At 73.7% G+C, this 55186-nt stretch carries 56 protein-coding genes (1 of these 56 cut by a window edge); 32 read left to right on the forward strand and 24 right to left on the reverse strand.

The window, feature by feature from the left end; all coding sequences use genetic code 11:
• On the reverse strand, window positions 1-200 hold a 200-nt coding region (locus VE546_RS00975; RefSeq protein WP_324916685.1), incomplete at its 3' end, for a helix-turn-helix transcriptional regulator.
• Between the two features lie 168 nt (window positions 201-368).
• On the opposite strand from VE546_RS00975, the gene VE546_RS00980 reads away from it, so the two are divergent.
• Window positions 369-593, forward strand: a complete 225-nt coding sequence (locus VE546_RS00980; protein ID WP_324916687.1) for a hypothetical protein — start codon at window positions 369-371, stop codon at window positions 591-593.
• On the forward strand, window positions 590-964 hold the full coding sequence (locus VE546_RS00985; RefSeq protein WP_324916690.1) for a hypothetical protein: 375 nt from the start codon (window positions 590-592) through the stop codon (window positions 962-964). Before VE546_RS00980 ends, VE546_RS00985 begins: the two co-directional genes overlap by 4 nt.
• 138 nt (window positions 965-1102) lie before the next feature.
• On the opposite strand, the gene VE546_RS00990 is transcribed toward VE546_RS00985, so the two are convergent.
• Genes VE546_RS00990 through VE546_RS01000 form a run of 3 tightly spaced genes read right to left on the reverse strand, consistent with a single transcriptional unit; the run spans window position 1103 to window position 4764 of the window.
• Window positions 1103-3430 (reverse strand): ABC transporter permease, encoded by a 2328-nt coding sequence (locus VE546_RS00990; protein ID WP_324916692.1) that lies wholly within the window; start codon window positions 3428-3430, stop codon window positions 1103-1105.
• Between the two features lie 6 nt (window positions 3431-3436).
• Window positions 3437-4261 (reverse strand): ABC transporter ATP-binding protein, encoded by an 825-nt coding sequence (locus VE546_RS00995; protein ID WP_324916695.1) that lies wholly within the window; start codon window positions 4259-4261, stop codon window positions 3437-3439.
• Window positions 4258-4764 (reverse strand): PadR family transcriptional regulator, encoded by a 507-nt coding sequence (locus VE546_RS01000; RefSeq protein ID WP_324916698.1) that lies wholly within the window; start codon window positions 4762-4764, stop codon window positions 4258-4260. The genes VE546_RS00995 and VE546_RS01000 overlap by 4 nt, the downstream gene beginning before the upstream one ends.
• A 158-nt stretch (window positions 4765-4922) precedes the next feature.
• On the opposite strand from VE546_RS01000, the gene VE546_RS01005 reads away from it, so the two are divergent.
• The 5 genes from VE546_RS01005 to VE546_RS01025 all read left to right on the forward strand — a co-directional run bounded on the left by VE546_RS01005 (window position 4923) and on the right by VE546_RS01025 (window position 11948).
• A complete protein-coding gene (locus VE546_RS01005) occupies window positions 4923-6200 on the forward strand; it encodes an ABC transporter substrate-binding protein (protein ID WP_324916701.1) in 1278 nt (425 codons plus the stop codon).
• Window positions 6201-6407: 207 nt separating this feature from the next.
• Complete coding sequence (locus VE546_RS01010; protein ID WP_324916704.1) at window positions 6408-8123, forward strand: glycoside hydrolase family 13 protein; 1716 nt, start codon at window positions 6408-6410, stop codon at window positions 8121-8123.
• A gap of 106 nt (window positions 8124-8229) precedes the next feature.
• Window positions 8230-9558 carry an ABC transporter substrate-binding protein gene (locus tag VE546_RS01015; RefSeq protein WP_324916706.1) on the forward strand — a complete coding sequence of 443 codons (1329 nt, stop codon included), beginning with the start codon at window positions 8230-8232 and terminating at the stop codon, window positions 9556-9558.
• 12 nt (window positions 9559-9570) lie between these two features.
• Complete coding sequence (locus tag VE546_RS01020; protein ID WP_324916708.1) at window positions 9571-10956, forward strand: ABC transporter permease subunit; 1386 nt, start codon at window positions 9571-9573, stop codon at window positions 10954-10956.
• Complete coding sequence (locus VE546_RS01025; RefSeq protein WP_324916711.1) at window positions 10953-11948, forward strand: carbohydrate ABC transporter permease; 996 nt, start codon at window positions 10953-10955, stop codon at window positions 11946-11948. The genes VE546_RS01020 and VE546_RS01025 overlap by 4 nt, the downstream gene beginning before the upstream one ends.
• A gap of 18 nt (window positions 11949-11966) precedes the next feature.
• On the opposite strand, the gene dtd is transcribed toward VE546_RS01025, so the two are convergent.
• A complete protein-coding gene (dtd, locus tag VE546_RS01030) occupies window positions 11967-12392 on the reverse strand; it encodes a D-aminoacyl-tRNA deacylase (RefSeq protein ID WP_324916714.1) in 426 nt (141 codons plus the stop codon).
• A gap of 193 nt (window positions 12393-12585) precedes the next feature.
• Here dtd and VE546_RS01035 point away from each other — a divergent pair, with 193 nt between their 5' ends.
• The 3 genes from VE546_RS01035 to VE546_RS01045 are packed head-to-tail and all read left to right on the forward strand — an operon-like array spanning window position 12586 to window position 15577.
• Window positions 12586-13251, forward strand: coding sequence for an ABC transporter substrate-binding protein (locus VE546_RS01035; protein ID WP_324916717.1), 666 nt, complete (start codon window positions 12586-12588; stop codon window positions 13249-13251).
• Window positions 13252-13294: 43 nt separating this feature from the next.
• Entirely contained in the window at window positions 13295-14281 is a 987-nt protein-coding gene (locus VE546_RS01040) for an asparaginase (protein WP_324916719.1), read from the forward strand.
• A gap of 24 nt (window positions 14282-14305) precedes the next feature.
• A complete protein-coding gene (locus VE546_RS01045; protein WP_324916722.1) occupies window positions 14306-15577 on the forward strand; it encodes a GNAT family N-acetyltransferase in 1272 nt (423 codons plus the stop codon).
• Window positions 15578-15650: 73 nt separating this feature from the next.
• On the opposite strand, the gene VE546_RS01050 is transcribed toward VE546_RS01045, so the two are convergent.
• Window positions 15651-15824: a hypothetical protein gene (locus VE546_RS01050; protein ID WP_324916725.1), complete on the reverse strand. Its 174-nt coding sequence runs from the start codon at window positions 15822-15824 to the stop codon at window positions 15651-15653.
• 239 nt (window positions 15825-16063) lie between these two features.
• On the opposite strand from VE546_RS01050, the gene VE546_RS01055 reads away from it, so the two are divergent.
• The 3 genes from VE546_RS01055 to VE546_RS01065 all read left to right on the forward strand — a co-directional run bounded on the left by VE546_RS01055 (window position 16064) and on the right by VE546_RS01065 (window position 18791).
• Window positions 16064-16945: a winged helix-turn-helix domain-containing protein gene (locus VE546_RS01055; protein ID WP_324916728.1), complete on the forward strand. Its 882-nt coding sequence runs from the start codon at window positions 16064-16066 to the stop codon at window positions 16943-16945.
• Complete coding sequence (locus tag VE546_RS01060) at window positions 16946-17638, forward strand: HAD family hydrolase (RefSeq protein WP_324916731.1); 693 nt, start codon at window positions 16946-16948, stop codon at window positions 17636-17638.
• A 124-nt stretch (window positions 17639-17762) separates the two neighbouring features.
• On the forward strand, window positions 17763-18791 hold the full coding sequence (locus VE546_RS01065; RefSeq protein WP_324916734.1) for a phosphotransferase: 1029 nt from the start codon (window positions 17763-17765) through the stop codon (window positions 18789-18791).
• Window positions 18792-18865: 74 nt separating this feature from the next.
• Here VE546_RS01065 and VE546_RS01070 read toward each other — a convergent pair whose 3' ends face one another.
• The 5 genes from VE546_RS01070 to VE546_RS01090 form a co-directional block, all read right to left on the reverse strand.
• Entirely contained in the window at window positions 18866-21067 is a 2202-nt protein-coding gene (locus VE546_RS01070; protein ID WP_324916736.1) for an MMPL family transporter, read from the reverse strand.
• The gene (locus VE546_RS01075; RefSeq protein ID WP_324916739.1) at window positions 21064-21306 is read right to left on the reverse strand and encodes a DUF5957 family protein; all 243 of its coding nucleotides are present in this window, start codon (window positions 21304-21306) and stop codon (window positions 21064-21066) included. Before VE546_RS01075 ends, VE546_RS01070 begins: the two co-directional genes overlap by 4 nt.
• 65 nt (window positions 21307-21371) lie before the next feature.
• Window positions 21372-22148, reverse strand: a complete 777-nt coding sequence (locus VE546_RS01080; protein ID WP_324916742.1) for a cytochrome d ubiquinol oxidase subunit II — start codon at window positions 22146-22148, stop codon at window positions 21372-21374.
• A 24-nt stretch (window positions 22149-22172) separates the two neighbouring features.
• On the reverse strand, window positions 22173-23492 hold the full coding sequence (locus VE546_RS01085) for a cytochrome ubiquinol oxidase subunit I (RefSeq protein ID WP_324916745.1): 1320 nt from the start codon (window positions 23490-23492) through the stop codon (window positions 22173-22175).
• Window positions 23493-23726: 234 nt separating this feature from the next.
• On the reverse strand, window positions 23727-24437 hold the full coding sequence (locus VE546_RS01090; RefSeq protein ID WP_324916748.1) for a response regulator transcription factor: 711 nt from the start codon (window positions 24435-24437) through the stop codon (window positions 23727-23729).
• 408 nt (window positions 24438-24845) lie between these two features.
• Here VE546_RS01090 and VE546_RS01095 point away from each other — a divergent pair, with 408 nt between their 5' ends.
• On the forward strand, window positions 24846-26111 hold the full coding sequence (locus VE546_RS01095) for a PP2C family protein-serine/threonine phosphatase (RefSeq protein WP_324916751.1): 1266 nt from the start codon (window positions 24846-24848) through the stop codon (window positions 26109-26111).
• Window positions 26112-26159: 48 nt separating this feature from the next.
• On the opposite strand, the gene VE546_RS01100 is transcribed toward VE546_RS01095, so the two are convergent.
• Window positions 26160-27398, reverse strand: coding sequence for a sensor histidine kinase (locus VE546_RS01100; protein ID WP_324916754.1), 1239 nt, complete (start codon window positions 27396-27398; stop codon window positions 26160-26162).
• An 80-nt stretch (window positions 27399-27478) separates the two neighbouring features.
• On the opposite strand from VE546_RS01100, the gene VE546_RS01105 reads away from it, so the two are divergent.
• Window positions 27479-27898 (forward strand): ankyrin repeat domain-containing protein, encoded by a 420-nt coding sequence (locus VE546_RS01105; protein WP_324916757.1) that lies wholly within the window; start codon window positions 27479-27481, stop codon window positions 27896-27898.
• A 58-nt stretch (window positions 27899-27956) separates the two neighbouring features.
• Here VE546_RS01105 and VE546_RS01110 read toward each other — a convergent pair whose 3' ends face one another.
• Complete coding sequence (locus tag VE546_RS01110; protein WP_324916758.1) at window positions 27957-28529, reverse strand: NAD(P)H-dependent oxidoreductase; 573 nt, start codon at window positions 28527-28529, stop codon at window positions 27957-27959.
• Window positions 28530-28625: 96 nt separating this feature from the next.
• Complete coding sequence (gene hemC / locus VE546_RS01115; protein WP_324916761.1) at window positions 28626-29561, reverse strand: hydroxymethylbilane synthase; 936 nt, start codon at window positions 29559-29561, stop codon at window positions 28626-28628.
• 201 nt (window positions 29562-29762) lie between these two features.
• Between hemC and VE546_RS01120 the strand changes: the two genes are divergently transcribed.
• The 6 genes from VE546_RS01120 (at window position 29763) to VE546_RS01145 (ending at window position 34986) form a co-directional block, all read left to right on the forward strand.
• A complete protein-coding gene (locus tag VE546_RS01120) occupies window positions 29763-29999 on the forward strand; it encodes a hypothetical protein (protein WP_324916764.1) in 237 nt (78 codons plus the stop codon).
• Window positions 29996-30259, forward strand: coding sequence for a hypothetical protein (locus VE546_RS01125; protein ID WP_324916767.1), 264 nt, complete (start codon window positions 29996-29998; stop codon window positions 30257-30259). Before VE546_RS01120 ends, VE546_RS01125 begins: the two co-directional genes overlap by 4 nt.
• Before the next feature lie 248 nt (window positions 30260-30507).
• Window positions 30508-31590: a sulfotransferase gene (locus VE546_RS01130; protein ID WP_324916769.1), complete on the forward strand. Its 1083-nt coding sequence runs from the start codon at window positions 30508-30510 to the stop codon at window positions 31588-31590.
• Between the two features lie 459 nt (window positions 31591-32049).
• Window positions 32050-32931 carry a TIGR03620 family F420-dependent LLM class oxidoreductase gene (locus tag VE546_RS01135; RefSeq protein ID WP_324916772.1) on the forward strand — a complete coding sequence of 294 codons (882 nt, stop codon included), beginning with the start codon at window positions 32050-32052 and terminating at the stop codon, window positions 32929-32931.
• 362 nt (window positions 32932-33293) lie between these two features.
• A complete protein-coding gene (locus tag VE546_RS01140; protein WP_324916775.1) occupies window positions 33294-34481 on the forward strand; it encodes an adenylate/guanylate cyclase domain-containing protein in 1188 nt (395 codons plus the stop codon).
• Entirely contained in the window at window positions 34465-34986 is a 522-nt protein-coding gene (locus VE546_RS01145; protein ID WP_324916778.1) for a Pycsar system effector family protein, read from the forward strand. Before VE546_RS01140 ends, VE546_RS01145 begins: the two co-directional genes overlap by 17 nt.
• 115 nt (window positions 34987-35101) lie before the next feature.
• Here VE546_RS01145 and VE546_RS01150 read toward each other — a convergent pair whose 3' ends face one another.
• Together VE546_RS01150 and VE546_RS01155 are read right to left on the reverse strand one after the other, a co-directional pair.
• Window positions 35102-36046, reverse strand: coding sequence for a LysR family transcriptional regulator (locus VE546_RS01150; protein WP_324916780.1), 945 nt, complete (start codon window positions 36044-36046; stop codon window positions 35102-35104).
• A gap of 135 nt (window positions 36047-36181) precedes the next feature.
• Window positions 36182-36781: a GNAT family protein gene (locus VE546_RS01155; protein ID WP_324916782.1), complete on the reverse strand. Its 600-nt coding sequence runs from the start codon at window positions 36779-36781 to the stop codon at window positions 36182-36184.
• A gap of 137 nt (window positions 36782-36918) precedes the next feature.
• Here VE546_RS01155 and VE546_RS01160 point away from each other — a divergent pair, with 137 nt between their 5' ends.
• Complete coding sequence (locus tag VE546_RS01160; RefSeq protein ID WP_324916784.1) at window positions 36919-38943, forward strand: flavin monoamine oxidase family protein; 2025 nt, start codon at window positions 36919-36921, stop codon at window positions 38941-38943.
• A gap of 122 nt (window positions 38944-39065) precedes the next feature.
• Here the strand turns inward: VE546_RS01160 and VE546_RS01165 are convergent, their stop codons facing one another.
• From VE546_RS01165 to VE546_RS01175, 3 genes are read right to left on the reverse strand one after another with little or no spacing between them, the layout of a single operon-like run.
• A complete protein-coding gene (locus tag VE546_RS01165; protein WP_324916787.1) occupies window positions 39066-39653 on the reverse strand; it encodes an HAD-IA family hydrolase in 588 nt (195 codons plus the stop codon).
• A 34-nt stretch (window positions 39654-39687) separates the two neighbouring features.
• Window positions 39688-39819, reverse strand: coding sequence for a hypothetical protein (locus VE546_RS01170; protein WP_324916790.1), 132 nt, complete (start codon window positions 39817-39819; stop codon window positions 39688-39690).
• Window positions 39816-40904: a MerR family transcriptional regulator gene (locus VE546_RS01175; protein ID WP_324916793.1), complete on the reverse strand. Its 1089-nt coding sequence runs from the start codon at window positions 40902-40904 to the stop codon at window positions 39816-39818. The genes VE546_RS01170 and VE546_RS01175 overlap by 4 nt, the downstream gene beginning before the upstream one ends.
• A gap of 302 nt (window positions 40905-41206) precedes the next feature.
• On the opposite strand from VE546_RS01175, the gene VE546_RS01180 reads away from it, so the two are divergent.
• Together VE546_RS01180 and VE546_RS01185 are read left to right on the forward strand one after the other, a co-directional pair.
• Window positions 41207-41776 (forward strand): TetR/AcrR family transcriptional regulator, encoded by a 570-nt coding sequence (locus tag VE546_RS01180; RefSeq protein WP_324916796.1) that lies wholly within the window; start codon window positions 41207-41209, stop codon window positions 41774-41776.
• 86 nt (window positions 41777-41862) lie between these two features.
• Window positions 41863-43098, forward strand: coding sequence for a GDSL-type esterase/lipase family protein (locus VE546_RS01185; RefSeq protein WP_324916799.1), 1236 nt, complete (start codon window positions 41863-41865; stop codon window positions 43096-43098).
• An 83-nt stretch (window positions 43099-43181) separates the two neighbouring features.
• On the opposite strand, the gene VE546_RS01190 is transcribed toward VE546_RS01185, so the two are convergent.
• Window positions 43182-44063 (reverse strand): GNAT family N-acetyltransferase, encoded by an 882-nt coding sequence (locus VE546_RS01190; protein ID WP_324916802.1) that lies wholly within the window; start codon window positions 44061-44063, stop codon window positions 43182-43184.
• A 447-nt stretch (window positions 44064-44510) separates the two neighbouring features.
• Here VE546_RS01190 and VE546_RS01195 point away from each other — a divergent pair, with 447 nt between their 5' ends.
• The 4 genes from VE546_RS01195 (at window position 44511) to VE546_RS01210 (ending at window position 46928) form a co-directional block, all read left to right on the forward strand.
• On the forward strand, window positions 44511-45068 hold the full coding sequence (locus VE546_RS01195; RefSeq protein ID WP_324916805.1) for a DUF3291 domain-containing protein: 558 nt from the start codon (window positions 44511-44513) through the stop codon (window positions 45066-45068).
• A gap of 235 nt (window positions 45069-45303) precedes the next feature.
• Window positions 45304-45717: a helix-turn-helix transcriptional regulator gene (locus VE546_RS01200; protein WP_324916808.1), complete on the forward strand. Its 414-nt coding sequence runs from the start codon at window positions 45304-45306 to the stop codon at window positions 45715-45717.
• A 16-nt stretch (window positions 45718-45733) separates the two neighbouring features.
• The gene (locus VE546_RS01205) at window positions 45734-46486 is read left to right on the forward strand and encodes a hypothetical protein (RefSeq protein ID WP_324916810.1); all 753 of its coding nucleotides are present in this window, start codon (window positions 45734-45736) and stop codon (window positions 46484-46486) included.
• An 82-nt stretch (window positions 46487-46568) separates the two neighbouring features.
• Window positions 46569-46928 (forward strand): DUF2516 family protein, encoded by a 360-nt coding sequence (locus tag VE546_RS01210; protein ID WP_324916869.1) that lies wholly within the window; start codon window positions 46569-46571, stop codon window positions 46926-46928.
• A 44-nt stretch (window positions 46929-46972) separates the two neighbouring features.
• On the opposite strand, the gene VE546_RS01215 is transcribed toward VE546_RS01210, so the two are convergent.
• Window positions 46973-48235 (reverse strand): PP2C family protein-serine/threonine phosphatase, encoded by a 1263-nt coding sequence (locus tag VE546_RS01215; protein WP_414720369.1) that lies wholly within the window; start codon window positions 48233-48235, stop codon window positions 46973-46975.
• 150 nt (window positions 48236-48385) lie between these two features.
• Window positions 48386-49480 carry a C40 family peptidase gene (locus tag VE546_RS01220; protein ID WP_324916815.1) on the reverse strand — a complete coding sequence of 365 codons (1095 nt, stop codon included), beginning with the start codon at window positions 49478-49480 and terminating at the stop codon, window positions 48386-48388.
• A 399-nt stretch (window positions 49481-49879) separates the two neighbouring features.
• Here VE546_RS01220 and pstS point away from each other — a divergent pair, with 399 nt between their 5' ends.
• The 4 genes from pstS (at window position 49880) to pstB (ending at window position 54012) form a co-directional block, all read left to right on the forward strand.
• Window positions 49880-51007: a phosphate ABC transporter substrate-binding protein PstS gene (pstS, locus tag VE546_RS01225; protein WP_324916817.1), complete on the forward strand. Its 1128-nt coding sequence runs from the start codon at window positions 49880-49882 to the stop codon at window positions 51005-51007.
• A 138-nt stretch (window positions 51008-51145) separates the two neighbouring features.
• Complete coding sequence (gene pstC, locus VE546_RS01230; RefSeq protein ID WP_324916820.1) at window positions 51146-52126, forward strand: phosphate ABC transporter permease subunit PstC; 981 nt, start codon at window positions 51146-51148, stop codon at window positions 52124-52126.
• Window positions 52126-53202, forward strand: a complete 1077-nt coding sequence (gene pstA / locus VE546_RS01235) for a phosphate ABC transporter permease PstA (protein ID WP_324916823.1) — start codon at window positions 52126-52128, stop codon at window positions 53200-53202. The genes pstC and pstA overlap by 1 nt, the downstream gene beginning before the upstream one ends.
• Window positions 53203-53235: 33 nt before the next feature.
• Entirely contained in the window at window positions 53236-54012 is a 777-nt protein-coding gene (pstB, locus tag VE546_RS01240; RefSeq protein WP_324916826.1) for a phosphate ABC transporter ATP-binding protein PstB, read from the forward strand.
• Between the two features lie 142 nt (window positions 54013-54154).
• Here the strand turns inward: pstB and VE546_RS01245 are convergent, their stop codons facing one another.
• The gene (locus tag VE546_RS01245) at window positions 54155-55150 is read right to left on the reverse strand and encodes an inorganic phosphate transporter (protein WP_324916828.1); all 996 of its coding nucleotides are present in this window, start codon (window positions 55148-55150) and stop codon (window positions 54155-54157) included.
• A gap of 5 nt (window positions 55151-55155) precedes the next feature.
• Window positions 55156-55186, reverse strand: partial view of a DUF47 domain-containing protein gene (locus tag VE546_RS01250; RefSeq protein ID WP_324916832.1) — the 3' portion only. It continues 590 nt past the right edge of the window; 31 of the gene's 621 nt are visible here — the last part of the coding sequence; its start codon lies off the right edge, out of view; it ends in the stop codon at window positions 55156-55158.

Genomic DNA, 55186 nt, shown 5'->3' on the forward strand with positions numbered 1-55186 from the left:
TGGTCGAGGGCCTGGACGACCTCCGGGCTGCCGATGGTCTGGCCGCTCTCCATCTTGCCGAACAGCGACCAGTCCCATCCCAGCACCTCGCCCAACTTCCGCAGGCTGTCGCCCCGTTCGGTGCGCAGCGTCCGCAGTTCCTCCGCGAACCGTCGGCGCGGCTCCTGGCTCCGGCCGGTGACCACTCGTCTCGGCGGCATGGCGATCTCCTCGTGGAAGGTGTGGAAACGCCCCCCGTACGGCGGGGAAGCGGGGGCCCGCCGGGGTGCGCGTGCTCCGCTGCGAGTCCATGCTCGTAGCACGTGCGACACGCAGCGTAGTACTCACATCACACCCCGCGCAGGGGCATTGCGGATGAAGGCGGCCACATGGCAACAGAACGACGAGCGGCCCACGGAGGGGTCAGGGAGGCCGAGGCGGCGCGCGACGCGCTCGCCGCGGCCCTGCGGCGGGCGGGCGTCCAGTTCCCGGCGATGGACGTCCGCACCCCCGTGCGCACGGACGGGCCCGGTTACGCCCGGGTGGTCCTCGGCGAGTGCTCCCCGCCCGTGGCCCGCCGGTTGGCGGCCGTCGTCGCCAGGGGTGCGGCATGACCTTCGCCCCGGCCGTCGAGCGTCCGTGGCGTGACGCGTGGCCGCTCCCCGCGCAGACGGACGACGCCAACGGCTGGGTGACGGGCGGCTGTTGGCTGTACTGCCGGCGCGAGGGGGTGCGCGTGCTGTGGATCGGCTCCGTCCACACCCCCGGTGCGACGGGCGATATGTACGCGTGCGGCTCGTGCATCGCGGAACTGGTGCACATGGTCCGCGTCCAGTGCCACGTCCGGGACGTCCCCGCCGACCGCGTCCGGACCGCCGCGCACGCCGCGCACGCCCTGCCCGCGCACGGCCCCGGCCGTCACCGGGCGCCCCGCCGCACGCTGTACCGGTCCCTCACGGCCCTACCGGTCAGGAGGACGCGTTGACCACGGCCAAGGCGTGCGAGCACCGGCGCACCGAGAAGCGCGGCGGCAAGGTCCACTGCCGCGACTGCGGACGGCAGCTCTACCTGTGAGGGTCCACCCGTGAGGGCGGCCCCGGGCCGGAACCGGCCGCCCGGGCCCTCAGAGCGTCTCGCTGAGGGTGTCGGCGATGCGGCGGCGGGCCGCGCGGGCGGCCGGGACGACCGAGGCCGCGACCGCGCCCACCAGGGCCACCGCGATCACCAGCAGCAGGGCGCCCGGGGACGGCGGCTGGGCGATGCCCGCGCCGATGCCGCTGGAGCGGCCCTGGGCGTCGATCAGCCAGTTGCCGGCGACGACGCCGACGGCCGTGCCGACCACGGCGGCGGCCAGCGCGGTGAAGCCGGTGGACACCACGATCACCCCGGCGATCTGCCGCGGTGACAGGCCGATGGCCTTGAGCGCCAGCAGGTCGCGTCCGCGGTCGCGCACCCGCGCGCCGATGGTGGTGGACAGTTCGGTGAGGCCGATCAGGGCGAGGACGGTGATCAGTCCGGCGACGACGCCGCGGACGGCGGAGAGCCCGTCGGCGGGGTTGGCGACCTCGCGGACCTCCAGCCGTCCGCCGGAGGAGGCCACCAGGTCGGCGCCGACCTCCGCGGCGTCGGCGTCCTCGCGCAGCACGAGCTGGTGGAAGTCGGGCTCGGTCGTGCCGGGTCCGCCGAGATCCAGGTTGTCCAGGGAGGTGGAGATCGTCCGGCCGCCGTCCTCGGGCTCGATGCTGCGGCCCACGATGTGCAGGATCTGGGGCCGTCCCTGGACGGTCATCCGCACCCAGTCGCCGATGCCCACCTCCAGCAGGTCCAGCAGTCCCTGGCCGGCCACCGCCTCGTCCGGGCCGTTGGGGAGCCGTCCCTCGGCGAGGGCGAACGGGTACGGCTCCTCGTCCGTGCCCAGGCCGCGCAGGGTGATGGTGCCGGTCTGGCCCGGGACCAGCGCGGCGACCTCCGCGCCCGGGTGGACGGCGGTGACGTCCGGGTGCGCGGCCAGCAGCCGCCGGGTCTCCGCGCGGTCGCCGGGGCCGCCGGGGGAGCCGTCGCGCACGGTGAGCGCGGCGGGGAGGCCGATCTCCTCGGGGTGGCTCTGGAAGCGGTCCAGGGTGGCCCACGCGCCCAGCGCGACCGTGATCATCATCAGCGGTACGGCCAGCCGTCCCACGGCGGCCAGCGAGCGGGTCCGGCCGGGGAAGGCGCCGCGCCAGCCGAGCGCCAGGGCGGGCGGCAGTCCCGCGCCCAGCGCCCGCCGTTCCACCGCCGTCAGCCGTCCCGGGCCGCGCGGCACCGCCGTGCGCGCCACCGGCACCGGCGGCACCCGGCCCGCCCGCCAGGCGGCCAGGGAGGTGGCCACGGCGATGAACAGCACCGTGCCGGCCGTGGTGCCCAGCACCGCCCAGGTGTGGCCGGGCAGTCTCCGCCACAGGTCCACCGCCTCCCCGATCCGGCCGGGGATGCCGGCGCCCACCAGCTCGGTGACGGCGGCGCCGCCGGCGACCCCGAGGAGGGCGAAGCCCAGGTGCTGGACGAGGAAGACGCGGACGACCTGGGCGGGGGTGAAGCCGATGGCCTTGAGCACGGAGATGTCCCGCAGGTGGCCGTGGATGCGGGTGCTGATCGCCCCGGCCACCGCCAGCGCGGCGGCCAGCAGCGCGCCCAGGCCGAAGAGGCCGAGCAGCAGCCCGAGCAGCCGGCCCTCGCCCTCGGCGTCGGCGCGGGCCTGCTGCCAGCGGGTCACCTCGGTCACCTGGTCGGCGCCGAGGGCGGTGACCGCCCGCTGGATCATGAAGTCGGTGTCGCCGGGGTCGTCCAGCCGCAGCCCGACGGTCTGCCCGGTGCGTTCGGGCGGGGGCGAGACCCGGCGCAGGCCCTCGGGGAGCAGCCAGCCGACGCCGGGCGTCTCGCCGGGCACGTACCGCGGTTCGGCGGTGTCGGCGACGCCCACGACGCGCAGCTCGCGCTCGGTTCCGCGGGCGTCCCGGACGGTGAGCGCGTCGCCGGGCTCGGCCCACAGGGCGCGGGCCAGCGAGGCGTCCAGGACGATCTCGTCGGCGGCGCCCGGCCGCAGCCAGCGGCCGTCGCCGACCAGCGGGCGGCCCACGTCGGGCGGCTTGGGTCCGGTGGCCCGCAGTTCCACCGTCGCCCGGGCGCCGCCCAGCTCCACGGCGGTGCGGGCGGTGTCGAAGGGGCCGGCGACGCCCGCGACGCCCTCCAGGTCGGCCAGTTCCCCCGGCTCGGCGCCGGCGCGGGTGTGGATCCACACGTGCGCGCCCTCGGACTGGGTGAAGATCCGCTGCCAGGGGTTGGCCGCGTAGGAGAACAGCGCCGCGGCCAGCAGCAGCGAGGCGGTGATCCCGGCCGTCGCCAGGACGATGAACAGCGCCTCGCCGCGGTGTGCCCGCAGGTCGGCGTGGGCCCAGCGCAGGGTGGCGCGCACGGTCGGTCAGTCCTTCAGCTCGAGTACGTCGGCCACGCCCGTGGCGCGGCGCGGCCGGCGGCCGTCGTCCGCGTCCAGGGTCGCGTCGTCGACGATGCGGCCGTCGAAGAAGCTGATCACGCGGTCCGCGGCGCTGGCCATCCGGGCGTCGTGGGTGACCAGCACGATGGTCTGGCCGCGCCGGTGGAAGCGGGAGAGCAGCCGCAGCACCTCGCGGGTGCCCTTGCTGTCCAGGCTGCCGGCGGGTTCGTCGGCCAGCAGCAGGGCGGGGTTGTTGACCAGCGCGCGGGCCAGGGCGACGCGCTGCTGCTCGCCGCCGGACAGCTCGCCGGGCATGCTGCGCTCCTTGCCGGTCAGGCCCAGCTCCGCCAGCAGCTCCTCGCGGGCGGCGCGGGCCTGCCGCGGGCCGTGCCCGGCCAGCAGGGCGGGGAGTTCGACGTTGTCGGCGACGGTCAGGTTGGAGACGAGGTTGAAGAACTGGAAGACGATGCCGATGCGGCGGCGGCGCAGCACCGCCCAGTCGGACTCGCCGTAGGAGTCCAGGCAGGTGCCGTCGAACCAGATGCTGCCGGCGTCCGGCTTCTGGAGCCCGCCGAGCAGGTGCAGCAGCGTGGACTTGCCCGCGCCGGAGGGGCCGGTGACCGCGACGAACTCGCCGCGCGCCACGCTCAGGTCCACCCCGCGCACGGCCTTCACCGGGGCGCCCTCGCCGTGGTGGGTCTTGACCAGGCCCTCGGCGCGGACGATGGGGTGCGGGGCGGGCTCGGACTGCGCCGCGGACGCGGCCGGTTCCGCGGCGGGACGGGCGCCGGACTCCTCGGCACGGCTCATTCGAACTCCTCCTGACAGCGCTCCAGCCAGTCGAGGTCGGCCTGGAGGTGCAGCATCGCGCCCTCGATGAGGAGCTGTGCCACCCGGTTGTCCCGGTCCTCGGTGGCGGCCAGTCTGGACAGGGCCCGCATGGTGTTCAGGTACTGGCGGCGCTGCTTGTTGATCAGGGTGATCTGGTCGGCCAGCCCGCTCTGGGGGGCGAGCGCGAGCTTCATGAAGAACTCGTCGCGCACCCGCGGCTCGTCGGTCGGCTCGTCGAACCAGGCCCGCACCGCCTCGCGACCCGCGTCGGTGAGGCGGTAGATCCTCTTGTTGGGCCGGGTCGACTGGGCGACCTCCTCGCCCGCGATCAGCCCGGATTTCTCCAGTCTGCCCAGCGTGACGTAGATCTGCCCGATGTTCGGCTGAGGGTACGCCGCGCCCAGCAGCTTCTCAAGGGCCTGCTTGAGCTCGTATCCGTGGGCGGGACCGGCGGCGAGGAGGGCCAGGAGCGGCAGACGCACGCGCGCTCTCCTTCCTCCCCGTCCCATGCCGAAACCGGTCCTGTCAGCCACCTGTCGGTGGTGCCCGGTCGGCGTCTAGTATCGCCCATGCCTAACGGGTATGTATGGGCTGGACGTCCGGCGCTCGACGAGGAGAGCCGGTGCACGGGGAGGCACCTATGCGGTGGATACGGGCCGCGGGGAGGGGACTCCTGGCCGCCGCCGTCGTCCTGGCCGGCTACGCCGGACTGGGCGCCCCGGCCGGTGAGCCGGCCGCGCACACCGGAGGGCGCGGGCCCGTCACCCTGGTCACCGCCGGGGACCTGACCGACTACCTCGACCCGGTGCTGGACGACTGGAACCGCACGCACCCCGGCGAGGAAGCCACCCTGGTGGAGCTGCCGGACTCCGCGGACGAGACCCGCGCCCAGATGGTCACCAGCCTGCGCTCGGGCAGCAGCCGCTTCGACGTGCTGAACATCGACGTGGCGTGGACGTCGGAGTTCGCGGCGGCGGGCTGGATCGCCCCGGTCGACCCCGGCCGCTTCCCGCTGGACAGCTTCCTGCCGCCGGTGGTGGACACCGCCACCTTCGGCGGCCGGCTGTACGCCGTCCCGTACGTGACCAACGCCGGGCTGCTGTACTACCGCTCGGACGTGCTGGCGGCGGAGGGCGAGGAGCCCCCGCGCACCTGGGCGGAGCTGGAGCGGCTGGCGAAGGAGGTCGCGCCCCGGCACGGCCTGGAGGGCTACGCGGGCCAGTTCCTGCCGTACGAGGGGCTGACCGCCAACGTCACCGAGGTGGTGCGGTCCGCGGGCGGCTCCATCCTCGGCGACGAGGGCGCGCGGGTGACCGTGGACTCGGCCCCGGCCCGGGAGGGGCTGCGCTTCCTCACCGACGGGGTGCGGGAGGGCTGGATCCCCGAGGAGTCCCTGGGCTGGAAGGAGGAGGAGTCGCGGCTGGCGTTCCAGCAGGGGCGGCTGCTCTTCCTGCGCAACTGGCCGTACGTGTACGCCGTGGCCAACGGCGAGGGCTCGAAGGTCGCCGGGAAGTTCGGCGCGGTGCCGCTGCCGGGGCCCGACGGGCCGGGCGTCAGCGTGCTGGGCGGCTCCAACCTCGCGGTGAACACCCACTCCCGGCACCCGGAGACGGCGGCCGACCTGATCGCGTACCTCACCAGCGAGCCGGTGCAGCGCCGGGTGCTCACCGAGGGCGCGCTGCCGCCGGTGCGGGCCGGACTGTACTCCGATCCGGAGCTGGTGCGGGACTTCCCCTATCTGCCGACGCTGCGCAGGAGCGTCCTGGCGGCCGAACCGCGTCCCAAGAGCCCGCGGTACGACCAGGTGAGCCTGGTGGTGCAGGCCGTGGTGCACGACGCGATGGCGGGGCGTCAGACCCCGCGCCAGGCGGTCGCCCGCCTGGCGCGGGAGTTGGGGTCCATCGCCCGCGAAGGGTGATCCCCCGTCTGGACCCGTCGCCACATTATTAGTTACCGGTTAGGTAACTCAAGACCTCTGCACAGCCGCGCCTTTCGGTCATATCCGGCATAAACGGACGGCTTTTCAACTATCCGTTGACACTGGAATGTCACCCCTACTTAACATGCATGCATAACGGCGGCAGCAGCCGTATGCGCCTTCCAAGCAGGAGACGGATCACCAGGGATGCTCACAGCCACGACCCACCACGGCATCTCGCCCCGTCCCCAGGCCGGTTCCGTGCCCGGCACGGCACGGACCTGGTGGCGGGACGCGGTCATCTACCAGGTCTACGTCCGCAGCTTCCTCGACAGCACCGGGGACGGCATCGGCGACCTGGCCGGAGTCCGCGCCGGGCTGCCGTACCTGAAGAAACTGGGCGTGGACGGCATCTGGCTCAGCCCCTTCTACCCCTCGCCGCAGCACGACCACGGCTACGACGTCGCCGACTACTGCGACGTGGACCCGGTCTACGGCGACCTGGAGGAGTTCGACCGGCTCGTGGCCGCCGCCCACCGGCTGGGCCTGAAGGTCGTCATCGACATCGTCCCCAACCACTGCTCCAGCGAGCACCCCTGGTTCCGCGCCGCGCTGGCCGAGGGCCCCGGCGGCGAGCACCGCGCCCGCTTCCACTTCGCCGACGGCCGCGGACCGGACGGGGAGGAGCCGCCCAACAACTGGCGGGCCATGTTCGGCGGCCCCGCCTGGTCCCGCGTCACCGAGCCCGACGGCACCCCCGGCCAGTGGTACCTGCACCTGTTCACGCCCGAGCAGCCCGACCTCAACTGGCGCGAGCCCGCCGTCGCCGAGCACTTCGACCGGGTGCTGCGGTTCTGGCTGGACCGGGGCGTGGACGGCTTCCGCGTGGACGTCGCCGCCGGCCTGTTCAAGCACCCCGACCTGCCCGACTCCCCCGACCCCGAGGCCGACGAGCGCGCCCGCGACTCGGTCAACCCACTGGCCTGGAACCAGCCCGAGGTGCACGGGGTGTGGCGCCGCTGGCGCGCGCTGTGCGACGAGTACGCCGCCCGCGACGGCCGCGAACGGCTGCTGGTCGGCGAGGTGTCCGTCCCCACCGCCCGCGAACACGCCAAGTACGTGCGCCCCGACGAGCTGCACCAGGCGTTCTTCTTCCACCTGCTCAGCGCCCCCTGGGACGTGGACGCCTTCCGCAAGGTCATCGACGAGGCCCTCACCGACATCGCGGGCACCGGCTCCACCGTCACCTGGGTGCTCAACAACCACGACCAGGTCAGGACCGTCACCCGGTACGCGGGCGACGGCCCGTACTCCGAGACGGGCGACGCCAACCCCAACCTCGGCGCGGCGCGCGCCCGCGCCGCCGCCCTGCTGATGCTCGCCCTGCCCGGCGCCGCCTACATCTACCAGGGCGAGGAGCTGGGCCTGCCCGAGGTGGTGGACCTGCCGGACGAGGTGCTCACCGACCCCATCTTCCGCCGCACCGGAAGCCGCCGCCGCATCCGCGACGGCTGCCGCGTGCCGCTGCCGTGGTCGGGCCAGGCGTCGCCCTTCGGCTTCACCTCGGGCGCGGAGGAGGCCCGCCCGTGGCTGCCGCAGCCCGAGTGGTTCGCCGAGCACGCCACGGACCGGGCGCTGGCCGACACCCGCTCGTTCTGGCACCTCTACCGCGACGGCCTCCAGCTCCGCCGCGGGCTGCCCCAGCTCGGCGAGGGGACGCTGCGCTGGCTGGAGTCCCCGCCCGGGGTGCTGGCCTTCGAACGCGGCGAGGGCCTGGTCTGCGCGGTCAACTTCGGCACCTCCCCCGTGCCCGCCCCGGTGCCCGGCACGCCCCTGCTGTCCAGCGGCGAGTGCCCGGACGGGGTGCTCCCCGGCTCCACCACCGCCTGGTGGGTCACCGACAGCGCGCCCGGCTCCCGCTGAACCTCCCGAAAGACCACCGAGCCCCTTTGAACCTTCCCGAAGAACCTCCCTAGCACCACCCTCCGGCCGCCCGGCCGGTGAACAACCGAAGGGATTGCAGATGTCCATGACCCCGAAACGCGCCGCGACCGCCGGTGCGGCGGCGCTCCTGCTCGCGCTGACCGCGACCGCCTGCGGCGGCGGCACGGCCGCCGACTCCGGCTCCGGCACCCAGGAGCTCAAGGGCCAGACGATCACGGTCGCCGGGGTGTGGACCGGCGTCGAGCAGAAGAACTTCAAGAAGGTCATGGACGCCTTCGCGGAGGAGACCGGCGCCGAGATGAAGTTCGTCTCCACCGGCGACAACGTCTCCACCGTCGTGGGCAGCAAGATCCAGGGCGGCAACGCGCCGGACGTGGTGATGGTCCCGCAGGTCGGCGTGCTCCAGCAGTTCGCCGAGAAGGGCTGGCTCAAGCCGCTGTCGAAGAAGGCCGACGACCTGGCCGGCGACCACTTCGCCCCGGTGTGGAAGGACTACGGCACGGTCGACGGGACCTTCTACGGCCTGTACTTCAAGGCGTCCCACAAGTCGACCGTCTGGTACAGCACGGAGGCGTTCGAGCAGGCGGGCGTCACCCCGCCGAAGGACTACGACGGAATGCTGAAGGCCGGCCGGACCCTCTCCGACTCCGGCCTGGCCGCCTTCTCCGTCGCCGGCGAGGCCGGCTGGCCGCTCACCGACTGGTTCGAGAACATCTACCTCTCGCAGGCCGGCCCGGAGATGTACGACAAGCTCGCCGCCCACGAGATCCCCTGGACCCACCCCAGCGTCGTCAAGGCGCTCACCACCCTCGGCGAACTCTTCGGCGACAAGGAGCTGGTGGAGGGCGGCGGCTCCGGCGCGCTGCGCACCGACTTCCCCGAGTCCGTCGAGAAGGTCTTCGGCAGCGACCCGAAGGCGGGCATGGTCTACGAGGGCGACTTCGTCGCGGGCCTGATCTCCGGCCAGTTCGGCAAGAAGGTCGGCGAGGACGCCCAGTTCTTCCCCTTCCCGGCCGTGGACGGCGGGAAGCCGCCGGTGGTCGGCGGCGGTGACGCCGCGGTGGTCCTCAAGGACGGCAAGAACGCCGAGGGCGGCATGAGGTTCGTGGAGTACCTGGCCACCCCCGAGGCGGCGGAGGTGTGGGCCGAGGCGGGCGGCTTCCTCTCCCCCAACAAGGAGGTCAGCCTGGACGCCTACCAGGACGAGATCACCCGGCAGACCGCGAAGTCCCTGGTGGAGGCCGGTGACGGCCTGCGGTTCGACATGTCCGACCAGGCCCCGGCCGCCTTCGGCGGCACCCAGGGCGCGGGCGAGTGGAAGCTCCTCCAGGACTTCCTGCGCGACCCCTCCGACCCCAAGGCCACCGCGAAGGAGCTGGAGGCCGCCGCGGCCAAGGCCTGGAAGAAGAGCTGAGGCGGGGGAGCCATGTCCGCCACAGCTCCCGCCGCGCCGCCCGCGACAGCGGGCGGCGCCCCGCCGGCCCCGGCCGGCGCCTCCGCGAAGACCACCGACCCCGTGCGGCGCGCCCGGCGGCGCCGCAGGCTCGTCGCGGCCCTCTTCCTGCTGCCCGCGCTGCTGCTGCTCGGCGCGCTGGTCGTCTACCCGATCCTGTTCTCCGTCGGGCGCAGCCTCTTCGACGCCTCCGGCACCCGGTTCGTCGGCGCCGACAACTACGTCGAGATGTTCCGCGACCCGACGACGCTCAAGGCGGTCCGCAACACCGCGGTCTGGGTCGTGGTCGCCCCCGCGCTGCTGACCGGGCTCGGCCTGATCCTGGCCGTGCTCACCGAGAAGGTGCGCTGGGCCACCGCGTTCAAGCTGCTGATGTTCATGCCGATGGCGATCTCCTTCCTCGCCGCCGGCATCATCTTCCGCATCACCTACGAGCAGGACCCCGAGCGCGGCATCCTCAACGCCGTCGTCGTCGGCGTCCACGACACCTTCGCCGACCGCCCCGCCTACCCCGGCGCCCGCGCCCGGGAGGAGAGCGGACTCACCAAGGCCGAGGACGGCTCGTACGGCACGGCCGCGAACCTGTCCCCCGGCCGTACGGTCTCGCTGGGCATCGTCGGCGTGCCGCCCAAGGAGGTCCCCGCCGACGCCGAGCCGGCCGCCACCGCCCCGAAGGCCGGGGACGGCGTCCTCGCCGGCACCGTCCACCTCGACTTCACCCCCGGCGGGGGCGGTGAGCCGGGCCGGATCGACAAGGGCGAGCGCGGACTGCCCGGGATGAAGGTCGAGGCGGTCCGCGACGGCACGGTGGTGGGGAAGGCCACCACCGCCGCCGACGGCTCGTTCCGCATCACCGGGCTGGAGGGCGGCTCGTACGCCCTGCGGCTGCCGGCGGCCAACTTCGCCGAACCCTACGGCGGCGTCTCCTGGCTGGGCCCCGCCCTGGTCACCCCGGCCATCATCGGCGCCTACCTGTGGATCTGGACGGGCTTCGCGATGGTGCTCATCGGCGCCGGCCTCTCGGCGATGCCCCGGGACGTGCTGGAGGCCGCGCGGATGGACGGCGCGAACGAGTGGCAGATCTTCCGCAGGATCACCGTGCCGCTGCTCGCGCCCGTGCTGACCGTGGTCTTCGTGACCCTGGTGATCAACGTGATGAAGGTCTTCGACCTCGTCTACATCATCGCCCCGGGGCCCGTGCTGCAGGACGCCAACGTGCTGGCCATGCAGATGTGGCTGGTCTCCTTCGGCGGCGGCAACAACCAGGGCCTGGGCAGCGCCATCGGCGTCCTGCTGCTGCTCCTGGTGGTCCCGGCCATGATCTTCAACATCCGACGCTTCCGCAGGAGCCAGCGATGACCACCCACGGCACCGTCGACGGCACCGTCGAGAAGGGACCGGAGGCAGGGCCGGTCACACAGACCCCGGCGCCCGCGGCGGCGGACGCGGGCGCCGGGCCCGCCGCCGCGTCACCCGCCGCCGTACGGCAGCGCCGTCCGGCCGCGCCGGCCGGCGCCCGGCTCGGGCACTGGCTGGGCAAGGGCGCGGTCCAGGCGTTCCTGGCCGTGGTCGCCCTGGTCTGGCTCACCCCCGCGTTCGGCCTGTTCCTGTCCTCCCTGCGCTCGGAGGAGGCCAACGCCACCAGCGGCTGGTGGACGGCGCTGACCGAACCGGGCCAGTTGTCGCTCGACAACTACACCGCGCTGCTGGAGGACTCCGGGATCAGCGAGGCGTTCTGGAACACCGTGCTGATCTCGGTGCCCACCACCGTCGCGGTGGTGGTGATCGCCGCCCTGGCCGGCTACGCGTTCGCCTGGCTGGAGTTCCCCGGCCGCGACTGGATCTTCCTGCTGGTGGTCGGCATGCTCGTGGTGCCGGTCCAGGTCGGACTGCTGCCGGTCGCCAAGATGTTCGGCGCGGTGGGGCTGTTCGGCACGATCCCCGGCGTGGTGCTGTTCCACATCGCCTACGGCCTGCCGTTCGCCATCTTCCTGCTGCGCAACTACTTCGCGGAGATCCCGCGCGAGATGCTGGAGGCGGCGCGGATGGACGGCGGCGGGGAGTGGCGGATCTTCGTCCAGCTCGTCCTGCCGGTGGGCCGGCCCGCCGTGGCGAGCCTGGCCATCTTCCAGTTCCTGTGGGTGTGGAACGACATGCTGGTCGCGCTGATCTTCGCCGACAGCGACTCGCAGCCGCTGACCGTGGCGCTCCAGTCGGAGATGCGCCAGTTCGGGAGCAACATCGAGATCCTGGCGCCGGGGGCCTTCCTCTCCCTGGTCGTCCCGCTCGTGGTGTTCTTCGCCTTCCAGAAGCACTTCGTCCAGGGCGTCATGGCGGGCTCGGTGAAGTAGCCCCCGGTGGCGAAGGGTTCAGACCTCCAGCAGCACCGTGAACGGGCCGTCGTTCGTGAGCGAGACCTCCATCTTCGCTCCGAACCGGCCCGTTTCCACGTGCGCGCCCAGCGCCCGCAGCCGGGCGCACACCTCGTCCACCAGGGGCTCGGCGACGGGGCCGGGGGCGGCCGCGTTCCAGGTGGGGCGGCGCCCCTTGCGGGCGTCACCGTAGAGGGTGAACTGGCTGACCACCAGCAGCGGCGCCCCGGTGTCCGAGCAGGACTTCTCGCCCTCCAGGACGCGCAGTCCCCACAGTTTGCGGGCGAGCCTGTCCGCCGTCTCCGGGGTGTCGTCGTGGGTCACGCCGACCAGGACGCACAGGCCCTCCCCCACGATCTCGCCGACGGTCTCCCCCGCCACCACCACCCGGGCACCGTTGACCCGCTGCACCACAGCTCGCATGCGGACCATCATGCCGCGTCCCGGCCCGGGCCCGCGGCAGGCCGCCGGACGGGTGGCCCCCGCTGCACGGAGGGTGCCCGCGGTGGCACGATGCGTGCAGCACGGTGCGCACGGTGGCCAACGCGGCGCATCCGTGACGGACCGTGGCGTTCCGTTGTGATCCACGGCGCAAGGGGATGAGGGGCACAGAACCATGAGCACTGCCGGAACCGGGCGGACGCCCGGAGCCGTACCGACCGCCCGCACGGCACGGGGGACCGGAACGCACGCACCGGGCGCACCGGGCGCGCAGCACACACAGCCCGCGGGGAGCGCCCCGCACCCGCCGGACCGGTACCGCGGCGCGCTCCCGGCGGTCCTGCGCGACACCGAGCCGCCGGAGCTGACCGGCCTGCGGCTGCCCCAACTGCGCGAGCTGCGCCGCCAGGCGCAGCAGGAGGAGGCGGACCTCAGCTACGTACGGCGGCTGCTCCAGGGGCGGATCGACATCCTCCGCGCCGAACTGATCCGCCGCAGCGCCGCGGACGTCCCCCTCATCGACCGGCTGGCGGAGATCCTCGCCGACGCCCCGCCCCCCGGCGGGGGCTCCACGCGCTCCGCCCGCCACGTGACGCTCCGCACGCCGCGCAGCGAGGAGTACCGCCGCCTGGCCGAGGACATGCTGGCCGAGGTCGAGCTGTCCGACCTCACCGCCCGCACCGACGAGGAGCTGCACGCCGCCATGGCGCGGCTGGGCCAGTACGAGCACCAGATCTCCCGGCGCCGCCGGGCGCTCCAGCGGACGGCCAACGGGTGCAGCGCCGAGATCGCGCGCAGGTACCGTGAGGGGGAAGCACGCGTGGACGACCTGCTTCCCTGACCCCGGGGGCAGTCGTCCCCCCTCCACCCAGGGAAGGCCGCCCATGACCACCCTCATGCCCGCCGCCCGTTCCGGGGCGTCCCCCGCCGCCGCGCCCCCGGTCCTCGCCGAGGTCGTCCGCTCCGGGTTCACCGAGGGCCGGCACCGCGGTTCGCTGGTGGTGCTGGACCGGGACGGCGGGGTGGACTGGTCGCTGGGCGAGGTCACCGAGCCGGTCTTCCCCCGCTCCTGCAACAAGCCGATGCAGGCGGCGGCCGTGCTGCGCGCGGGGCTGGAACTGTCCGGCGAGCGCCTGGCGCTGGCCGCCGCCAGCCACTCCGGCGAGCCCTTCCACCTGGAGCTGGTCCGGAAGATGCTCGCCGAACACGGCCTGACCGAGGACGATCTGGGCTGCCCGCCCGACCTCCCGCTGGACCGCGAGGAGCGCGACCGGCTCCTGGCGGCGGGCGGGCAGGCCTCCCGCACCGCCATGAATTGCTCGGGCAAGCACGCCGCGATGCTCGCCGCCTGCGCGGTGAACGGCTGGTCGCGCGGCGACTACCTCGACCCCGGCCACCCGCTCCAGGTGCTGGTCCGCGAGAGCGTCGAGGCCGCGGCGGGCGAGCCGGTCGCGCACACCGGGACGGACGGCTGCGGCGCACCGCTGTTCGCCCTCTCCCTCACCGGCCTGGCCCGCGCCTTCCGCGCCTGCGTGCTGGCCGCGCCCGGCACCCCCGAGCGCCGGGTCGCGGACGCCATGCGCGCCCACCCCGAGTACGTCGCGGGCACCCGCCGCATCGACACCCGGCTGATGCGCGAGGTGCCGGGCGTCCTGGCGAAGATGGGCGCCGAGGCGGTCCAGGCGGTGGCCCTGCCCGACGGCCGCGCCCTCGCGTTCAAGATCGACGACGGTGCGCAGCGGGCGCTCGGCCCGGTGCTGGCCCGCGCGCTGGCGAGGATGGGCGTGGACTCCCCCGTCCTGGCGGGGATCGCCGACGCGCCGCTGTCGGGCGGCGGCGGGAAGGTCGGGGAAATCCGCGCGACGTTCTGAGCCCGCCGGCCGTAGCGTGCCCCCATGCACGCGAACAGCCGCCCGGGCATCCCCGAGGTCCGCGCCCTGACCGAAGACGACTATCCGCAGTGGCTGCGCGCCCTGTGGACCGGGTTCCTGCGCTCCGAGGAGGTCACCGAGGAGGAGATCAGGGCCCGGCGCGGCGGCGCGGACCTGGACCGCACGCTGGGAGCGTTCGACCGCGGTCGCTGCGTCGCCACCTTCCGCACGCTCCCGCAGCGGCTGACCGTCCCCGGCGGGGCGGCGGTGGCCTCCTGCGCCGTCACCAACGTGACCGTCTCCCCCACCCACCGCCGCCGCGGGCTGCTCACGCGGATGATGACGGACGCGCTGGCCGCGGGGAAGGAACGCGGGGAGGTCTGCTCCACGCTGGACTCCGCCGAGTACCCGATCTACGGCCGCTACGGCTACGGCCCGGCCGCCTGGTTCACCAGCTGGCGGGTGAACGCCGACCGCGCCGGGCTGGACCCACGCTGGTCCGGGCCCGAGGAGGCGGGCGCCCGGATCGACTTCGCCGACGGCGCGGAGATGCGCACCGAAGGGGCCGCCCTCCACGAGCGGGTGCGCGCCCTGCCCGACCGGCAGGGGATGATCAACCGCACCGAGCGCTGGTGGAAGCTGCACACCGGTGCGCTCACCTGGCCCGGCAGCGGCTGGAAGCAGCCCTTCCACGTCCTCTACCGCGACGCCGCCGGGCAGGTGCAGGGTCTGGCGACGTACACGGCGGACGACCACTGGGAGGGCAAGGCGCCGTATGTGAACCTCCACGTCCGCGACCTGATCGCCGCCACGCCCGCCGCCGAACGCGCCCTGTGGCACTACCTGCTGTCCGTCGACTGGGTCTCCACGGTCCACACCGGCCGCCGCGCCCCCGACGACCTGCTGCCGCAGCTCCTGCCGGACGCGCGCGCCGCCCGGACCGACACCCACGCGGACTTCCTGTGGCTGCGTCCGCTGGACGTCCCCGCGCTGCTCCGGGCCCGCGCCTATCCCGTCTCCGGCGCCCTCGTGCTGGACCTGCACGACCCGGTGGGCCTGGCCGGGGGCCGCTTCCTGCTGGAGGCCACGCCCGAGGGCGCCGCCTGCGCGCCCACCACGCGCTCCGCCGACCTGTCGATGGACGTCGGCGCGCTGGGCTCGCTCTACCTGGGCGAGGCGTCCGCGTCGCGGCTGCGGGCGCTGGGCCGGCTGGCGGAGGAGCGCCCCGGCGCGGCGGCCCTGGCGGACGTCCTGCTGCGCACGGCCCGCCGTCCCTGGTGCCCGGACGAGTTCTGACGGACCAGGGGCGCGTTCGGATCGGTTCGGCGGGGCACCCGGTGGGGAGGGCGTCCCGCTCCCCACTCCGTTCTCACGCCACCGGCAGGACCAGCAGCGTCAGCACCACCGCGCCGATGGAGCTGTAGGTGGCGTTCTTCTCGCGGTAGCCGATGGTCAGCATCACCAGGCCGAAGACTCCGAGCAGTCCGAAGCGGGATTCCATGAGCTCTTCAAGGGCGGCGAGTGCGAGAGCGTAGACAGGCATGGCGGTCCCTCCTCCGGGAGGCTCGTCGGGACGAGTGGTGGCGGTCGGGACCACGCCCCTACGCCGTCGGTCGGCAACAGTGCGCATGATGGGGGGACATCGCAGCCAACTGGGGGATGATCCTTCCAACTCCCCGAAGTTGTTCGCCAACTTACTTATAGTTGTTCCCAGTTGAGTGAAATTTCAAAACAGATGGAGGCCAACTCCCACTCAATGGCCAGAAGTTGTACGGTCACTCCGTGAGCCACGACAGCCCCGCCGCCAACGGCGCGCAGCCCCCGTCGAGCGACCGCGTGGCCGACGCCCTGCGTGACCGCATCCTCTCCGGTGACCTCCGCCCGGGCGCCAAGCTGCCCACCCAGCACGAGCTGGCCGCCGAGTTCGACACCAACCGCACGGCCGTCCGCCAGGCCATCGACGCCCTCCGGAGGGAGGGCCTGCTCACCGGCACCGGCCGCGGCGCCCCGCCCACGGTCGCCGAACGGGCCCTGGCCCACGACCAGCCCCGGATCGCCGGCGTCGAGCTGACCGACCGCATCAGGGCGGCCTTCCAGGCCGAACACGTCACGATCGACGCCTTCTGCCTCACCTCCGAGACCCTGAACTCGGCCCTCGCCCAGCAGTTGATCGTCCTCCACGGCGGCGCGGGCGCCCCCCGGTCGATCACCGTCCGCGTCCTGCTGCCCAGCCTGGAGAGCCACCTGGGGCTCCCCCGGCTGGTGCGCACCCCCGACGACCGGCGCCCGCTGGAGCGGCTGCACCAGCTCGCCCTCACCTTCTGCCGCTCGCTGACGTACTCCCTCCGGGCCCTGGAGGAGGGGGGCATCGTGCCGGAGGTCTCCCTCGGCATCCGGACCGTGCCGATCACCCCGACCCACAAGCTCTACCTGCTCAACGGCACCGAGGCGCTGCTCGGCTTCTACAAGGTGGTCCCCCGCACCGTGGAGTACCGGGGGGAGCCCATGGAGATCTACGACGTGCTCGGGCTGGAGGCACCGATCTTCCGCCACTCCCGCGGGCCGGACAGCCGGGACGAGCAGGAGGCCGCCTTCGTCGCGGAGACCCGGGCGTGGTTCGACTCGCTCTGGTCAAGCATCGCCCAACCCCTGACACTCGATTAGATGTACGAGCTGATCGACGCAGCCGAATGCGTCCTCTTCGACTTCGACGGCCCGATATGCCGTCTCTTCGCCGGCCGTCCCTCCTCCGGGATAGCCGAACGGCTCCGCGGCCTGATCGAGGAGCGCGGGGAGGGCGGTCTCCTCACCGAGGAGGTCCGCTCCACCGACGACCCGCAGGTGATCCTGCGCGCCGTGGCTGCCGCGCGGCCCGGCGGCGAACTCGCCGCGCTCGTGGAGCGGACCCTCACCCAGGAGGAGGCGGAGGCGGCCGGGACCGCCTCGCCCACCCGGTTCGCGGACCGGCTCGTCCGGGCCCTGGCCGCCACCGGGCGGCGGCTCGCCGTCACCACCAACAACGCGCCGCTCGCGGTCGAGCGCTACCTGGCCCGCCACGGCCTCACCCCGCACTTCGCCGGCCACATCCACGGCCGCCGATCCGACACCCGGCTGCTCAAGCCGCACCCCGACTGCCTGTACCGCGCCCTGGAGTCCACCGGCACCACGCCCGGGCGCGCCCTGATGATCGGCGACAGCCCGGTCGACCGGATCGCCGCCGAGGCGGCGGGCGTCCGCTTCCTGGGGTACGGCCGCACCGAGCGGAAGGCCGGGGAGCTGCGCGCCGCGGGCGCCGAGCACGTCGTCACCTCGCTCCAGGAGGTGCTGACCGCGGTGGGCGCGCCGACCTTCGGGTGACGATCCTGGTGCGGGCGCCGTGACGGACCGCCCGGAGCGGTAATCTTCACCCCCTCCACCCCCGCCGCTCCCCCGTACCCTCCCCGCACCCCTCCCGCCCCGCGACAGAGTCCGAACCGCTCCCATGTCCCGACCCTCCGCCTTCCAAGGGCACCACCGCATCTGGCACGTGGTCCCCGGGCCGGACGGCCGCGGGCGGGTCAAGCTCAACGAGCCCCGCCAGGGCGTCCTCTGGTTCGACCGGCGCTGCTTCCGCTCCGAGGAGGAGCTGCTCGTGGAGCTGAACCGGCGGCGGATGTCGTACATCCCGTCGGCCCGCCGGCTGGACGGCGGAGGCCCGGTGGTCCAGGACTACATCGAGGGACGGGTGCTCACCGAGCTGTCCCCCGTCGGCACGAGGATCGCGGGGACCCACCTCGCGCAGATCATGCGGCGCTTCCGGGAGCTGGCCTCCGTACGCGCCGGGGACATCACCGCGCCGCGCCGCTGCACCCCCCGGGAACGGCCCGGGGACCGGCAGAGCTCCGCGTTCCTGCGGACCCTCATCGACTTCACCCACCGGCACTGCTACCTGAAGCGGCTCCCGGAGTACGGCGGGCTCTTCGAGCGGCTGCGCATCCCGCCGGACGTCCTGCGCCCCGGGTCCCGGCTGTGGTCCGAGGCCGGGGAGCTGACCCCCCGGCCGTTCTGCCTGATCCACGGCGACCTGCACCGGGCGAACTTCATCGTCGACGCGGCGGACCGGCTGTGGACCATCGACTGGGAGCTGGCCATGATCGGCGACCCGCTCTACGACCTGGCCACCCACCTGTACCTGATGGGCTACCCGCCCTCGCAGGAGGGCGAGGTGGTCGAGCGCTGGCGGGCGGCGGTGGACGCGGTCCTGCCCGGCGCCGGCGCCGCCGCCGGGGAGGACCTGCCGCGCTACCTCGCGTACAAGCGGGTGCAGTCGGTCTACACCGACGTCGTCCGCCAGGCGCAGAAGCTCGCCGACACCGAACCGGCCGACCGCGAGGACCAGTTGCGCCGGACCGCCAAGACCGTGCACCGCGTCCTGCACCGGGCGGCGGACGTCCTGGGGCTCGGCGCGGTGCCGGGCCCGGGGGAGATCGAGGAGGCGTACGCGGCGTTCGGCGGCCCGCGCGCGCCCTGAGGCCCGCGCGGGCCCGGCGCGGTGCGGCCGTACCGGCCCGGCCCCGCGGGGAGCGGGGACCGGGCCGGCCTGGGCTAGCGGGGCTGCTGGTGGCGCTCCAGCTCCACCGCCGGCAGGAGGCGCCGCAGCGGGCGCGGCAGCCACCAGGCGCGGCGGCCGAGGAGCTGCATGACCGCCGGGACGATCAGGCAGCGGATGACCACCGCGTCCAGGGCGATGGCCACCGCCAGACCCAGGCCGAACTGCTGGAGCATGCGGTCCGGACTGAGGACGAACGCGGCGAAGACCACGATCATGATGGCCGCCGCGGCCGTGATCACCCGGCCGGTGTGGGCCAGTCCCTCGCGGACGGCGAGGGCGGGTTCGCCGGTGTTCCGCCACTCCTCGTGGATGCGGGAGAGCAGGAAGACCTCGTAGTCCATCGACAGGCCGAAGACGATCGCGAAGATCATCACGGGGATGAACGCCTCGATCGGCCCCGGCTCGGGGCCGAGGAAGCCGTGCTGGAAGACCAGCGTGATCGCGCCCAGCGAGGCGCCGATGCTCAGCAGGTTCAGCACGGCCGCCTTCAGCGGGATCAGCAGCGAGCGGAAGACCACCATCAGCAGCAGCGCGGACAGGCCCACCACCAGGGCGACGAACAGCGGCATGCGGCCCTCGACGGTGGCCGCGAAGTCCTCCGTGGCCGCGGTCGGGCCGCCCACCAGGAAGCGGGCGCCGGTGGACTCCTCCAGGGGCGGCAGGACGTCCTGGCGCAGGTCCGCGACCAGCTCCGAGGTCTCCTCGTCCTGCGGCGCCGACGCGGGGAAGGCGATCACCGTCGCCGTGGCCGGGTCCCTGGTCGGGATCGGCGGCGTCACCGCCGCGACGCCCGGGGTGCCGGCGAGGGTGCGGCGCAGCTCGTCCGCCGCGGCCCGGGCCGGCCGGTCACCGCCGCCGCCGGTGTGGGCGACCACCACCAGCGGGCCGTTGAAGCCCGGGCCGAAGCCGTCGGCCAGCAGGTCGTACGCCGCCCGGCTGGTCGAGGACGCGGGGTCGTTGCCCGCGTCCGCGAAGCCCAGGCGCATGTCCAGCGCGGGCGCGGCCAGCGCGCCCAGCGCGGCGACCGACACCAGCAGCGCGGCCCACGGCCGCCGCTGCACCGCCCGCGCCCAGCGGCGCCAGCCGGCGCCCTCTTCAAGGTCGCGGCCCTTCGCCTCCCGCCGGGCCCGGCCCTTCTCCACGCCGCGCCGGATGCGGCCGCCGAACACGCCGAGCAGCGCGGGCAGCAGCGTCAGCGAGGCCAGCATCGTCACCAGCACGGTCAGGGCCACGGCCAGCGCCACCCCCTGGAGCGAGCCGAGTCCCAGCGCCACCAGCCCCAGCAGGGCGATGATCACCGTGCAGCCGGCGAAGAAGACGGTGCGGCCGGCCGCGTCCAGCGCGGTCCGGGTCGCGCTCTCGCCGTCGGCGCCGCGCAGGAGTTCGGCACGGTAGCGGGAGAAGACCAGCAGGGCGTAGTCGATGCCGACGCCCAGCCCCACCAGCATCATCACCGGCGGGGTGAAGTCGGCGACGGAGGCCAGGTGCGAGGCCAGCACGATCAGCCCGAGCGTGCTGCCCACCGCGAACAGCGCGGTGACCACGGGCAGGGCGGCGGCGACCAGCGATCCGAACAGGAAGACCAGGATCACCAGCGCCCCGAGGATGCCCGCGCCCTCGGCCGCGCCGCCCGCGCCCCCCTCGGCCACCCGGACGGCGTCGCCGCCCAGCTCCACCCGCAGCCCGTCGCCCTCCGCCTCGTTCGCGGTGTCGATGATCCGCCGCGTGGCCTCGACGGGGACGTTCTCCGCCTGCCCGTCGAGCGTGACGGTGGCGTAGGCGGTCGTGCCGTCCTCGGAGACCGCCCGGCCGCCCCCGTCCCGGTACGGGTCCTGGACCCCGGTGACGTGCGGCAGATCGGCGACCTCGGCCAGCATCGCGCCGACGCGCTCGGCGTGCTCCGCCGACCGCACCCCGTCCTCGTCGTGGAGGACGATCCGTATCTCGGCGCCCGCCTGCGCCGAGCCGTGCTCCCGCAGGAGTTCGCCGGCCTGCTGGGACTCGGTGCCGGGCAGGGAGAAGTCGTTGTGGTAGTCGTCCCCGACGGCCCCGGCCAGTACCTGCACGCCGACCAGCAGCGCCGCCCACAGGGCCAGCGCCCGCCGGCGGTGCCGGTGGGCCGCCGCCGCGATCCGCTCGAAGACGCTCGCACGGGAGGCGGCGGTGGGGGCGGTGGCGCGTTCCGCCGGGGTCATCGGACGTCTCCCTGCGTGCGGTGGGGCCCGCGGTGAGATCCGCGGTGGAGCCTGCGGTGGAGGAGGTACGGGCCGGCAGCGGCCCCGGCCACCGCCAGGTAGAGGGGCATCAGCTTGAGCGCGAACGGCATCGACGCGTCGAGGACGACCTCGGCCGTCACCCCGGCGGCCACGGCGATCAGCTCGCCGAGGAGGAAGCCGCAGACGGCGCCGCCGAGCGCGGCGAGTACGTGTTTCATGTCAGGTTCTGCTCCGGTTCTCCGCTTCCGCGGATCGAAGGACGGGCGAGGAGGGGGATCGGGGGTCACAGGAAGGAGGGACCGGTGACCCGGCCGCGGAAGACCCGCCACAGCCACACCTGGGCGGCCACCAGCGGCGGCGTGACCACCAGCAGCGCCGTCACCAGCAGCCCCAGCGCCGGGCCGGTGGCCGCCGAGCCGGCCAGCGGCAGCCGGGCGCCGGCGGCGAGCGGCAGCGCGGCCATCACCAGGGAGGTCAGCGCGAAGGTCTGCCACCCGCCCGTGCGGCCCGTCGGCAGCCGGGCGCGCTCGTACGGCGGGCCCGTCAGCCGCAGCGCGCCGAAGGCCAGCCCGTGGGCGGCGAACAGCAGGGCCACGCCCAGCGAGGTGAGCACGGCGGCCGGACCGGTGGCCGGTTCGGCGGGATCGCCGGTCAGCAGCCCGGCGAACAGCCGCCCCCAGGAGAGCGCCGCGGTCCAGCTCCCGGCGACGACCATGCCGTCGCAGGCCGCGCGCCAGGCGCGGTACGGCGTGCGACCGCGCCACCACAGGCCCGCGTCGCGCACGATCCAGCCCGCCAGCAGCGGGACCAGGACGGCGGACTGACCGCTGAACAGCTCGCCCTCCAGCGCCGGGAAGCAGCCGATGAACACCCCGGCGGCGGCGACCAGCCACACCTCGTTGCCCAGGAAGAACGGCGCGATGGCGGCCAGGACGAGCCGCCGCTCGCGCCCGTCGCGCCCCAACCAGGGCAGCAGCATGCCGACGCCGAGGTCGGCGCCGCCGAGCACGAGGTATCCGACGGTGAAGAAGCCCAGCAGGGCGGCGGCGAGGATTTCCATGGGCGGACTCCCGGTCGGCTGCGGTCAGTAGGAGGGCAGGGGCTCGGGTCCGGTGGACGGCTCGCCGTCCGGCACCCGTTCGTCCCGCCCCAGCGCGACGGCCCCCGGGCCGCGGCGGGCGGTGCGCAGCAGCAGCCACCAGTTGACGGCCAGGAGCAGGGCGAAGAGCGAGGTGAAGACGGTCAGCGAGGTGCGCATCGCGCCGGCCGACATCTCCGAGAGGGCGTCCTCGGTCCTCAGCAGCTCGTGGACCACCCACGGCTGCCGTCCCGCCTCCCGGAAGACCCAGCCCGCGGTCATCGCGACGTACGGCAGCGGCACCATGGCCATCAGCAGCAGGTGCCAGGGGCGGAAGCGGTGCACGGCCCGGCGGAAGCAGGCCAGCAGCGCCGAGCCGCAGGCGGCGTACAGCATCACCGCGAACACCAGGAGCATCACCAGCGCGGCACCGCGGGTCAGGCCCTCGGAGGGCACGTAGTCGCCGGGCCCGAACCGCTCCACCAGCTCCGCCTGGAGCCGTGCGATCTCGGCGGTCTCCGCCTTCCACACGGCGTCCTTCATCGGCTGGTGGCCGGCGATCGCGGAGAGCTGGACGCCGCCGAAGGCCGCCGTCCACAGCAGCACGGGCGGCGCGGCGAAGACCGCGATCCGCAGGGACCGCCGGAACAGGGCGGTGTCCGCCTCCGGGGAACGGCGCCGGAAGAGGTGGTACGCGCTGACCCCGGCCACGAAGAACGACGCCGTCAGCAGCCCGCCGCCCGCGATGTGCCCGAAGGCGAGCAGCGCGCTGGGATTGGTCAGGACGGCGGCGGCGTCGGTCAGTTCGATGCCGTGCCCGGTCTCGGTGTAGCCGACGGGGTGGTTGAGGAAGCCGTTGGCGACCAGGATCCAGTACGCCGACAGGTACGCCGTGGCGGTGACCACCCACAGCAGGGCGCAGTGCAGCCGGGGGCCGAAGCGGTGCCAGCCGAAGATCCACAGTCCCAGGAAGGTGGACTCCACGAAGAACGCGACGACCGTCTCCATCGCCAGCGCGGCGCCGAAGACGTTCCCCGCGTAGTGCCCGAGCCCGCTCCAGGCCAGCCCGAACTGGAACTCCATGACGATGCCGGTGACGATCCCGACCGCGTAGTTGATGACGTAGAGCTGCCCCCAGAAGCGCACCATGCGCGCGTCACGCTCCGCGTCCCGGCCGCCGCGCCCGCCCCTGCGCAGCACCGCCCACGTCTGGAGGCCGGTCACGAAGGTGGCCAGTCCCAGCGTCAGCGAGACAAACAGGAAGTGCGCGGCAGCGGTGAGGGCGAACTGCCACCGGGCGAGGTCGAGTGCTTCGGAACCATCCACGCCACCACCGTCGGCGCACGCCTCCGTCCCGCGCGTCGGCCTGCGGCGGTCACCCGCGCTACCCCCCGGGTCGCGGCCGGGCACCCGGGCGTACCACCGGGGTTGCGGCCGCACGCCCCCGTCCCCTAGGGGCCGCGCCGCCCGGACCCCGACCCGTACGGCCGGGCGGACGTCCGGCGGTGGAGCGCTCCGGCCCCGCTACGCCGGGTGGTGCTCCCGGACCGCCCCGTGGTGCTACCCCAGCCAGCCCGGCGTGATCATTCCCGACTCGTAGGCGAGGATCACCAACTGCGCCCGGTCCCGTGCGCCGAGCTTGGTCATGATGCGGCTGACGTGCGTCTTCGCGGTGGCCGGGCTGAGCACCAGCCGCTCGGCGATCTCGTCGTTGGACAGCCCCGCGCCCACCAGCGACATGACCTCCCGCTCGCGCTCGGTGAGCGCGTTCAGCCGGGGAGAGGGGTCGGGCTGCCGCGCCCGCCCGGCGAACTCCGCGATCAGCCGCCGCGTCACCGCCGGGGCGATCAGCGCGTCGCCGCGCGCCACGACCCGCACGGCGTGCAGCAGCTCCATCGGCTCGGTGTCCTTCAGCAGGAAGCCGGAGGCGCCCGCGCGCAGCGCCCCGTACACGTAGTCGTCCACGTCGAAGGTCGTCAGGATGACCACCCGCACCCGGGACAGCCGCTCGTCGGAGACGATCCGCCGGGTGGCCTCCAGGCCGTCCAGCTCCGGCATCCGGATGTCCATCAGCACCACGTCGGGCCGCAGCTCGCGCGCCAGGGCGACGGCGCGCCGCCCGTCCCCGGCCTCCCCGACGACCTCGATGTCCTCCTCGTCGTCGAGGATCGACCGGAAGCCCGCCCGCACGAGGGTCTGGTCGTCGGCGAGGAGGACACGTACCCTCTGCCCGTCACGGTCTCCGCGGTCTCCGGATGGGTGCTCAGCCATGGCACGAGCCTATGCCGCACGCCACCGCGGAAGCGGCGGGGCGGTCCGTCCGCCCGGTCCCCTCCCCGGCCGCGGGGAGCGGGGAGGACGGGGGGAGGACGGAGCAGGGGCGTGGAACCCGTCACACCACCCCGGCCACGGAGCGTGACGAGCCGGACGGCGTGCGAGCGGCCGGACGGGGCGTCAACCGCCCGCATCCCGGCCGGACGGACGCCCCCGGGCGGTCCCGGCCGCTCCCGCGCACGAGGCGGCGCACCCGGCGCGGGAGCGGCCGGTCCCGTGATCCGCCGGGTCCGTTCGACCCTGTGCCCGGGACGGTGAGGGGGTAGTGTTCGAGGCATACGGTTGGCACAGTCACCGGCGGCAGGTCCCGGTCCTCGGCCGACGTCGCACCGGAGGGGAGGGAGCATGATCGAGGCGAGCCGCGACATCGACTACGCAGCCCTGTTCGACGCCATCCCCACCCCCGTAGCGGTGCTCGACCCCGACCTGGTCATCGTGGCCGCCAACCATGCGTACCTGGAGGTCACCGGGCGCCGCCGGGAGGACCTGCTCGGCCGGTACGCGTTCGACGCCTTCCCGCCGAACCCGGCCGACCCCCAGGCCGACGGCCTGCGGAACCTCCTGGCCTCGTTCCGGCGCGTCCTGGAGACCGGCAAGCCGGACACCATGGTCCTCCAGCGGTACGACATCGCCGTGCCGGGCAAGGAGGGGACGTACGAGGAGCGGTACTGGAGCCCGGTCAACACCCCGGTCCTCAACCCGGACGGCTCGGTGGCCCTGATCATCAACCGCGTCGAGGACGCCACCGCGTACGTGCGCGACAGCCTCGCCAGCCCCAGCAGCCTGACCGGCCGGGGCGACGAACTGCGGGCGGTCGGCGGGAAGATCGCGGAGGCCGAGCTCTACGCCCGCGCGCGCGAGCTGTACGAGCACAACGAGCGGCTCCGGGCGGCCCACGCCCGTGAGCACCAGGTGGCCCTCACCCTCCAGCAGGCCATGCTCCCCACCCACATGCCGCTCCAGCACCGCAACGCGGCCGTCCGCTACCGGCCCGCCATGGGGTCGCTGAACGTGTGCGGCGACTGGTACGACCTGATCAACCTCAGCGACGACCGCTTCGCCGTCGCCGTGGGGGACGTCGTCGGCCGGGGCCTGGAGGCCGCCAGCGTGATGGGGCAGCTCCGCAGCGCCCTCAGCGCCTCCATGCGGGTCGCCGACGGCCCCGCCCAGGCGCTGTACGGACTCGACCTGTACGCCCGCTCCCTGGACGGCGCGCTGGCCACCACCACCGTCAAGATCGACATCGACACCCACACGCACACCCTCACCTACAGCAGCGCCGGGCACCTGCCCCCGATGCTGTGCCACCCCGACAAGCGCGTCGAGTACCTGGACCAGGCCACCGACGTGCCCCTGGCCGCCCGGAGCAGGCCCTCCCACCGGCCCCAGGCGGTCACCACCTACGACCCCGGAGCCGTCCTCATCCTGTACACCGACGGGCTCGTCGAGCGCCGCGAGGAGACCATCGACACCGGGCTGGACCGGCTCTCCGAGAGCCTGGCCCGGCACAGCGACCTGGGCCCCGAGGAGATCGCCGACAACCTCCTGGAGGACCTCGGCGTGAACGACGGCAACCCCGACGACATCGCCCTGGTCGTCATCCGGCTCTGAGGGTCCCCCCATCCGGCTCCGAGGACCCCGCCATCCGGCTCCGGGGCCTCACCGCCCGCCGTCGCCGAGCGGCAGCCGGGCCTCCACGCGGAAGCCCCGGACCGGGCCCCGGCCCCCGCCGTCCCCGCCGCCCTCACCGTTCCCGCGGACGTTCCCCGCGGTCAGTTCGCCGCCCAGCGCCCGGGCCCGTTCCGCCATCCCCGCGATGCCGCTGCCCGTGCCCGCCCCGGCCGCCGCGTCCGCGTCCTCCGGCGCGCCGCGCCCGTCGTCCTCCACCCGCACCCGCAGGTCGTCCCCCTCGTACCGGAGCGTGACGACCGCCCGCCGCGCCCGCGCGTGGCGGGCCACGTTCGTCAGGGACTCCTGCACGATCCGGTACGCGGCGTGGCCGACCTGCGGCGGTACGAGCCGCCCCCGCGGTCCCTCGGTCTCCAGCCGCGCGTCCAGTCCGGCCGCGCGCGCCCGCTCCACCAGCCCGCGCACCTCCTCCAGACCGGGCGCGGGCGCGGTCGGGGCCGCCTCCTCGCCCGCCTGCCGCAGCACCCCGAGCGTGGCGCGCAGCTCGCGCAGGGCGTCCTTGCTGGTGGCGCGGACGGCCTCCAGCGCCGCCACCAGCTCCGCGGTCCCCTCCGGGCGCCGGGCGTGCCGGTGCAGCGCGGCGCCGGACTGCACGTTGATCAGCGACAGGCTGTGGCCGATCACGTCGTGCAGCTCCCGGGCGATCCGCAGCCGCTCCTCCGTGGCGGACTGCCGCGCCCGCACCTCCTTCTCGCGCTCGGCCGCGCTCGCCCGCCGCTCGACCTCCCGCAGGTACGCCTGCCGGTTCCGCTGGGCGTGCCCGAAGGCGATCACGCCGAACAGCCAGCCGGTCAGCAGCACCATCGCGGCGTCGTCCACGTGGCGCCGCTCCCCCGGCCGGGGCACCAGCTCGCCGTACCCGACGGCCAGCATCGTCAGCACGGCGAGCGCGACGGCCGCCGCGAGGTGCCCCCCGGCCGCGACCGTGTAGAGGGCGACGACGTAGGCGATCATGGGCAGGGCGCTGTCGTACGGGTTGACCGGGTAGTAGACCCCCGCGCACAGCAGGGCGACCAGCGCCACCGGCACCGGCCACCTCCGCCGCCAGTACAGGACCCCGCAGCCGACCGCGATCAGCAGCCAGTCGAGGACCATCGCCGGCCACGGTCCGCCGATGACGGCCATCCGGTACGCGTTGTACCCGGCCAGGACCAGCGCGACGGCGGCGGCCGACAGGTGTGCGGGACGGCGGGTCGCGGGCAGTCGCATGGAACGAAGCGTACGTAGGGTGAGCGCCACCGGCGCGGCGCCGCCGACGGCACGACGACCACGACGACGAGGAGGACCCGATGTCCGACGCCCCGACCCCCGCGAGCGACGAGCCCGCCCACGACCCGGAGGTGCTCCAGCTCGCGGCCAAGGTCTTCGATCTCGCCCGGGACGGTGACACGGACACCCTCGCCGCGTACGTGGACGCGGGCGTACCGGTCAACCTGACCAACGACAAGGGCGACTCGCTGCTGATGCTCGCCGCCTACTACGGCCGCACCGCCACGGTGCGGGCCCTCCTCGAACGCGGCGCCGACCCCAACCGGATCAACGACCGCGGCCAGAGCCCCCTGGCGGGAGCGGTCTTCAAGGACGAGGAGGAGATGGTGCGGCTGCTGCTGGAGGCGGGCGCCGACCCGTCCGCCGGACGCCCGTCGGCCATCGACACGGCGCGGATGTTCGGCCGGGACGGGCTGCTGGGGCTGCTCGGCGCGGAGTGACGGGCCGGCCGGGCGGCGGTGCGGGCCGCCCGGCCGGCCCCGGCCGGGTGGCGCCGGCTCACCCGGCCGCCGGGTACGGCGTCTCCTCCCGGGCCCGCCGCAGGGCCAGCGCCCACCACGCGAGCTGGTCCAGCAGCACGGTCGCGGCCTGCGCCACCTCGTCCTCCCGCACGTGCTCGCCGTCGGGGCCGAAGTCCTCCCACGCGTCGTGGAAGCTGACCACGTCCCGGAGGGTGACCGCGTGCTGCTCGGCGAGGACCCCCCGGAGGTGCTCCACCGACCGCAGCCCGCCGGCCCGCCCGCCGTACGACACGAAGCCGACCGGCTTGGCGAACCACTCCGTCCTGATGGAGTCGATCGCGGTCTTCAACGGGCCGGGGAAGCTGTGGTTGTACTCGGGCGTCACGATCACGACGGCGTCGGCGGCGCCGATCCGCTCCGCGAAACCGCGTCCGCCCTCGTCCGGCTGCACGAGGTCGATCACGTCGAGCTTCACCTCGTCACGCCGCTCGGCCTGCCGCACGAACCAGTTGCCCACGGTGGTGACGAACCGTCCCTCCCGCACGCTCCCGAGGATCACGGCGAGCCGGTACTGGTCCTGCCGCACGGCGGCGTTCGTGTCGGTGGTCATCTCGCATCCCGTTCTGTAGGAGTTCTGCCTGCGAACGAGAAGGTAGAACTTCAAGCAGACTTGAAGTCAACTGCGCCGCCGGAGCGTCCCGGAGCGCTAGTGGGCGATGCCGTCGATCAGGTCGCGCGCGCCCTGGCGGAGCAGGGCGACGGCGACGGAGGTGCCGAGGGTCGCCGGGTCGAGGCGGCCCGCCCACTCGTGCGCGTTGAGGACCGTCTTGCCGTCGGGGGTGAACACGGCGGCCCGCAGCGACAGTTCACCGCCGCGCCCGACCCTGGCGTACCCGGCGATCGGGCTGTTGCAGTGCCCCTGGAGGACGTGGAGGAACATCCGCTCGGCGGTGGCCTCGCGGTGGGTGTCCGGATCGCCCAGGTCGCTGACGGTGTCGATGACGGCGGTGTCGTCCTCCCGGCACTGCAGGGCGAGGATTCCCGCGCCGATCGGCGGCATCATCACCTCGGGCGACAGGACCTCGCTGATCACGTCCGTGCGGCCGATGCGCTCCAGGCCGGACACGGCCAGCAGCAGGGCGTCCGCCTCGCCGGCCGCCAGCTTCTCCAGCCGCCGGTTGGCGTTCCCGCGGAACGGCACGCACCTCAGGTGCGGGTAGGAGGCGGCGAGCTGCGCGGTACGGCGCACGGAGGAGGTGCCGATCCGGGTGCCGGGCGGAAGCTCGTCCAGGGTGAGCCCGCCCGGGTGGACGAGGGCGTCGCGGATGTCGTCGCGCTTGAGGAACGCGGCGAACACCGTGCCGGCCGGAAGCGGCCGGTCGGCGGGCACGTCCTTGACGCAGTGCACCGCCAGATCGGCCTCGCCGGCCAGGAGGGCGGCATCGACCTCCTTGGTGAACGCCCCCTTGCCCTCGACCTGGGAGAGGTCTCCCAGCCACCGGTCGCCGGTCGTCTTCACCGGAACGACCTCGGTGCGGATGCGGGGGTGGCGCGCGGCCAGCTCGGCGCGGACCCGCTCCACCTGGGCCAGGGCCATGGGCGAGTCGCGGGAGACGATGCGGATCAGCTCGGGGGCGGACATGGCGCCCACCCTAGGGCGTCGCGCGCGCCCCGGCGGACGATCCGGCCACCGCGGGCCCGTCCGGGGCCGGATCCGTCCTCCGCGGCGGGCCCGTCCGGGGCCGTGGACAAAACCCCGCCACTACTGGCGTCGGAAAGCGACGATCGGGATACAGAAAGTGATAGTCGCCCGTTAGAGGGCCATCACGGAGCACGGAGCACGATGGAATCCCGAATTCAGCACCCTTCGGCGGCCTTCGCCGACAGCGAGGACTTCGCCCGCGCCGCGACGGACGCGGACACCGCGGCGGAGGTCCTGCTCGGTTTCGACGACAGGGGGTTCTGGTGGACGCCGGTACCCGTACGCACCGCGCCCGGGCCGGCCTTCGTGCCGACCGCGCCGCTCGCGGAGCTGCCGGAGGAGGCCGTGGACGCGCTGAGGGCGTGGGTGGCGCGATGAACACCCACGAGCGCGCGGACGGGCGGAGCGGACGGGAAGCTCTTCCCGGGATCACGGTCGGTTCGGTGGTGCGGGATCTGCGGGACGGCCGCGTGGGGGACGTGATGGACATCCACCCCGGGCGGGTCTGGCTGCGTCCGCTGGGCGGCGGGCGCGAGTGGGACGCGGCGCCGGACGAGGTCCAGCCGCTCACCCCCCGCGAACAGCTCAGCGCCCGCCTCGCCGCCGCCAACGCCCGCAGCCGCCGCGACCTGCCGTGACTGCCGTGACCCGTATGGCGCGTGACCCGCGTGACGGGAGCCCGCCGGCCGGGGCGGCCGGCGGGCTCCGGACGCACGGGCGGGGACGGCGCGAACGGGAGCCGGAGCGGGAGGACGGCCGTGGCCCCGGTGCGGCCGCCCCCGCGGGCAGGCCGCCCGCGCGAGGCCCCCTCGTCCGCCCGCCTCGTCGGCCGGGTTGGCCGGAAGTCGTCGTGCACGTACCGTGCGCGCCCGCATACGCTGCGCCGGTGGAGATCATCGGCGAACACCGGCGGCAGGACCCCGGAACGGAGGAGGCGGCCACGCGGCCGCTGTCCTTCGTCGTGGGCACCGGACGGAGCGGTTCGACCGCGCTGTCGCGCGTCCTCAACCTGCATCCGGAGGTCCTCAGCCTCAACGAACTGCTCTCCTCCGTCGGTCCGGAGGGCATGCCCGAGGGCTCCCTCACCGGCGAGGAGTTCTGGCGGCTCCTCGCCGACCCCAACCCGGGCTTCGACAGGATGATCCGCAGCGGCGCGGCCATACCGGAGTTCCTGTATCCGCGGCGCCCGGGACGCTTCTCGGCCGGGACCACCGGCATCCCCGGGCTGTGCATGATGGTGCTGCCGCACCTCACCGACGACCCCGACGGGCTGCTGGACGAGCTCGCGCCGCGGGTGTCCGCCTGGCCGCGCCGCCCGGTCGAGCGGCAGTACCGGGAGCTCTTCGGCCTGCTGTGCGCCCGGTTCGGGCGGCGGGCGGTGGTGGAGCGCTCGGGGTTCTCGGTGCGGTGGGTGCCCCGGCTGCGCGCGGGCTTCCCCGAGGCGGGGTTCGTCCACCTGCACCGCGACGGCCCCGACTGCGCCCTCTCGATGAGCCGCCACACCGGCTTCCGGCTGCTCCTGCTCCAGGCCGAGATCCTCGCCCGCCTGGGGCTGGAGCCCGGCACCGAGCTGACGCCGGAGCACGCCCGGGAGCTGCCGCCGGACCTGGCCGGGCTGCTGGAGGGGGACACCTTCGACCCCCGGCTGGTGTCCGACCGGGAGATTCCGGTGGCCCGGTTCGGCGAGCTGTGGTCGCGGTTGGTGACCGAGTGCGTGGCGCACCTGGAGAAGGTGCCGGAGGCGGCCCGGATGAGCCTGGCGTACGAGGACCTGCTGGACGCGCCGGAGGAGGAGCTGTCCCGGCTGGCCGGGTTCGTCGGCGTGGAGCCGGACCGGCGGTGGCTGGCGGCGGGCCGGTCGATGCTCGACGCGAGCCGGCGCGGGGCCGCGCTGCGGCTGCCGCCGGACGAGCTGGCCGCGCTGCGGGACGCCTGCGCGCCGGGAGAACGGGCGCTGGCCCGGGCGTGATCCGGGGGCGGAGTCCTTCGGCCTTCCGGGCTTCCGGGCTTCCGGGCTTCCGCAGAAACGATCATGCTGCGGTGGCGGCCGGCCTCCCCGGGAACGCCACAGGCCGGGAGCCGGACACCCGCGATCGCACCCGCGATCGACCGGGGAAGCACACCGCGGGGCGCCGCCTCGTCGACCGACGCCGGAACGCCGCTCACCGCCGGGCGGGCCGCCTCCGCACGACGTCCGCCCATCCGCGCACCGGGCTCCGTACCGGCCCCGGGAGTCCCGCGCGACCGGCGGAATCCGCAGGACACCGCGGGCTCTGACGGACCGTCGGCGAACCGGGCCGGCGGGCGGCGGAATTCCGGTGGCAGTGGCCGGTGTTGGGCACGAGCGACGACGTACGGCCCGGCGAGGGGCCGGACACATGCGGGTGACCGCCCGCCACGACCACACCGGATCCGGGGAGCCACCGCGATGAGCGACACGAACACCTCCGTCATCGGACGCGCCGTGGGGCGCCACGGCATCTTCGGCTGGTTCTCCGCCGCGGCGCCGGCCGAGCGCGACGAGGCCGCCGCCGAGTTGGAGGAGCTGGGCTTCGGGGCCCTCTGGCTCCCCCACAGCACGATCGAGGAGGCCGCCCCCCTCCTCGCGGCCACCCGGAACATCGCCGTGGGCACCGCCATCCAGAGCATCTGGCGGTACGGGGCGGCGGACACCGCCGTGCGCCGGGCGGAGCTGGAGGCCGCCCACCCCGGTCGGCTCGTACTGGGCCTGGGGGTCAGCCACCCCCAGATGGTCGACGGCTACCGCAGCCCCCTCTCGGCGATGTCCGGCTACCTCGACGAACTGGACGCCGCCGACCGGCCGCTGCCCGCCGACCGGCGCGTCCTGGCGGCCCTCGGCCCGAAGATGCTGGGCCTGGCCCGGGACCGCGCGGCGGGCGCGCTGCCGTACCTGGTGACCGCCGAGCAGGTCGCGGCGGCCCGGGAGACGCTGGGCCCGGGCCCGCTGCTCGCCCCCGAGCTGGGCGTGGTGCTGGAGCAGGACCCCGGACGGGCCCGGGCCCTGGCCCGCGAGGCCCTGGCGATGTACCTGTCGCTGACGAACTACACCAGGAACTGGCTGCGCGGCGGCTTCACCGAGGACGACTTCTCCGGAGGGGGCAGCGACCGCCTCGTCGACGCGCTGTTCGCCTGGGGGGACGAGGAGCGCGTACGAGCGCGCGTGGACGACTTCCTGGCGGCCGGAGCGGACCACGTCGCCCTCCAGCTCATCGACGACCAGTCCCCCGGCACGCTGCCGCGCGAGGGGTGGCGCCGCCTCGCCGAGGTCGTCCTGCCCGGCCGGGCGTGAGGTCCGGCGGCTTCCGCGCCGCGCGTCCGGCGGCCGTCCGGGCGGCGGACGCGCGGTGCGGAGGCGCGCGGTGCCCGCCGTCCCGGAACCGCCCGGAGCCGTCCGTGGAGCGCCCCGCGCGGATGCCCTGCCCGCGAACACTTATGGGCACGGAGTGTGCAGGCCAGGGCGTTTCCGGCGACAGGAAGCATCCCGAGTCGTCTTTACCGGACTCTTCCCGTCATATGAGTCCATTCCCTTCTCATGTCGCACCAGGTGCTCATAGTCTCGTGTGACCCCTGAGCCGGCCCCGCCCCACCGCGTGTTCTCAGGGCATCCCCCCTCCGCCGCATTCAGCCACGCATTCAGCCAGGGGAAGCACCGTGAGCGCCGACGCATCCATCGATCACCACAACACGTTCAGCAACAGCAGCAGCCAGGTGGAGCGCACCATCCTCTTCGCCGACCTCACCGGCTCCACCGAGATGAAGCACCGGATGGGCTACCTCGCCTGGCTCCCCATCCTCGGCAGCTTCCTGGACATCACGACGGAGGCCGTCACCGGGCACGGCGGCACCATCGTCAAGTACCTCGGCGACGGCGCCCTCGCGGTGTTCGAGGAGGACCACGCCCACCAGGCGATATGCGCGGCGATCGAGATCCAGGAGAGCCTGCGCAACAACGACCGGCGGGCCGCCCTCGGCGAGACGCGGGCCACCATCGGCATCGCCACCGGGAAGGTCATCGAGTACCCGGCCCCGGGCGGCGGAGGGGCCATGGACTACGTGGGGTCCGCCGTCGACCTCGCGGCCCGCTTCAGCAGCGACGCCTCCCCCAGCGCCATCTGGATCGACACGGACACCTACGGAGCGGCCAACCACCACAAGGTCAGTTCCATCATCGGCCGGGCGAACCACAGGAAGGCCGCGGACTACTTCTCCCGCGAGGAGCAGGCACCGGCCAAGGGGTTCCCCAGCGGCGTGCCCTACCGGGAGGTCGTCTGGGACCAGAACCCCTTCGGGGTGAAGGGCGCCGCGGTGACCGAGACGATCAGGAAGATGGAGGCGGCGCGGCCACCGTCCCCCCGCCCCCAGCCGCCGGCCCCGCAGTCCGAACCCCTGGAGGGCACCGTGAACCGGTGGTTCGGCGACTCCACCAAGGGCTTCATCTCGACCGTCGGCCACGGCGACTACTACGTGGACGCGCGCTTCGTCGTCGGCGGGCAGAGCCTCACCGAGGGAGCCGCGGTCCGGTTCGTCCCCCAGCCGCCCGTGACCCCCGACCCCGACGCGAAGCCGGTCGCCGGGTGCACGGTCCAGGAGGGGCACAGGTTCCGGGGCACCTTCAACAACGTGCTCGCCAGCGGGTTCGGCTTCGCCGACGTCCGCGACCAGCGCGGCAACCAGCAGAGCCTGTTCGTGTACCTCGGCGGGAACGCGGCGGGCCACCGCATCGGGGACGTCGTCCACCTGGAGGCCGTGCGCAACCGCAAGGGGCTGTCCGCCCGCGTGGTGGACGCCCCGGCCGACGAGCACCCGGACGAGGGCGCGGTGGATGGCCGGCACCCCTGACACCGCCCCCGACACCGCCGCCGACACCCGTGCCATCGACTCCGCGCTCGCCGAGGTCCGTGCCGAACTGGTGCGGGCCGACCAGAAGGCGGCCACGCTCCTCGCCCTGTTCTCGGCGATGGCGGCCGGCATCCTGACGCTGTTCGTCGTCCGCCGGGGAGGGCTCTTCTCCCTGTGGAACGGCGTGGAGTGGCTCGCCTGGGCGGGCACGGCCGCCCTGGCGGGCAGCCTGGCGCAGTTGCTGTTCTGCGTCAGGCCGCAGGGCAGCGGCCGGCCCACCGGCCGCTCCTACTTCGCCTTCTACGCGCTCCACGCGGACCACCCCGACCGGCTCATCGCCCACCTGCGGTCCGTGAGCGCCGCGAACGGGGAACGGTGCGTCCACCTGGTGGCGCTGTCCGTCCTGGCGAGGAGGAAGTACCGGATGATCGCGCGGGCCGTCGACCTGCTCGGCTGCTCGCTGCTCCTGATCGCGGGGGCGATGCTCGTCTCCGCCCTGCGCTGAGGGAGGCCGGCGGGGCGGGTGCCGTACGGCGTCCGCCCCGCGCGGCCGGCGGTCCTCCGGTCTCCGGTCTCCGGGCGACCTGGTCCGGACCGCCCGGCGGTGACGGTCCGGGTGATCACGGCTCGCCGGCGGGGGAGGACGGCACCGGCCGGTGACCGGTGGTCTCCGGTGCGGGCATGACCTTGCGCAGCCGCTCCAGGAAGGCCCGGGCCGCCGGTCCGGACGGGCCGTCCGCCCGCCAGGCCAGGGCGATCCGGCCGCGCAGCCGCGGCCGTACGATCTCCAGCACCCGCAGCCGGTCCCCGTGTCCGGCCGCCGAGGCCGCCGGCAGCACGGCGACGCCCAGTCCGCGCTCGGCGAGCTGGGCGAGGACGTGCGGGGCCGCCGCCTCGAAGCCGACCCGCGGCCGGATCCCGGCCTCCGCGAAGGCCCGGTCGAGCACGCCGCGCAGCCCGGTGCCGGGCGGCAGGCTGATCAGCGTCCGGTCGCCGAGCGCGGCCAGCGGCACGCTCCCGCACCCGGCCAGGGGGTCGTCCGGGGGCACGGCCGCGACCAGCGGCTCGTCGATGACCACCTGGAGGCGGATGTCCGGCGGGGGCTCCTCGCCGGTGAGCCCGACCATGGCGACGTCCAGCTCGCCGCGGTGCAGCGCGGCGAGCATCCGGTCCGAGACGTCCTCGGTGAGGGTGATCTCCACGTGCGGGTGGTCGTCGTGGAAGTCGGCCAGCACGGAGACCACGTCCAGGTCGTGCGTGGCCGCCGCGGAGAACAGCCCGACCGTGACCCGGCCGCGCAGCAGCCCGGTGAACTCCTCCACGACGTGCCGCGCGGCGTCGGCGGCGGCGAGCGCGGCCCGCGCGTACGGCAGCACCGCCTCGCCCGCCTCCGTCAGGCGCACCGAGCGGCTGGAGCGGTCCAGCAGCGGCTGCCCCAACTCCCTTTCGAGCTGGCGGATCTGCGCGCTCACCCCGGGCTGTGCGACGTGCAGGCGCGCGGCGGCGCGGGTGAAGCCGCCCTCCTCCACCACGGTGACGAAGTACCGTAGCTGCCGAAGTTCCATGACCTCCGACCCTAGTTCCCGCACGGGCGGGAGCGCTGGGTTATGGCCCATCGGCAGCCGCCGACGGCCGTGCCGTCAGACCGCGTACGGCGGGACGCGCGGTGCGGGCGGCGCCCCTCCGGGCCGGCCGTGCCGTCAGGCCGGACGGTCCGACCGGTCCGACCGGTCCGGGCGCCGCGGCCGGTCCAGGCGCACCCACGCCGTGACGGTCCCGTCCCCGTGCCGCTCCAGGTCGGCGCCCGCCGAGGCGAGCAGGCGCCGGGTGGCGGCGTTGGCCGCGCTCGTACTGGCGAACAGGCGGGCGGCGCCGCCCGCGCGGGCCGCGTCCAGGAGGCGGGCGAAGACCGCCGTGCCCACGCCCCGGCCGCGGTAGGAGCGCCCGAGCCACACCCCCGCCTCGACCGCGTCCGGCTCCGGCCGCGGGGCCAGCCGGGCGGCTCCCGCCACCTTCTCCTCCACCTGCCCCGTCTCCCCCGTCTCCGCCACGACGACGGCGTACGTGACCTCCGCCGGCCCCTCCATCGACCCGGCGCCCGGCAGGCGCGACCGGTGGAAGCGCAGGAACGCCTCCCGGCGCGCCTCCGTCCACCCGGCGGCACCGCCCCGGTCGTCCTCGTCCACCGGCGGCATCACCTCGCCGGGGTCGGCGTCGGCGACGGCCGTGGCCAGCAGCGCCGGCAGCAGGTCCTCGTCCAAGGGGCGCAGGGTGACGAGTTCGGGGATCGCGGTCTCCATGGGGGCACCATGCCCCACCGCACGCGCCCGTATCCAACGCCTTTTCACACCCGAAAGTCGTTCCCTTACGGGGGAATTCGGCGCGTGTCCCCGTGCGCCGACGCGCCGCCGGGCCCTCGGGGCCTTAGGCAGGGCTCATGCGTGAAGACCATCACACTGTGGACACCGACACCGCCGCCCCGCCCCTGTCCCGCCGGCGGTTCACCGCCGGCGCCGGAACGGCCGCCGCCGTCGCCGGGCTCGCCGCCTCCGCCCCCGCGGCCTCCGCCCGTCCCGCGCCCCCCGTTCCCGAGCGGCCCACCGACACCGCGGCCTCCGCCGACTGGAACACCTGTCTGGCGGTGGCCCGCGCCATCCTCCTCCTGGACGAGCGGAACGAGGAACTCGCCCCCCGGTACGCGAAGATCCTGCACCACGACGGCCTGCCCCGCGCCGGGACCTCCCCCAAGAGGGTGCTGGTCGTCGGGGCGGGCCCGGCCGGGCTCACCGCCGCGCTGCTGCTGCGGCAGGCCGGGCACGACGTCACCGTCATCGAGGCCAACGGCAACCGGGCCGGAGGCCGCGTCAAGACCTTCCGCACCGGCGGGCACGAGGGCGCCGCGCAGCCCTTCGCCGACCCCCGGCAGTACGCGGAGGCCGGGGCCATGCGCATCCCCGGCAGCCACCCCCTGGTCATGGGGCTGATCGACCGGTTCGGCCTGAAGCGCCGCCGCTTCCACCTGGTGGACGTGGACGCCGACGGCGAGCCCGCCTACCGCACCTGGATCAACGTCAACGGCGTCCGCGTCCGCCGCGCCGACTACGCCCGCTCGCCGCGGGCCGTGAACCGCTCCTTCGGCGTGCCCGAGGAGCTCTGGGACGTCCCCGCCGCGACGATCCTGCTCCGCGCCCTGGACCCGGTGCGCGACGAGTACAGCACCGTCGGACCGGACGGCAAGCGCGTGAACAAGCCGCTCCAGGAGTGCCTGGCGGGCTGGGCGCGGGTCGTCCAGCGGTTCGGCGACTGGTCGATGCACCGCTTCCTGACCGAGCACGCCCGGTTCGACGAGCGCACGATCGATCTGATCGGCACCCTGGAGAACCTCTCCTCCCGGCTCCCGCTGTCCTTCCTCCACAGCTTCCTCGGCTGGTCGCTGATCAGCCCCGGCACCACCTTCTGGGAGCTGGAGGGCGGCACCGCCACCCTGACCGACGCGCTGCTGGCGCAGGTGCGCGACCGGGTGCGCTTCGACCGCCGCGCCACCCGGATCGAGTACCGGCAGGGGAAGCAGGGCGACCGCGACGACACCCCGCACATCGGTGCCGACGGGCCCGCGGTGTGGATCGACACCGTCTCCGAGGGCCGCGACGGCCTGGTGGTGCGCGAGCAGTTCACCGGCGACTGCGCGATCCTCACCGTGCCCTTCTCCGGGCTGCGGCACGTCCAGATCGCCCCGCCGCTGTCGTACGGCAAGCGCCGGGCCGTCACCGAGCTGCACTACGACAGCGCCACCAAGGTGCTGCTGGAGTTCAGCCGCCGCTGGTGGGAGTTCGGCGAGGACGACTGGCGGCGCGAACTGGAGCGGATCCGGCCGGGGCTGTACGACGACTACCGCACCGGGAAGGCGCCCGACGACGGCAGCCTGCTGGGCGCGCACCCGTCCGTCCCGCGCGGCCACATCACCGACGCCCAGCGCGTGCACTACACCGCGTGCCGCTGGATCTCCCGGGACCAGCCCGAGGCGGCGCGCGTCGTCGGCGGCGGTTCGGTGTGCGACAACCCCAACCGGTTCGTGTTCCACCCCTCGCACCGCGTCGCGGGCAGCGAGGGCGGCGTCCTGCTGGCCTCCTACAGCTGGGCCGACGACGCGCGGCGCTGGGACGCCCTGGACGACGACGCCCGCTACCCGTACGCCCTGCGCGGCGTGCAGCAGGTGTACGGGCAGCGCGTCGAGGTCTTCTACACCGGCGCCGGGCGCACCCAGAGCTGGCAGCGGGACCCGTACGCGTACGGCGAGGCGGCCGTACTGCTGCCCGGGCAGCACACCGAGCTGTTCCCGCGCCTGGGCACCCGCGAGGGCCCGCTGTTCTTCGCGGGCGACCACACCTCGATCAGGACCGCCTGGATCGAGGGCGCCCTGGAGTCGGCCGTACGGGCGGCGCTGGAGGTGCACCGGGCGTAGCCGCGCGGCCCGACCGCGATCCGCTGTCCGCACGACGCGCCGGGCCATGGGGTCCGGCGCGTCGTGCTCCGCGGCGGCGCGGGCGGGCGCGGCGCGCGCCGGTGCCCCGTGGACGGCGGCGGTCAGAGCGGGAGGCCCGGCACCTTCCTCAGGTCGGCGGGCGTGCGGTGGAGCAGGCCCCTCACCCCGAGCGCGGCGGCGGCCTCGACGTTCTCCCGCCGGTCGTCCACGAACAGGCACCGGCCGGGCGCGACACCCGCCCGCGCCGCCGCGATCTCGTATGTCTCCCGGTCCGGTTCGGCCACCCCGACCAGGGCGCTGTTGACGACGTGGTGGGCCGGGTCCGTCAGGCCCATGGCCGCCAGGTCGTCCTCCAGTTCCAGGGAGGCGTTCGTCACCAGCACCAGCGGCATCCGCGCCCGCACCCCGCGGAGGACGGCCACCACCTCGCCGTCCGCCCGGAACGGCGCCGCGGCGAGCGCCGCGCCCAGCTCGCGCGCCCGCCGCGGCGGCACCCGGTCCGCGAGGGCGAGCGCGACCGACTCCGCCCAACGCTCCCGGGTGATCCGGCCCAGCAGCAGCGGCAGGTCCACCTCCGGGGCGAAGGCCACCGCGGTGGTCGTGCCCACCGGCAGTCCGGCGGCGCGCTCCAGCTCCGCCGGCCGGGTCAGGTCGTAGAAGCGGATCACGTTGTCGAGGTCGCACAGCACCGCGTCGAAGGGCCGACCGCGCGTTCCAGGGCCGTCACCGCCTCGTGCGGCACGGCCGCTCGCGGGCCGCCAGGGCCCGGCGGGCCAGGCGGTGCGCGTCGGCCCGGCGGACGATCTCCTCGGCGCGCAGCCGGTACGGCGCGGGGTACGGGGCCCGGTCCCTCACCGCCGCGGCTCCCGTACGTCGGCGACCACGCAACTGACGTTGTCGGGACCGCCGGAGCGGTTGGCCAGGGCGACGAGTTCGCGCACCGCGTGCTCGGGGTCGCCGGCCTCCGCGACCACCCGGCGCACCTCGTCCTCGGGGACGACCGCGGACAGGCCGTCGGAGCAGAGCAGGTAGCGGTCCCCGGGCCGGGCATCGTGCAGCCGCAGGTCGGGGGAGTGCTCGGGGCCGCCGGTCAGGGCCCGTGCCAGCAGGGTGCGCTGGGGGTGGGAGACCGCCTCCTCGGGGCTGATGCGCCCTTCGTCGACCATCTCCTGGACCAGGGTGTGGTCGTGGGTGATCCGGAAGAACCCGCCGTCGCGCAGGAGGTAGGCGCGCGAGTCGCCGATGTGGACCAGCGCCAGCCGTGACCCGGCCCGGACCATCGCGGTGAGCGTCGTGCCCGTCTCCCGCGGCGCGGGAGCGGCCCCGGCGACGTCGCGCACGGCCCGGCGGGCCCGCTCGACGGCGTCCTCCAGGACGTCGAGGAGGTCGCCCACCGGAACGCCGTCGGCGTCCAGGGACTTCAGCGCGTCGATGGCCGCCGCGCCGGCGCGGGCGCCGCCGCTGCCGAAGCCGTCGGCCACGGCGAGCAGGCGGTCCCCGGCGTGGACGGCGTCCTGGTTGCCGTCACGGACCAGGCCGGTGTCGGAGAGGGCGGCGTAACGGATGGTCAGGGGTGTGCTGTCGGGCTCGGTCGGGGACACGGCGGGTTCCTTCCGGGACAGGTGGTCGACGAGGAAGGCGGCCAGGTCCCGCCGGGCGGCGGTGTCGGCCTCGACCCGGGCCCAGTACGCGCGGACCTCCCGGGCCGCCTCGGGCGCCGGGAGGTCGCACACCTGGCGGATGCGGGCCAGCGGCATGCCGAGCCGCCGGAGCCAGGCCACCAGCCGGGCGCGTTCCACCTGCTCGGGGGCGTAGTAGCGGTAGCCGGTCACCGGATCGACGCGGGCGGGGGCCAACAGCCCGAGTTCGTCGTACAGCCGCAGCGCCTTCCGCGACAGCCGCGACGCCCTCGCGAAGGCTCCGATGGTCAGCAGTCCCATGCCCGTCCCTCCTCGTGCCGGGCGCCTCGCCCGGCCCCACCGATGCTGGGGCTTGCCCCGGGGTGAGGGTCAACGGGCGGCTCCGGCCCGGCCGACGCGTTCCCGGGGGCGGGCGTGCGACGGGTCGTGCCGGCCGGCCGCCTCTCCGCCGCGCTCGACGGCGGCACGGCCCCGGTGACGAGGCGTTCCACCGCACCCCCGGCGCGGTTCTCCCGTCCGGCCGACGGCCATATACAGCAGGTCAGTTTGCCTAAAAGCTTTAGGAAAACACATAATGCTTTTCTCTCAACGGAGGGAAGCTTATGGCACGGGCAGGACTGACCACGGAACGCCTGGTCCGGGCAGGGGCGGAGCTGGCCGACGAGGTCGGCTTCGACCAGGTGACCGTCTCGGCGCTCGCCAGGCGGTTCGACGTCAAGGTCGCGAGCCTGTACTCGCACCTGAAGAACTCCCAGGACCTCAGGACCAGGATCGCCCTGCTCGCCCTGGAGGAACTCGCCGACCGGGCCGCCGACGCCCTGGCCGGGCGGGCCGGCAAGGACGCCCTGACCGCCTTCGCGAACGTCTACCGCGACTACGCCCGGGAGCATCCCGGCCGCTACGCCGCGGCCCGGATGAGGCTCGACCCGAAGACGGCGGCCGCCAGCGCCGGCGTCAGGCACGCGCAGATGACGCGGGCGATCCTGCGCGGCTACGACCTGACGGAGCCGGACCAGACGCACGCGGTCCGGCTGCTGGGCAGCGTCTTCCACGGCTACGTCAGCCTGGAGACGGCGGGCGGGTTCAGCCACAGCGCCCCCGACGCCCAGGAGACCTGGCCACGCATCCTGGACGCCCTCGACGCCCTGCTGCGGAACTGGCCCGCGCCCTGACCACACCCCCGCACCGACCGGTCCGTCGACCGCGCACCGCATCGGCGAATCCGGACCCCACGGACACTGCGATCGACAGGCTGACCATGCACACCGAGCACGACTGGATCACCACGCCCATCACCGCGGACCTCCTGCGCGGCGCCCTCGACCTGGAGCGCACCGAACACGGCGTGCTGCCGCACCGGCTGCCCGCCCGGGCCCGCGCGCAGTGCGCCGACGGGCAGCTCGCCATGGCCGAGTCCCAGCCCTCCGGGGTACGGCTGGTCTTCCGCACCCGGGCCACCGCCGTCGAACTGGACACGCTGCCCACCAAGCGGGTCTACGCGGGCGTCCCGCCCCGCCCGGACGGCGTGTACGAGCTGCTCGTCGACGGCCGCCTGACCGGCCGGGCCACCGTGCCCGGCGGCAACACCCTGACCATCGACATGGCCGCCGGGAGGGCCGAGCACCGTCCCGGCCCGGTCGGCACCCTCCGCTTCACCGGCCTGCCCGACCGCGTGAAGGACGTCGAGATCTGGCTGCCGTACGACGAGACCACCGAACTCGTCGCCCTGCGCACCGACGCCCCCGTCGAGCCCGTACCGGACCGGGGCCGCAGGGTGTGGCTGCACCACGGCAGTTCGATCAGCCACGGTTCCAACGCCGCCGGCCCCACCAGCACCTGGCCCGCGCTGGCCGCCTCCCTCGGCGGCGTGGAACTGGTCAACCTCGGCCTGGGCGGCAGCGCCCTGCTCGACCCCTTCACCGCCCGCGCCATGCGGGACACCCCCGCCGACCTGATCAGCCTCAAGATAGGCATCAACCTGGTCAACACCGACCTGATGCGCCTGCGCGCCTTCACCCCGGCCGTCCACGGCTTCCTCGACACCATCCGCGAGGGGCACCCCGCCACACCGCTGCTGGTCGTCTCCCCCCTTTACTGCCCCATCCACGAGGACACCCCCGGTCCCGGGGCCTTCGACCTCGGCGCGCTCAGCGCCGGGGAACTGCGGTTCCGGGCCACCGGCGACCCCGCCGAGCGCGCCGCCGGGAAGCTGACGCTGGGCGTCATCCGGGAGGAGCTGTCCCGCATCGTGGAGCAGCGGGCGGCCGACGACCCCCACCTGCACTACCTCGACGGCCGCGCGCTCTACGGCGAGGCCGACTTCGCCGAGCTGCCGCTGCCCGACCAGCTCCACCCGGACGCCGCCGCCCACCGCCGCATCGGCGAGCGCTTCGCCGGGCTGGTCTTCGGCGCCGACGGCGCCTTCACCGACCGCACCGCCCGGAACCGGGCCGCATCGCGTCACCCACGACCGGCGGGACAGCGCCCTCTGTAGATCCACAGGCGCTGGGCGCCTCCAACGAGGCCGAGCCCCTCGCCCAGGTGATCGCACGGTCCGCACCGCACGTTCGCTGGTCCTCAGCCGACGTCCGGTGCGGCGCGCGAGAAGTCGTACACCGCCCAGTCGGTGAGCGGGCGGTAGCCGAGGCGCCGGTAGAGGGCGTTGCTGGTGGGGTTGGACAGGTCCGCGAACAGGACGACGTCCCTCGCGCCCGCGGCCAGCGCGGCCCGGCTCACCTCCGCCGTCACGGCGCCCGCGTAGCCGCGGCCGCGCAGGTGGGCCGGGGTGTAGACGATGTCCACCTGGATCTGGCCGCCGATCATCGGGTTCATGCCCGCGATGGAGACGGGGGTGCCGTCCGGGGTCTCCCAGAACGTGTAGCGCTTGTCGGCGAAGCGGGTGCCGGCCCAGGAGTCGGCGTGGATGGAGACGTCTTCCCCGACGGCCTTGGCGAACTCGCCGCACCAGGACATGACGTGCTCGAGGTCCTGCTCGCCCAGGACGCGGCCCCGGCCCGCCGGCAGCGGCTCCGGTGGGGTGAGCGTGCCGAGGCGGTACAGACGGAGCCGCGTGTCGCGGAGTCCCGGCGTCGCCCCGGTGTGCCGCTGCCAGGCCTCGGCGAAAGCGGTGGCGGTGCCGTGGTCCGCGCTGACGCGGGAAAGGGAGTGCCCGAGGGCGGCCAGGCGGGCGGCGAGGGAGTCGGCCTGCTCGGGCGTGAGCGGGGAGAGGCCCAGAGCACGGGGCGGGAGGCGGTAGAAGGTGGCGCGGACCTCGCCCGCTCGCTCCAGCACACCGAAGACGGGGGCTTCGGCGCCGAACGCGTCCGCCCCCCGCGTTCGCACCCTCTCGGCCCACGTCAGTTGCATGACGTGCGGGCCGGGCCGCGAGCGCAGGAAGTCTCCGGCTCGGGCGAGGAAGTCGTCGACGTCTTCGGTGAGGTACCAGCCGTCCGGGCGCATGCTCCATGGTTCCCCACGCTCCGGAAGCGCCGAACGGTTTTCCGCCAGGGTGACTGTCCTTCGACGGCGAACCCGGTCGCTGCGTCGGCCAACCCGGTCGACGCCGCTTGCGTCGCCCCGGCACACCAGCCCGGGCGGAGCTGTCGATGCTGATCCTCCGCAGTTGCCCGGCCGGTGCGGACCTCCACGACGGCAGGCACCGCCACCGCCCCCAGCCCTCGCAAGGACCTGCACAAGGCCACTTGGACAGGGAAAACGCAACTTCGACATGGCCCGCACAGGCAGCTACCTTCACCTGGACTTCGGCGGTCACCCACGGTCGCACAGGGGTTCCTCCAGGTAAGCCACCCGCGACGGGATGAGTCGGTCACGCCCCGCGAATCCTCGCCCCATCCGCAAGCCGCCGAACCGGGTCCGCACCAGGCACACCCGACCAAGGAGAGACGCATGCCCCATCTTGCTCTGTACACGTTCGGCGTCCTGAAGTCGCCTCTCGCCGATCCCTCACCTCTCACGCGCGAGTTCTACGACATCGGTGAGGCCGTCTACCGGAAGATCAGTCAGCACCCCGGATACCTCGCGCGTGCTGAAGCGGCAGACGGTGACCGGGGCCTGCTCTTCGAGGCGGACTGGGGTGCGTGGGGAGAGTTCGCCGTACCGGCCTGGTACGGCAAGGGCCATACCGTGGAAACCACCGCCCTGGCCGCGACCCTCTCACTCTGGACCGGCCTGCGCCCCGCCTTCGACGCCGTCTACACCGGTCTGCACCGTGAGGCGCTGAACAGGCGTTACGACTGGTTCGAGAGGACAGGGCACCCGAATTACGTGTTCTGGTGGGTCTCCGACGGCGCGATACCCACCTGGCAGGACGGGGTTTCCAGGCTGGAGCACCTCCACGACCACGGCTCCGCGCCGCACGCCTTCACCTTCCACCACTCGTTCGCCCCGGACGGGACTCCGACCAGGGTCAAAGGCATCGGGCCGAAGAGCGACCAGGTTCGCTGACCAGGAAGCCTGAACGACCGGGTTCGCTGTCAAACGCCTCGATTGAATGACGGCGAACAGTGGGAGCAACAGATCGTCCGGGACTCGTTCACCCCACCAGGTGGTTCCGGTGAGAAGCCACGGACATACCGGGAACGGACAAGTCCGGTCGGCCGACGCGACCGCCACGGGGCGGGTGCAACACTCCTGCAAGCACTTGCTTGCAAAAGTTAGCGGAACGAGGCACCGTGGAGGCATGGCTTCACTGCATGTCGGCAATCTCGGCGAGTTCCTGCGGGAGCAGCGGCGCAACGCCCAGCTCTCCCTGCGGCAGCTCGCCGATGCCGCCGGGGTGTCGAATCCCTACCTCAGCCAGATCGAACGGGGACTGCGCAAGCCCAGCGCGGAGATCCTCCAGCAGCTCGCCAAGGCGCTGCGGATATCCGCCGAGACGCTCTACGTCCGGGCCGGAATCCTCGACGAGAGAGAGCAGGCCGGCCTGGAGGTGCGCAGCGCGATTCTGGCCGACACGTCGATCAACGAGCAGCAGAAGCAGGTGCTGCTCCAGATCTACGGGTCGTTCCGCAAGGAGAACGGACACACCGAGGACGCCTCCAGTCCGGAGGCCGGAGACGCCCCCTCCGCCGGAGCGAAGTCCAGGACCCCATGACCAGGAGGAACCCTCAATGCCTGACAAGACCACCCACAAGACCGCCAACAAGGTCAACGACATCCGCAAGGTCCTGGCCGACCCCACGCCGCTGTACTTCGCCGCCGGGGTGATCGACAAGATCCGCGAGGTGGCGCCCGAGCGCCTCGCCGCCGTGAAGGGGAAGGCCGCCGACCCCAAGGCCGTGCAGGAACGCTTCACCCAGCAGGCCAAGCAGACGCAGTCGAAGCTGACCGCGGTGTTCTCCGGGCTCGACACCGACCTGAAGAAGCTGCGCGACCAGGCCCAGCACCTGGCCCTGCAGGGCGTCGGACTCGCCGCCGAGTACGCCGTGAAGGCGCGCGAGGGGTACGGCGAGCTGGCCGAGCGCGGACGCGGCGCGGTGAAGACCTGGCGCGGGGAGAAGAACGGCGCCGCCGCCGGCAAGGCGCCCCTGCAGACGGCGCGCGAGCGCAACGAGGTCGTCGTCCTGGAGGAAGAGGAGGAGAAGCCGCAGGCGAGGACGGCGGCGGGGGCCCGCGGCAGGGCCGCCCGGACCGGTACCGCGAAGAAGACGGAGACCGAGACCGCCCGGCAGGCCGCCGCCAAGAGGGCCGCGGCCCGCAAGAGCACCACCGGCACCTCGGGTGCCGCCAAGAAGACCACCGCCTCGCGGCCGACCCCGAAGACGGTGGCGAAGACGGCCTCCAGGCCGCCCCAGAAGCAGGCCGCTCAGAAGCAGACCGCCCAGAAGCAGGCCGCCGAGAAGCAGGACAAGCCGGAGTCATGAGCCGGGCCGGGGCCGGGCACACCCTTCGTGTCCGGCCCCCGGGCCGGTAGCGTGGAGAGCCGACGACCGGCTCATGGACGGGATGGTGGCCAGCGTGCTGTTGGAAGGCTTCAACGAGCTGTTGTTCTGGGTCTCCCTGGCCCTGCTCGTCTTCAGCATCTTCTGCTTCGTCGACGCGGCCCTGCGCCGCGAGGACGCCTACCGGGCGGCGGACAAGAACACCAAGGGATTCTGGCTGATCATCCTCGGTCTGACCGCCGCCGTGAACTTCCTTCCCGTCGGCCTGTTCATCCTGGTGATCGCCGGCCTGATCGCCGACATCGTCTACATGGTGGACGTGCGGCCCGCGCTCATCCGGGTCGGCGGGGGCGGCCGGGGCGGCGGCTTCCGCCGCGGCAGCAGCAGCGACGGCCCCTACGGGCCGTACAACGGCGGGCGCTGACCGGTGCCCGGGGCGCGGCGGGGCGGCAGGCACCGGCCCGGTCGCTAGCCCCGGTCGAGCAGCAGCACCGCCACGTCGTCCGTCAGCTCGTCGCCGTTCAGCTCCCGCACCTCGGCGAGCACGGCGTCCAGCAGCTCCTCGCCGCGCAGTCCGGCGGCCATCCGCTGCCCGACGATCCCGAGCATGCCCTCCTGGCCGAGCCGCTGGTCGCCCTGGCCGACCCGGCCCTCGATCAGTCCGTCCGTGTACATCATCAACGTCCACGCCCCGCCCAGCTCCACCTGGGTACGGGGCCAGCGGGCGTTCGGCAGCACGCCCAGCGCCGGGCCGCCGCCGTCCTCGTTCGGCAGCAGCCGCGGTCCGCGTCCGCCGCCGGCGATCAGCGGCGCGGGATGGCCCGCCAGGCACAGTCCGGCCCGCCGCCCGTCCGGCGCGATGTCGACGGTGCAGAGCGTGGCGAAGATCTCCTCGCTGGAGCGCTCGTGCTCCAGCACCCGCTGGAGCGTCCCCAGCAGGTGGTCGCCGCAGAGCCCGGCGAAGGTCAGCGCCCGCCAGGCGATCCGCAGCTCCACCCCGAGCGCCGCCTCGTCCGGGCCGTGCCCGCACACGTCGCCGATCATGGCGTGCACGGTGCCGTCCGCGGTGCGCACGGTGTCGTAGAAGTCGCCGCCCAGCAGCGCCCGCGACCGCCCCGGCCGGTACCGGGCGGCGAACCTCAGCTCCGAGCCGTCCAGCAGCGGCGTCGGCAGCAGCCCGCGCTCCAGCCGGGCGTTCTCCTGGGCCCGCAGCCGCGACTCGGTGAGCTGCCGCTGCGCCAGGTCCGCCCGCTTGCGCTCGACCGCGTAGCGGATGGCCCGGCTCAGCACCCGGCCGTCCAGCTCGCCGCGGAAGAGGAAGTCCTGCGCCCCGACCCGTACGGCCTCGGCCGCGCGCTCGGCGTCGTCCTCGGCGGTGAGCGCCAGCACCGCGTGCCGGGGCGCCATCCGCAGCACCCGGCGCAGGATGGCCAGCTCGTCCGCGCTTCCCTCCTCGTCGTCCCGCTCCCCGCCGCGTCCGGCGGCGCCGTCGGACAGGGCGAGGTCCAGCAGGATGCAGTGGACGTCGTCGGTGAGCAGCCGCTCGGCCTCGGTGAGGTTGCGGGCGGTACGGACCCGCACCCGGCCCCCGGAGGCGTCGAGCAGTTCGGGGATCGCCAGGGAACCCGCCGGGTCGTCCTCGATGACGAGCAGGGTCAGGCCGCCGGCCGACACCGCCTCCGGTGCGGCCGACTGCCGCGGCAGCGCCGCGGTCCCCACGTCGTTGCCCATGGATACGGGCATGCCAGAGTTCCTCTTCCCTCCCCCCGAGGGCACACGGGCGTCGGAGTGAAGACGCCTTGGGCGACCATATCGGTCCCCGAGGGGTGCACGGAATGCCTTGTGGCATATGCCAAACGGCCGCCGGGGCCCGCTCACCGCCTACGCGTCCGGCCGCACCACCCCCAGGATCGGCAGCGAACCCGCTCCTGCCAGGGTGATCGGCCGCCCCGTCCGGGGGGCGTGGACCATCACGCCGTCGCCCACGTAGAGCCCGACGTGGCTGGCGTCACTCTGGTAGACGATCAGATCGCCGGGGCGCATCCCGGTGACCGCCACCCGCGGCAGCCGCTTCCACTGCTCCTGCGAGGTGCGCGGGATCGTCCTGCCCGCCGCCTCCCAGGCGCGCAGCGTCAGACCCGAGCAGTCGAAGGTGTCGGGGCCCTCGGCGCCCCACTCGTAGTCCTTGCCGATCTGGGCCATGGCGAACGCGACGGCCTTCCTGCCGCGTGCCGAGGCCCGGTCGTCGATCTCGTCCAGCACGCCGGTTTCCAGCCATTTCGCCTGCCGCGCCCAGGCCGTCTCCTCCTCCAGCCTCCGCAGGCGCTCCAGCTCCCCGGCCGCCAGCTTCGACTCCAGCTTCTCGGCCCTGGCCAGCTCGGCCTCGATCCTCTTCTTCGCCGCCGCCTTCCTCCGGCGGTCCGCCTCCAGCTTCGCCCAGCGGCCGGTGGCCTCGTCCGCGTACTCGTCGAGGTCCTCCCTGGCCGTCCGCAGCCTGCCGATCAGGCCCCTGGCCGCCTGCTCGCCCTTGTGCAGCAGGCCGAGGTCGCGCAGGAAGTCGTCCGGGTCGCCGTCGAGGACCAGCCGCGCCCCGGGCGGCAGTCCGCCGCTGCGGTACTTCGCGCGGGCCATGGCACCGGCCCGGTCCGTCAGCTCCTCCAACTGCTCCCGGGTCCGTGCGATCGCCCGGGCCAGCCGTACGATCTCGCGCCGCTGCCGGGCGGCCCGCTCATCGGCCGCGTTGTACTCCTCGGTGGCCGATTCCACTCTGTCGTGCAGCTTCTCGATCTTCTTGTGGATCTCCTCCAGCCGGGCGGTGTCCGCCGCGCCGCCAAACTCCCCGGCGTCCGGCGGCCCGTCGGGCGCGCCGACGCCCGGCGGTCCCTTCGGCCCGGGCCCGCCCGGCTCCGCGTACGCCGTCCCCGCCGCGGCCGTCAGCAGCCCGAGTTGCGCACACACCAGCGCACAGGCGGCCACGCCCGCGAGCGCGGCCCCTCCCGGCGTCCTGCGCCGGCCTCGCCGGCCTCCCCTGGCGCCGTCCCCCTGCCGTCCCACGCGTCTCCCTCCCACTCCGTACCCATCCGTGCGTAACGCGTCACCGTCGCGGATCGTGCCACGCCCACCGGCCCGGACGACAGGGCTGTGGACAAGCCACCCCCGACAGGGGGACGAACCACGCAACTGCACCGTCCGCCGAGGTTCACCTCTCGTTCACCCTCGTCCGCCGGGCACTTCACCTGTCCTGCCTAATTTCGGCCTCGGGGAACGCGCGTCCGGTCGCCGGCGGACGCGGGCGGCTCCACATGCTGATTGACGACCCGGACACCTCATCGCTTGCCGACCCCACCGGCGGGCCCCAGGAAGGAACTGAACGAAGTGAAGCTTCAGCCCACCCACCGGCTTCGAGCGATCGCTGTCGGCGCTGTCGCGGTCTCCAGCGCCCTGGTCCTGACCGCCTGCGGTTCGGACGACAACACCGGGGGCACCAACGAGGGCGGCAGCTCCAAGGCCGCGAGCAACATCAAGTGCGAGGGCGAGGGCAACCTGCTCGCCTCCGGCTCCAGCGCCCAGAAGAACGCGATGGACATCTGGGTCAGGAACTACCAGGCGGCCTGCGAGGGCGTCGGGATCAACTACAAGCCCACCGGCTCCGGCGCGGGCATCCAGGAGTTCCTGCAGGGCAAGACCGGCTTCGCGGGCTCCGACTCGGCCCTCAAGGAGGACGAGGTCGAGCAGTCCAAGAAGGTCTGCAAGGACGGCCAGGGCATCAACCTGCCGATGGTCGGCGGCCCGGTGGCCGTGGGCTACAACCTGTCCGGCGTGGACGACCTGGTCCTGGACGCCGAGACCCTCGCCAAGATCTTCGACTCGAAGATCACCAAGTGGAACGACCCGGCGATCAAGAAGCTGAACCCGGACGCCGACCTGCCGTCCACCAAGATCCAGGCCTTCCACCGCTCCGACGAGTCCGGCACCACCGACAACTTCACCGAGTACCTGCACGCCGCCGCCCCCGACGTCTGGAAGTACGAGCCCTCCAAGGCGTGGGCCGGCAAGGGCGGCCAGTCGGCCGACGGCTCCTCCGGCGTGGCCACCAACGTCAAGAACAACGACGGCGCCATCGGCTACTTCGAGCTGTCGTACGCCACCGGCAACAACATCCCGACCGTGGACCTGGACACCGGCGCCGGCGAGCCGGTCGAGGCCACCGTCGAGAACGCCACCAAGGCCATCGCCGCGGGCAAGGTCGTCGGCGAAGGCAGCGACCTGGCCATGGAGCTGGACTACACCACCAAGGCCGAGGGCGCCTACCCGATCGTCCTGGTGACCTACGAGATCGTCTGCGACAAGGGCAACAACAAGGAGACCCTGGACCTGACCAAGTCCTTCCTGGCCTACACGGCCAGCGAGGACGGCCAGAAGGCGCTCGCCGAGCAGGGCTACGCCCCGATCCCCGACGAGATCATCGCCAAGGTCCGCACCACCATCGACTCCCTCTCCTGACGCCCGGGCGGCCGGCCCCGCCCCGGCGCGGGGCCGGCCGCCCGGTCACGTCCGCCACCCAGTCCCCCTCCGCACGCGATCGACCCATCCGGTGCACCGCCGCCAGGGGATGACACCCCTCATCAGACCGGAGACACCATGGACATAGCACCCACCGCTTCCGCCGCCCCACCACAACCACCCCCGCGCGGCTCGGCCAACCGGCCGGGCGACCGCGTCTTCCTCGGCCTCTCCAAGGGCTCCGGCATCACCCTGCTGGTGATCATGGCCGCCATCGCGGTCTTCCTCACCTGGCGGGCCGTGATCGCCCTCGCCGAGAACGAGGGCAACTTCTTCACCACCTTCGAGTGGAACGCCAACGCCAACCCGCCGGTCTTCGGCATCGCCGTCCTGGCCTTCGGCACGGTCGTCAGCTCGATCATCGCCATGGTGCTGGCGGTCCCCGTGGCCGTCGGCATCGCCCTGTTCATCTCGCACTACGCGCCGCGCAGACTCGCCACCCCGCTGGCGTACGTCGTCGACCTGCTCGCCGCGGTCCCCAGCATCGTCTACGGCCTGTGGGGCGCCCTGTTCCTGGTGCCGCACCTGACCGGCCTGTACCAGTGGTTCGACGACTACCTCGGCTGGACGGGCGTCCTCTCCTACGAGGGCGGCGCCGCGCGCTCGCTGTTCACCGTGGGCATCCTGCTGGCGATCATGATCCTGCCGATCGTCACCAACGTCAGCCGCGAGGTCTTCAAGCAGTCCCCCAAGATGCAGGAGGAGGCCGCGCTCGCGCTCGGCGCCACCCGGTGGGAGGTCATCAAGATGGCCGTCCTGCCGTTCGGCCGTTCCGGCGTGATCAGCGCCTCGATGCTCGGCCTGGGCCGCGCCCTCGGCGAGACGATGGCGGTGGCCACCGTCCTGTCCCCGAGCCCCGAGATCAACCTCAGTCTGCTCGATCCGGGCGGCGGCACCTTCGCGCAGAACATCGCCGCGGGCTTCAAGGAGGCCGGCGACCTCGGACGCGACGCCCTGATCGCCTCCGGCCTGGTGCTGTTCGTCATCACCCTGCTGGTGAACGGCGCCGCCCGCATGATCATTGCCCGCCGCAAGGAGTACTCGGGGGCGAACGCCTGATGAGCAACGCAGTCATGGACAAGCCCCCGGTCGTCGCACCGCTCCCCGGCGGCGCGCTCAAGCAGCCCCGCCTCCCGCGCTGGGCCCCCGCCGCCCTGGCGCTGGCCTCGGCGGGCATCGGCGCCGGCGTCGGCCTGGCGGCCGGGCTGGCCAGCCGCGTCCAGTGGGGCCTGATCGCCGCGGTCCTCTACGTCGTGGCGACCTACGTCCTCACCACGGCCGTGGAGGGCAAGCGCCAGGCCAAGGACCGGCTCGCCACCAGCCTGGTCTGGGTCAGCTTCCTGATCGCCGTGGTCCCGCTCGTCTCCCTGATCTGGGAGACGATCGCCCGCGGCGTGAAGGTGCTGGACGGGTACTTCCTCACCCACTCCATGAACGGCGTGATCACCCTCCAGCCCGGCGGAGGCATCTACCACGCGATCATCGGCACCGTGGAGCAGGTGGGTCTCGCCACGCTGATGGCGGCGCCCATCGGCCTGCTGACCGCGATCTACCTCGTCGAGTACGGGACCGGCAGACTCGCCAAGGCCGTCACCTTCTTCGTCGACGTCATGACCGGCGTCCCCTCGATCGTCGCCGGCCTGTTCGTCCTGTCCTTCTGGATCATCATCCTGGACTTCGGCTACTCCGGCTTCGCCGGTGCCATGGCGCTGGCCATCCTGATGATGCCGATCGTCGTGCGCTCCACCGAGGAGATGCTCAAGCTCGTCCCGAACGAGCTGCGCGAGGCGTCCCTGGCGCTGGGCGTGCCGAAGTGGCGCACCATCCTCAAGGTGGTGCTGCCCACCGCGATCGGCGGCATCACCACGGGCGTGATGCTGGCCGTCGCCCGCATCGCCGGGGAGACCGCGCCGATCCTGCTGCTGGTGTTCGGCACGCAGCAGATCAACAACAACCCCTTCGACGGCGCCCAGTCGTCCCTGCCGTACTACGTCTACGAGCAGTGGGCCAACGGCAACGAGGCCTCCTACGACCGCGCCTGGGCGGCGGCCCTCGTCCTGATCGCCTTCGTGATGATCCTCAATCTGGTGGCCCGCGGCATAGCCCGCTGGAAGGCCCCGAAGACCGGCCGCTGACCCGGCCCACGCAGCAGAAGAGAAGTGATTCCCATGGCCAAGCGCATCGACGTCAGCGGCCTCACCGCCTACTACGGCTCCCACAAGGCCATCGAGGACATCTCGATGGCCATCGAGCCCCGCTCCGTGACCGCCTTCATCGGCCCGTCCGGCTGCGGCAAGTCCACCTTCCTGCGCACCCTCAACCGCATGCACGAGGTCACCCCCGGCGGGCGCGTCGAGGGCAAGGTGATGCTCGACCACGAGGACCTGTACGCGAGCGGGGTCGACCCGGTCTCCGTGCGCCGCACCATCGGCATGGTCTTCCAGCGGCCGAACCCGTTCCCGACCATGTCGATCTACGACAACGTGGCGGCGGGCCTGCGGCTCAACGGCTCCCACAAGAAGTCCGAGCTGGACGACATCGTCGAGAAGTCCCTGCGGGGCGCCAACCTCTGGAACGAGGTCAAGGACCGCCTGAACAAGCCCGGTTCCGGCCTCTCCGGCGGCCAGCAGCAGCGGCTGTGCATCGCCCGCGCCATCGCGGTCGAGCCGCAGGTGCTGCTGATGGACGAGCCGTGCTCGGCGCTCGACCCGATCTCCACCCTCGCCATCGAGGACCTGATCTGCGAGCTGAAGGAGCGCTTCACGATCGTCATCGTCACCCACAACATGCAGCAGGCCGCGCGCGTCTCGGACCGCACCGCGTTCTTCAACCTGTCCGCGGTCGGCCAGCCCGGCAGGCTGGTGGAGATCGACGACACCGAGCGCATCTTCTCCAACCCCTCGGTGCAGGCCACCGAGGACTACATCTCGGGCCGCTTCGGCTGATCCGCTCCGGGTGGGTCCGACCGGCCCGTCCCGGCCGTCTGCGGTGCTGCATGGCGGTGCCACCGCACGACGAACCGCCCGCCCCCCGGCTCCCGGGGGGCGGGCGTCCACGGCCCGGTGCGCCGCGCGACGCGACGCACCGTCAGCCCGCGACCAGCCTCACGGCCCAGTAGCTCGCCGCGGCCACCGCCGCGGCGGCGGGCATGGTGATGAACCAGCCCAGGACGATGTTCTTGGCGACGCCCCACCGCACCGCGCTCACCCGCTTCGTGGCGCCCACGCCCATGATCGCGGACGTGATCACGTGCGTGGTCGAGATCGGCGCGTGGAACATGAACGACGCCGTGTACATCACCGACGCCGCCGTCGTCTCGGCGGCGAAGCCCTGCGGCGGGTCCAGTTCGATGATCCGGCGCCCCAGCGTCCGCATGATCCGCCAGCCGCCGGCGTACGTGCCCAGCGACAGCATCAGCGCGCAGGAGACCTTGACCCAGGTCGGGATCTGGCCGTGGTCCTGGACGTCCGCGATCACCAGGGCCATCACCACGATGCCCATCGTCTTCTGCGCGTCCTGCAGGCCGTGCCCGAGCGCCATCCCCGCCGCCGACACCGTCTGGGCTATGCGGAAGCCGCGCTTGGCCTTGTGCGGGTTGGCCCGGCGGAAGAGCCACAGGATGACCACCATCACCAGGTAGCCGAGCAGCAGCCCGACCACCGGCGAGACGAACATCGGGATGACGATCTTCTCGAGCACGCCCGACCAGTACACCGTGATGCCGCCCGCCAGCGCCGCGCCCACCATGCCGCCGAAGAGGGCGTGCGAGGAGGAGGACGGCAGGCCGAAGTACCAGGTGATCAGGTTCCAGACGATCGCGCCGACCAGCGCCGCGAACAGGATCGCCATGCCGCTCCGGCCGTGCGGGGTCTCGATCAGCCCCTCGCTGACCGTCTTGGCCACACCGCTGCCCAGGAAGGCGCCGGCCATGTTCATCACCGCGGCCATCAGCAGCGCCACCCGGGGGGTGAGCGCGCGCGTGGACACGGACGTGGCGATGGCGTTCGCGGAGTCGTGGAAACCGTTGGTGTACGTGAAGAAGAGCGCGACCCCCACGGTCACGACGAGAGCGAAGGTGTCCACGTGGTTCAGGACTCCTTGACGGCGATGGTCTCCACC

The sequence above is a fragment of the Streptomyces sp. genome (genome assembly GCF_035644915.1).
In the GTDB taxonomy this organism is placed as follows: Bacteria; Actinomycetota; Actinomycetes; order Streptomycetales; family Streptomycetaceae; genus Streptomyces.

Coding starts and splice junctions, on each gene's coding strand:
- VE546_RS01110 (WP_324916758.1), bottom strand. CDS start 28,529: ATGACCACCGACACGAACGCCGCCGTGCGGCAGGACCAGTACCGGCTC.
- VE546_RS01050 (WP_324916725.1), bottom strand. CDS start 15,824: ATGCCTGTCTACGCTCTCGCACTCGCCGCCCTTGAAGAGCTCATGGAA.
- VE546_RS01200 (WP_324916808.1), top strand. CDS start 45,304: ATGGCTTCACTGCATGTCGGCAATCTCGGCGAGTTCCTGCGGGAGCAG.
- VE546_RS01125 (WP_324916767.1), top strand. CDS start 29,996: ATGAACACCCACGAGCGCGCGGACGGGCGGAGCGGACGGGAAGCTCTT.
- VE546_RS01155 (WP_324916782.1), bottom strand. CDS start 36,781: ATGGAGACCGCGATCCCCGAACTCGTCACCCTGCGCCCCTTGGACGAG.
- VE546_RS01135 (WP_324916772.1), top strand. CDS start 32,050: ATGAGCGACACGAACACCTCCGTCATCGGACGCGCCGTGGGGCGCCAC.
- VE546_RS00995 (WP_324916695.1), bottom strand. CDS start 4,261: ATGAGCCGTGCCGAGGAGTCCGGCGCCCGTCCCGCCGCGGAACCGGCC.
- VE546_RS01010 (WP_324916704.1), top strand. CDS start 6,408: ATGCTCACAGCCACGACCCACCACGGCATCTCGCCCCGTCCCCAGGCC.
- VE546_RS01075 (WP_324916739.1), bottom strand. CDS start 21,306: ATGAAACACGTACTCGCCGCGCTCGGCGGCGCCGTCTGCGGCTTCCTC.
- VE546_RS01070 (WP_324916736.1), bottom strand. CDS start 21,067: ATGACCCCGGCGGAACGCGCCACCGCCCCCACCGCCGCCTCCCGTGCG.
- VE546_RS01150 (WP_324916780.1), bottom strand. CDS start 36,046: ATGGAACTTCGGCAGCTACGGTACTTCGTCACCGTGGTGGAGGAGGGC.
- VE546_RS01205 (WP_324916810.1), top strand. CDS start 45,734: ATGCCTGACAAGACCACCCACAAGACCGCCAACAAGGTCAACGACATC.
- VE546_RS01020 (WP_324916708.1), top strand. CDS start 9,571: ATGTCCGCCACAGCTCCCGCCGCGCCGCCCGCGACAGCGGGCGGCGCC.
- VE546_RS01120 (WP_324916764.1), top strand. CDS start 29,763: ATGGAATCCCGAATTCAGCACCCTTCGGCGGCCTTCGCCGACAGCGAG.
- VE546_RS01100 (WP_324916754.1), bottom strand. CDS start 27,398: ATGCGACTGCCCGCGACCCGCCGTCCCGCACACCTGTCGGCCGCCGCC.
- VE546_RS00980 (WP_324916687.1), top strand. CDS start 369: ATGGCAACAGAACGACGAGCGGCCCACGGAGGGGTCAGGGAGGCCGAG.
- VE546_RS01045 (WP_324916722.1), top strand. CDS start 14,306: ATGCACGCGAACAGCCGCCCGGGCATCCCCGAGGTCCGCGCCCTGACC.
- VE546_RS01190 (WP_324916802.1), bottom strand. CDS start 44,063: ATGCGCCCGGACGGCTGGTACCTCACCGAAGACGTCGACGACTTCCTC.
- VE546_RS01180 (WP_324916796.1), top strand. CDS start 41,207: ATGGCACGGGCAGGACTGACCACGGAACGCCTGGTCCGGGCAGGGGCG.
- VE546_RS01060 (WP_324916731.1), top strand. CDS start 16,946: ATGTACGAGCTGATCGACGCAGCCGAATGCGTCCTCTTCGACTTCGAC.
- hemC (WP_324916761.1), bottom strand. CDS start 29,561: ATGTCCGCCCCCGAGCTGATCCGCATCGTCTCCCGCGACTCGCCCATG.
- dtd (WP_324916714.1), bottom strand. CDS start 12,392: ATGCGAGCTGTGGTGCAGCGGGTCAACGGTGCCCGGGTGGTGGTGGCG.
- VE546_RS01080 (WP_324916742.1), bottom strand. CDS start 22,148: ATGGAAATCCTCGCCGCCGCCCTGCTGGGCTTCTTCACCGTCGGATAC.
- VE546_RS01025 (WP_324916711.1), top strand. CDS start 10,953: ATGACCACCCACGGCACCGTCGACGGCACCGTCGAGAAGGGACCGGAG.
- VE546_RS01040 (WP_324916719.1), top strand. CDS start 13,295: ATGACCACCCTCATGCCCGCCGCCCGTTCCGGGGCGTCCCCCGCCGCC.
- VE546_RS01065 (WP_324916734.1), top strand. CDS start 17,763: ATGTCCCGACCCTCCGCCTTCCAAGGGCACCACCGCATCTGGCACGTG.
- VE546_RS01005 (WP_324916701.1), top strand. CDS start 4,923: ATGCGGTGGATACGGGCCGCGGGGAGGGGACTCCTGGCCGCCGCCGTC.
- pstC (WP_324916820.1), top strand. CDS start 51,146: ATGGACATAGCACCCACCGCTTCCGCCGCCCCACCACAACCACCCCCG.
- VE546_RS01210 (WP_324916869.1), top strand. CDS start 46,569: ATGGTGGCCAGCGTGCTGTTGGAAGGCTTCAACGAGCTGTTGTTCTGG.
- VE546_RS01160 (WP_324916784.1), top strand. CDS start 36,919: ATGCGTGAAGACCATCACACTGTGGACACCGACACCGCCGCCCCGCCC.
- VE546_RS00985 (WP_324916690.1), top strand. CDS start 590: ATGACCTTCGCCCCGGCCGTCGAGCGTCCGTGGCGTGACGCGTGGCCG.
- VE546_RS01015 (WP_324916706.1), top strand. CDS start 8,230: ATGACCCCGAAACGCGCCGCGACCGCCGGTGCGGCGGCGCTCCTGCTC.
- VE546_RS01215 (WP_414720369.1), bottom strand. CDS start 48,235: ATGGGCAACGACGTGGGGACCGCGGCGCTGCCGCGGCAGTCGGCCGCA.
- pstB (WP_324916826.1), top strand. CDS start 53,236: ATGGCCAAGCGCATCGACGTCAGCGGCCTCACCGCCTACTACGGCTCC.
- VE546_RS01175 (WP_324916793.1), bottom strand. CDS start 40,904: ATGGGACTGCTGACCATCGGAGCCTTCGCGAGGGCGTCGCGGCTGTCG.
- VE546_RS01105 (WP_324916757.1), top strand. CDS start 27,479: ATGTCCGACGCCCCGACCCCCGCGAGCGACGAGCCCGCCCACGACCCG.
- VE546_RS01195 (WP_324916805.1), top strand. CDS start 44,511: ATGCCCCATCTTGCTCTGTACACGTTCGGCGTCCTGAAGTCGCCTCTC.
- VE546_RS01185 (WP_324916799.1), top strand. CDS start 41,863: ATGCACACCGAGCACGACTGGATCACCACGCCCATCACCGCGGACCTC.
- VE546_RS01035 (WP_324916717.1), top strand. CDS start 12,586: ATGAGCACTGCCGGAACCGGGCGGACGCCCGGAGCCGTACCGACCGCC.
- VE546_RS01095 (WP_324916751.1), top strand. CDS start 24,846: ATGATCGAGGCGAGCCGCGACATCGACTACGCAGCCCTGTTCGACGCC.
- pstA (WP_324916823.1), top strand. CDS start 52,126: ATGAGCAACGCAGTCATGGACAAGCCCCCGGTCGTCGCACCGCTCCCC.
- VE546_RS01090 (WP_324916748.1), bottom strand. CDS start 24,437: ATGGCTGAGCACCCATCCGGAGACCGCGGAGACCGTGACGGGCAGAGG.
- VE546_RS01145 (WP_324916778.1), top strand. CDS start 34,465: ATGGCCGGCACCCCTGACACCGCCCCCGACACCGCCGCCGACACCCGT.